Here is a 57,471-nt window from a genome sequence, read left to right on the forward strand (position 1 = left end):
AACTGGTGCGCACCGCGGGCGGCGACGCATTCGTCAGCCGGGGCGTGACGCGCACCATCGTGGGCCTGGTGGGAGATGTGGAGGCGTTCGACGCCCTCAATCTGGCCCAGTTGCGCGGGGTCCTCGACGTCGTGCGGATCTCCGTGCCGTACAAGCTGGTCAGCCGGGAGCACCATCTCGAAAGGTCCGTCGTCACCGTGGCGGGCGTGCCGTTCGGCCCCGACACCCTGACCGTGATCGCGGGACCCTGCGCGGTGGAGACCCCCTCGCAGACGCTGGCGGCCGCGCGGCTGGCCAAGGCGGCGGGGGCCGCACTGCTGCGCGGCGGCGCGTTCAAGCCGCGGACCTCGCCGTACGCCTATCAGGGGCTCGGCGAACAGGGCCTGCGCATTCTCGCCGACGTCAGCGCGGAGACCGGCCTTCCGGTGGTCACCGAGGTGATCGACGCGGCCGGTGTCGAACTCGCCGCCCCCTACGCCGACATGCTCCAGATCGGCACCCGCAACATGCACAACTTCGCGCTGCTCCAGGAGGTGGGCGCGGCCGGCAAGCCGGTGCTCCTCAAACGCGGTTTCGGCGCCACGATCGAGGAGTGGCTGATGGCCGCGGAGTACATCGCGCAGCGCGGCAACCTGGACATCGTGCTGTGCGAACGCGGCATCCGGACCTTCGAGACCGCCACCCGCAACACCCTGGACATCAGCGCGGTGCCGGTGGTCCAGCGCCTCTCCCATCTGCCGGTGATCGTGGACCCCTCGCACTCGGGCGGCCGCCGCGACCTGGTCCTGCCGCTCACCCGCGCGGCACTCGCGGTCGGCGCGGACGGCGTCATGATCGACGTACATCCCGACCCGGGAACGGCGCTCTGCGACGGCAATCAGGCCCTGACCAGGGTCGAGGCCGCCGAGGTCGCCACCGCGGTCGCGATCCTCTCCCCGCTGATGGGCCGCAAGCTCGCGCACTCGTAGTGCACTCGTAGCGCACCCGTGGCGCGCCGTGCGCGGGCCGAGGCGGTGCCGGCCGGTCCGGCGAACACCGATAGGGGTGAATAGGGGTGCCCGGCCGGGCGATTTCCGCGTTAGTGAGGGGTTCCGGGTCCGAATACACGTTGTTAGGGTGAGTGTGTTCGGTTTGAGGGAAATTCTTTCCTCGATCGTGCTGGCACGGATTCCCGTGGGAGGGACAGGGGTGCCGAGTGCGGGTGAAATTCAGTAATTCGACGAGATGTTCGGTTCGGATTCGGCGCGGTGGTTGACTGCGGCGAGGGCGTCCATATCTGCGCGCGACGCCCCCGCCGCGCCTACTGTCGAACGCATATTCGGAGCGCGCAACGCATTCACTTCAGGGCCCTCGGCAGAGGGCGAACGCGTACGGCGCACCTCGTCGATCCACTCCTCCATTGCCGTGCCGGGCCGGTCCGCCCGGTGGCAGCGGAGGAGTGCGGCGGTGTGACCTGAGCGGTTCGGGGTGCCGGGACGCACACACGGGGGACAACCAGAGCTCAAGGGGGAGTTGAGTTGGCAACACCTGAGCACGAACAGACGGATCGGACGGACCAGAGGGATCAGCTGGACCAGATGGACCGGCTGATGGTCGTCGAGGTCGAGATCGGCTCGCTGTCGACGGCGGACTCACCGCGCACCACCGGGGTCGACCCGGAACACGTGGAAGCGCTCGCGGTCGTCCAGACACCGCTGCCGCCCATCACGGTGCACCGTCCGACCATGCGGGTGATCGACGGTCTGCACCGATTACGGGCGGCCGAGGCCAGAGGACAGCGCAAGATCGCGGTCAGGTTCTTCGACGGGGACGACGCCGACGCCTTCGTCCTCGCCGTCGAGTCCAACGTCACGCACGGCCTGCCGCTCACCACGGCGGACCGCAAGCGCGCCGCGGGGCGCATCATCGCCTCGCACCCGCAGTGGTCCGACCGCATGATCGCCTCGGTCAGCGGCATCGCGCCCGGCACCGTGGCGGACATCCGCAGACGCGCACCGGGCGGCCGTACGGGCGAGGAGAGCCGGATCGGGCACGACGGCCGGGTCCGGCCGATCAACGGGGCGGAGGGGCGCAGGCTCGCGAGCGAGCTGATCGCCCAGAACCCCGGGCTCTCGCTGCGCCAGGTGGCCAGGGTCGCGTCGATATCGCCGGAGACCGTCCGTGACGTGCGCAACCGCATGATGCGCGGCGAGGACCCGGTGCCGCGGCGCGGCAGGCAGGCGCACCACGAGGCCCGTGCTGAACCGCCGCGCCTGGGCCGCGGCCCCTCGGCCGTGCCCGACAGGGACGTGGCGCAGGACAGGGCCGAGGCGGTGAAGCGGCTCAAGGCGGATCCCGCGCTGCGCTTCAGCGAGATCGGCCGCACCCTCCTGAGGCTGCTCAACATCCACACGATCAGCATGGAGGAGTGGGACCAGATCATCGAGAAGGTCCCGCCGCACTGCCGGGGCATCGTCGCCTACCTGGCGGGGGAGAGCGCGGAGATGTGGACGGAGGTGGCGGTCCGGGTCCAGAGCAAGGTCGCCGAGACGGCGTAGCGGGCGCGGTGACAGAGCGTACGCATCGGTACCGACCAGTGCCGACCCGTACGGACCAGCGCCACAGCACGAACAGCGCCACAGCACGAACAGCGCCACGGCAAGAGCAGCACCACAGCACCGACCAGCACCACTCCGCACGGCAGGCCGCCGCCGGGCAGGCATCTCACAGCGGCCCCGACCGATGCGACCGACCAGTACTTCCCATGACCGACCGGTACCGCCACCCGCTGTGTCCACCCGTGCGTCCAAGTGAACGGACCGTCCGGTTGGACGGCGGAGCCCCACGCGCCGCTTCCCCCACGTGCGCGCGCGAGGGGCTCCGCCTAGCGTGGGCCCATGGACGCGGGAACCGGTGGGCACGCCCCGGCGGGGCACTGCCACTGCGGAACGCCGGACCCCGGCTGCGCGCACGGCTGTTTCATGGAGCTGTACGGGGCGGCCCTGCGCATGGGCCGCTTCGACTGGGACCTCGACAGCGGCCTCATGGAGATGGACGCCGCCGCTCACGCGGTCTTCGACGTACGCGCCGACGAATACGACAACCGGCCGGAGACCCTCGCCTTCCGCGTCCCGCCCGTCGAGGCGCACTCGCTCGACGAGATCGTCTCGCACGCCCTGAAGGACGGCAGCAGGGCCTACGGCGCCTACTTCCGGGTGCGCTGCCGCGACGGGTCCCTGCGCTGGACCCACACCCAGGGCCACATCCTGCGCGACGCCACCGGGCGGCCGCACCGCATCGTCGGCATCGTCAGCGACGCCGCGCGCGAACTGAGCGCGGGACCGCTGCACGAGCGGGCCGACGAGGAGGCCGAGCGGCGCCGCACCACCAGCATCGTGCAGGGCACCACCGCGGCCCTCGCGCACGCCCGCACCGTGCGGGACGTCATCGACGTGCTCAAGGACACCCACGGCCTCGCCCACCTCGGCGCGTCGAACCTGGTCATGGGCCTGGTCGAGGCGGGCCGGATCCGGCTGGTCGCCGAGGGGCCCAAGGGCAGTTACGTGCAGGGCACCCGCCTCACCCGCATCGACGAGGCGTACCCGATGGGCGAGGTCGTGCGCACGCTCGCGCCGCGCTACATCGAGACGCCCGAGGACTTCGCGGCGTCCTTCCCGCTGCTGTGGCCGCACATCGAGGAGCTCGGCATCACCGCGGCGGCCTATCTGCCGCTGATCGCGCAGGCCCGCCCCATCGGCGTGCTCGGGCTGCTCTACCAGGACAAGACCGGCTTCCCCGACGAGGAGCGCAACGTCCTGGTCGCGCTCGGCAGCAGCATCGCGCAGAGCCTCCAGCGCGCCATGCTCTACGAGCAGGAGAAGGACCTCGCACAAGGTCTCCAGCAGGCCATGCTGCCGCGCACCATCCCCGGCGTGCCCGGCGCCGAGATCGCGGTCCGCTACCGCTCCGCGGCGCTCGGCAGGGACATCGGCGGCGACTGGTACGACGTGATCCCGCTGCCCGGCGGCCGGGTCGGCGCGGTCATCGGCGACGTCCAGGGCCACGACACGCACGCGGCCGCCGTCATGGGCCAGCTGCGCATCGTGCTGCGCGCCTACGCCGCCGAGGGCCACACCCCCGCCACCGTCATGGCCCGCGCCTCCAGCTTCCTGCACGAGCTGGACACCGAGCGCTTCGCGACCTGCCTGTACGCGGAGGCCGACCTGTCCACCGGAGTGGTGCAGTTCGTCCGGGCGGGCCACCTCGACCCGCTCGTCCAGCTCACCGACGGCTCCTGCCGCCGCGTGCCCGTCGACGGCGGCCTGCCGCTCGGCCTGTCCGCCGAGTTCGGACGCCTCGACTACCCCGTCACCACCCTCGAACTCGACCCGGGCCAGACCCTGTTGCTCTGCACCGACGGCCTCGTCGAGGAACCCGGCGCCGACCTCGACGACGGCATGCGGGCGGTCGCCGAACTCGCCGCCACGGGCCCCCGCGACCTCCAGAAGCTCGCCGACCGGCTGTGCGGCATCGTCGACGGCAGGGGCGGGGAGGACGACGCGGCGCTCCTGCTGCTGCGCCGCCGCATGATCGACGCACCGCAGTCCGGCGGGCGCCTCCAGCAGCACGTCGCGCCGAGCGACCCCGAGGCGCTCGCCGAGGCCCGGCACATGATCAGGGCCGCCGTGCGCGCCTGGGGAGCGGGCGAGCGCGCCGACGAGATCGAGCTGGTCGCCGACGAGGTGATCACCAACGCGCTGATGCACACCGACGGTTCCGCCATCGTGACCCTGCGGGTCCTGACCGGCACCGACCGGCGGCTGCGCGTCGACGTGGAGGACTCCTCCAGCGCCCTGCCACGCCGCCGCGAGGCGGGCGAGTCGGGCGTCTCGGGCCGCGGCCTGCTCCTGGTGGACCGGCTCGCGGACGTCTGGGGCGTGGACGCGCGCGGCAGCGGCAAGTGCGTGTGGTGCGAGTTCATCGTGCCCGCGCGGAACGCGCGGGGCTGAGGGAGAGACATGCCAGAACTGCCCGAAGTCGAGGCGCTGCGCGCCTTCCTGACGGACCATCTGGTCGGCCGCGAGATCGTCAGGGTGCTGCCGGTCGCGGTCAGCGTCCTCAAGACGTACGACCCGCCGCCGACCGCCCTGGAGGGCCGTACGGTCACCGCGGTGGCCCGGCACGGCAAGTTCCTGGACATCGACACCGGCGGACCGCACCTCGTCACCCACCTGGCCCGAGCGGGCTGGCTCCAGTGGAAGGACCGGCTGCCGGACGGCGCCCCGCGCCCCGGTAAGGGCCCGCTGGCGCTGCGGGTGGCCCTGGCGACCGGCGAGGGCTTCGACCTCACGGAGGCGGGCACCCAGAAGCGCCTCGCCGTGTACGTGACCGAGGATCCGGCGACGGTCCCGGGGATCGCCCGGCTCGGCGCGGACCCGCTCGCCGCCGACTTCGACGAGGAGCGCCTGGCCGGGCTGCTCGCGGGTGAACGGCGGCAGATCAAGGGGGCGTTGCGCGACCAGGGCCTGATCGCGGGCATCGGCAACGCCTACAGCGACGAGATCCTGCACGCGGCGCGCATGTCGCCGTTCAAGATCGCGTCGAATCTCACGAAGGAGGAAGTCCATGGGCTGCATGTGGCGCTGCTGGCTACGCTGACCGAGGCGGTGGACCGCTCGCGGGGCGTCGCGGCGGGCCGCCTCAAGGCGGAGAAGAAGAGCGGCCTGCGCGTGCACGGCCGCACCGGCGAGCCGTGCCCGGTGTGCGGCGACACGATCCGGGAGGTGTCCTTCGCCGATTCCTCGCTGCAGTACTGCCCGACCTGCCAGACGGGCGGCAAACCGCTCGCGGACCGCAGGATGTCGCGGCTGCTGAAGTAGCGGCAGGCCGCAGGACCGCTGGAACCGGGTGCGTACGGCCCTACGGGCGGCGCAGTGTCAGCAGGAGCCGCCCGTCGGCCGTACGCACCTCGTAGCGGTCCGTGCGCGCCGGATGCAGGGCCGCCACCCCCTGGACCCGCACGGTGCGCCGGCCCATCCGCCAGGTGGTGACGGTCTGCTCGGCGCCGTCCACGCCGACGGCCACCAGTTCGCAGACCCAGGGGCTCGGCGTCTCCTCGCGCATCGTGAGCCCGAGCTCGGTGCCCCAGGCGCGCTCGCGGGCCGTCAGTGTCGCGGCGACCCCGTCGGGGCCGTGCGCGCTGAGGTGTGCCGATCCCGCGCCGGACGCGGTGATGACGCTCGCGGCCGGCGCGGCGACGGCGAGCACGACCGAAGCTGCGACCGCGCACAGCCACCGCCTGCGCCGCCCGCGCAGCCGGGCGCTCTCGCGCAGCAGCCTGCCCAGCAGCGCGGGGTCGGGCGCGGCGACCGGAGCCACCGATGCCGGTGTCAGCCGGCCGTACGTCTCCAATTGCCGTGTCGTGGCGCGGAGTTCGTCGAGCGCGAGCAGACAGGCGGGGCAGCCCGCGAGGTGATCCTCGAAGCGGAAGGCGTCCGCCGCGTCGAGGACGCCGAGCGCGTACGCGCCGGCGTCACGGTGCCGCTCCAGGGACCTCATGGCGTTCCTTGTCGGTGGGGTTGCTCCTCTCCCTCCGGTACGCGTCGGAACGCCGAATCACTCAAGCCGCGGGGCGCGCGTCACGATCGTGCGCCGTACGACAGGCGTCGCACTCCGCGATCGCCTCGTCAGAACAAGTCGTCAGAACAAGTGGATCGCCAGATGTCCGAGCGGCAGACCGAGCCGCCAGGCGGGCGTCCACACCTTCGGCCCCTCCTCGTCGCCGGGCACGGGACCGCCGCCGGGCACCGCGTCCAGGTCGGGGGCCAGCAGCTCGGTCTCCTGGAGCCAGCGCCAGGCCAGCTCGGCGAGTTCCAGGTCGGGCACCGATTCGCCGGTGGCCTCGGCGTCCTCCGAGAGCAGCGCCATGCGCCCGCGGACCCAGTCCTGCCACGGCTGGTCGTACGCCGTCAGGGACAGCCAGGTCTCCAGCTGGGTGACCACCCGGATCCCGGACAGCTCGCCCCTGCTGTCCGAAAGGAAGATCGTCAGCGCGAGCGCGTCACGTCCCGCGCGGTACTCGAAGGACGTGGGCGGCATCAGATCGCCGGTGCGCAGCAACTCGTCGGCGATGTACTCCGCGTACAACCACGCCATGGGGACGGTCAGTTCCCCGCTCCGGGGGCCGGGGCCCTCCGCGTTTCCTCTTGCCTCGTGCTGCATCCGCTCCGCCTTCCTCCGGTCCGTGCGCGTCCACCGGCCTCTGGCCCCCCAATCCGGAACACGGATGAGGACAGCCGAGTACCCAACAGGGGTGCTGAGCAAGGCGCTTTACGGATCCTTGACCCGGCCCACGGTTTCACCGCAGGTCGCGGGTGCCGTGTTGTTCGCGTCACAGGGCCGAACGGTGTGACTCCGTTTCAGGGACCTTGGCGGCATTGGTCCTTGATTCGGCGGCAGCTCCGTATGTGGATTCCTTTGCCCCATACATCCCGATCCACGGAGCCCGGCCGATGACGCAGCGCGTACGGAACGCACGGCACACACGGACCACCCCCACCACGAGAACCCCAGGCAGCACACGGAATCTGCGGCGCGCCACGGCCGCCGCGACGGTACTGCTCATCGGTGCCACCGCCGCCTGCGGGGCCGAGCCAGGCGACACGGCGCGGCAGCGGCCCGCCGCCCAGAACGTCTCGCAACGCCCCGCACCCTCGTCCGCGGGCGGCGGTACGGCGGACGCGCGCGGCTTCACCCTCGTCGCCTCCGGGGACGTCCTGCCGCACTCCTCGATCATCCGCCAGGCCAACACCGACGCGGGCGGCGACGGATACGACTTCGCGCCGATGCTCGCGGGCGCCAAGCCCGTCGTCGACACGGCGGATCTGGCGATCTGTCACATGGAGACGGTGTACGGCGCGGACGGCGACTACTCCGGCTACCCCAGCTTCAAGTCCCCGCCCCAGGTGGCCCGCGCCCTGAAGGCCACCGGGTACGACTCGTGCTCCACCGCCTCCAACCACACCCTGGACGCCGGTTCCGCCGGCGTGCGCCGCACCCTGGACGCGCTCGACAAGGCGGGCGTCAAGCACGCGGGCTCGGCCCGCTCGGCCGCCGAGGACAAGTCGCCCGCGTGGCTGCGCGCGGGTGGCGCGAAGGTCGCGCAGCTCGCCTACACCTACGGCACCAACGGCATCCCGCTGCCCAAGGGCAAGCCCTGGACGGTCGACCTCATCGACCGCGCCAAGATCGTCGCGGACGCGCGGGCGGCCCGCGGGGCGGGCGCCGACGTCGTGGTCGTCAGCCTGCACTGGGGCAGCGAGTGGCAGGACGAGCCCGACCGCCAGCAGTTGCGGCTCGGCAGGCAGCTCACCGGATCGCGCACCGGCGGCCGCCCCGACATCGACCTCATCCTCGGCACCCACGCGCACGTCCCGCAGGCGTACGAGAAGGTCAACGGCACCTGGGTCATCTACGGCATGGGCGACCAGATCGCCGGCAGCATGATCAATCACGAGGGCGCCCACGACCCGCGCGGCAACCAGGGCTCCATCGGCCGCTTCACCTTCGCCCCGCCCGCCAAGGACGGGGCCAGGTGGCAGGTGCGCAAGGCCGAGTTCATCCCCATGTGGTTCGACACCGACCCGGGCCGCGTCGTCAACCTGAACCGGGCGCTCGACCGCGGCGCCGAGGTGGGCGGCATCCGCGACCGCATCCGCCGCATCGTCCTGAGCAGGGGCGCGGGCAAGGCGGGCCTGGTCATGGGGAAGTAGGCCCGACGTCGAGCAGCCAGCCGCGTCCCGGCGCCACCGGGACCGGCTCGCCCGCGGCGAACCGCCGCTCCGGCTGGAAGCCCTCGACGGCGGGCGCGTACGCCGCCACCGGCCGCCCGCCCGCCACCGTGAGCACCACGTCGACCGGCTCGGCCGCCCAGGACGCCAGCGCGGTCGCCGTGCCGCCAGGGCCCTCCCAGGTGGTGGCGAGCACGTCGTCGCGGCCGGTGCGCACCGGCGGTTCGCCCGCCCACCAGCCCGTCATCTCCGCCTCGGTGAGCCGGAGCCGGTCGAACGCCCGCCACAGCGGCCGCACATCGGTCATGGGCGCCCGCGCCGTCATCCCGAAGACGAGCCCGCGCCACGGGTTGCCGCCGCCCTCCAGCATCTCGCCCATCAGCCCGAACGGGACGCCGGAGATCTCCACCAGCCAGTACGCCGGGTCGGCGCCGTCGGCCCCGTCGTAGTCGAAGAGCTCGCCGAGCCAGAGCCGGTCGACGTACGGGAGGAGTTCGGCGTACAGATTGGCGCTGGAGGCGAAGCCGTCCGCCTCCCGGTACTGGTTGCACGAGTGGAGGTCGATCACCGGTGTGGCCTCGCCGGACCGGGCGAGCGCCTTGCGGACCCGCTTCATCGTGGTCCTGTCGTACGCCACGTCGTCGAGGTAGAGCCCGTCGACGCCCACGGCCCGGCGCAGCCGCTCGATGCCGCACACGTGCGCGTTGTGCCAGCGCGAGTCGCCGGACGTGACGACCGCGACGTCGCCCACGTCGGGCGCCACCCAGCCCGGGACGTGTTCCTCGCCCAAGTGCTCCCTCAGCCAGGCGTGACCGCCGCCGGGCCCGGCGGCGAAGATCTCGTCGCCGAACGAGGCGAGCACCGGCAACTCCGGTGTGTGCCGGGTGAGTTCGCGCACCGTGTCGTAGACCTTCACGCGGACGCCGAGCCGATGGGCCTCGTCCGTGTAGGCGCGCAGCACGTCGGCGGCGAGCAGTGGGTCGTTGATGTAGGGATTGGGGGGCGTGGCGTGGTGCAGATTGACGACGTTCGCGCCGTACGCGGCGACCTCGCCCGGCGCGGCGTACGCGTGGTAGTAGCGCTCGCCGAGCTGGCGGCGGGGGTCGAGCGGCTTGAACGGGGTGAGCAGCAGCCGGAACTCGAAGCGGCGGCTCTCGCCCGCGCGCAGCCGCAGCGGCCCGCTGAACGCGGTGAGCGCGCGCACCCCGTCCGCCGTCCGCAGCCGCACCCCGCCCGCCCCTTCGCCCGCCCAGGAACGCGGGGTGACCAGGGGCTTCTCCCGGTAGTAGTTGGTGTTCAGGGGACGCGCGTAGTGCTCGTCGCGCAGCGAGAGCTGGAGGCCCGCCGCCGGGTCGCCGAGCCAGAACGCGTCCTGGTTGCGGGTGGGGGTGTCCCAGCTCCAGTCGTACGCCGCCGGGCAGGCGCGGCCGGTGAGGCCGAGCCCCATCGCGTACCGCGCGACGTCCTCGCGCACCGGCACGTCCAGCGTCACCTCGAGTTCGGTGTCGGCGGTCGCCGCCACGGTGGCCCGCACGACGAGGAACCCGTCGGCCTCCAACTCGCCTTCCGTGGACAGGATCACGTCCCGTCCGGTGGCCCGCGTCGACCAGCGCGCGCGGGCGGGGCCCGGCTGGTCGACGGCGAGCGGCGCGTACTCCAGGGGGCGCCCGATGCCGAACGCGAGCGGCGCCGCGAGCAGTTCGCGTTCGGGGCCGTCGGCTCGGGTCACGGAAGGCGTGAAGGTGGACGTGATCCGGTGCGGGAGCCCGTCGGGGCCCAGCTCGACCGCGCGGCCGAGGAGGGCCAGCCGGGGCCCGTCGGCCTTCACGGGGGCGAACGGCGGGACCACTTCGTCGTCCTGGGCCAGCGTCGAGTCCAGCCAGCCGAGCCGGGCGAGGTGCCCCGGCTCGCCCGCGCCGTGCTCGGCGACGACGCTCTCGCCGACGCTCAGCATCAGCGGGAGCACCCGCTCGGGGGCGCCCTGCGCACGGACCGAGATCTCCGCCTCGTACCGTCCAGGCGCCGCCCCCTCGGGCACGTCGATGCCGAGCCACAGCGCGCTCACCCCGCCCGCCGCCACCTCGACGCGGCGCTCGAAGGCGTCGCCGCGGGCGTCGGTGCCCCCGGTGCTCAGGCAGCGGGCGGGGAACGGCAGTCCGCGCACCTCGGCGTGGACGTCCGAGAGGTCGCTGAGGGCGTACACGCCGACCTGCACCGCGTAGAACTCCCCGCGGTCGGCTGCGCCCGTGAGCGGCTCGCCTGGCCCGGCCAGCGCCCAGCGCGCGGGCAGCCGCGCGTAGCGGCCCAGCGGATGCGCCCTGTCCTCGCCGAAGAGCAGGAACCGCTCGTCGGCGTGCGCCTGCCGGAGCGCGGAGCATTCGGCCGCCGTCGCCGCGAAGCCCAGCGGCGCGAACGAGTCGATCGCGCTCGCCGCCTCGTAGCGGAACGCCTCGGCGCGGGGGAGTGTTGCCCAGGTGCCGGGGTCGTCGAGCCCGCAGCGGTGCACCCAGCCGGGGTCGGCCGTCCTGGTCGGCGGGCGGTAGGCGGCCTGCGGGTAGTAGGGCTTGCCCGTGTGCGCGTACGGCAGGTAGTGCACGGCGTACGCGCCGGGCCCCGCCGTCGGCTCGAAGGCGATGCGGCCGCGTTCGTCGGTCACCTCCACGGCCACGGTGTTGTGCACGCGCAGCCCCGAAGGGGCGAGGACGATCACGTCCACGTCGCCGGCCGTGGAATCCTGGCGCCGCCACGGGAGTTCGGCCGCGACGGCCGGTGCCGCGGCGGTGACGTCCACCAGCAGGCGATGATTTCCGTAGACGTCCTGATCCCAGATGCCGATGCCGCACTCCAGCTCGGGATGGCCGGGTCGCGGTCCTGTCTCACCCATCTGTTGCTCCCCAAGGGCGCTGTTTATTAGGTAAGTTTCTCAATCGCTCCGGGTCACCCTGGGGATGAACCGATCATGCTGTCAAGGGGGAGGAACCCATGAGTGGTGACCCGTTGAGTGGCGACCCGTCACTGCTGCGACGGCTGAACACGGCGGCCGCGCTGCGCGTGCTGCGCGAACACGCCGAGATCACGGTGCCGGAACTGGCCTCCCTGATCGGCGTCTCCCGCCCCACCGCGCAGGACCTGACCGCCCAACTCCTGCGCGAGGGAAGGCTCGTGGAGCTGTCGCCGGGCAGCGGAAACGTCGGCAGGCCGGCCCGCCGGTTCCGCTTCCGCGCCGAGGCGGGCCATGTGCTCGGCGTCGACATCGGCGCGCACAAGGTCCTGGTGATCGCCGCCGACCTGCTCGGCCGCACGGTCGCCGCCCGGCGGGTCGCCGTCACGCCCGAACTCCCCGCACGGGAGCGGCTTGACGCGGTGCGCAGGGCCGTCGCCGACTGCCTGGCCGCACCCGAGGCGGCCGCCGTGCGGCCGCTCGCCACCGGCGTCGGCACCAGCGGCATGGTCGACACCGAGGGGCGCGTCGCGGTCAGCGACTCGCTGCCCCAGTGGACGGGACTCGACCTCGCCAGCGAACTCGCGGGCGCCGCACCCGGACCCGTGGTGGTGGGCAACGACATCCAGCTCGCCACCCTCGCCGAGTGCACCGGCGGCGTCAGCGTCGACGTGCGCGACTGCGTGTACCTGTACGTCGGCAACCGGCTCGGCATCGGCCTGTGGCTGGGCGGCGAACTCCACAGGGGCCACCACTCGGCGGCCGGTGAGATGGTCGCGGGGGACGGCTGGGAGATGTCCTACCAGCGGCTTCTCGACTGGTTCGCCGGGCACCAGGGCGCGGAGAAGCCCACCCGCGAGAACGCGGCGCGGGCCGTGGTGACCGCCGCGGCAGCGGGCGACGGCGGCGCCCGCTACACCCTGCGGGCCTTCGCCGAATGCCTCGCCGACAGCCTCACGCGCCATGTCGCCGTGCTCGATCCGCGGGCGGTCGTGCTCGGCGGCGGCATCTCCCGCGCGGGTGCCCTGCTCAGCGAGCCGTTCGCGAGTCGCCTCGCCGAACGCTGCCCGTACGCGCCGCAGGTGCGCACCTCCGTACTCGGCGAGGAATCGACCGCAATCGGGGCAGCCCGTCTCGCACTGGACCAGTTGGAGCAGATGCCGCACACCGACCGCGCCGCGCAGAAAAGTCCAACCCCTTAGCACGCGCGGGTGGTTGACGGGCGCGGGCGGCCCTTCCATGATGTGGCTCTCTTTCGGCAAGTTGGCTTCTTTATTCATCCCGCCCGAGGCGACCCCTGCGGGCGACCCCTGAGAAGCCGGCTGTCGGTGTCCCCATTCCGTCGTGCCGCAAGGCCAGGGAGAACGAGTGACATCCCCTGCAACGCGACGCAGGCCACAGGCCGCGTCGCCCCCCGCGTCCGTGTCGAAGTCGACGTCCACGTCCCCCTCCGGGAAACCGGGCCCCACGCTCCACAAGCGACCGCCGTTGCGCGTCCGGCTGCGCGACAACTGGGTGATGCTGGCCCTCATGGCCCCCGGCGTGCTCTTCTTCGTCGGGTTCTTCTACGTGCCGATGCTGGGCAACGTCATCGCCTTCCAGGACTACCAGCCCTTCATCGGCTTCAAAGAGAGCCCGCTGGTCGGCCTCGCCAACTTCCAGGAGCTGTTCGCCGATCCGGCGTTCTGGGAGGCGGTCCGCAACACCCTGGCCTTCGCCGCGCTCCAGCTGATCTTCTTCTTCCCCGCCCCGCTGGCCCTCGCTCTGCTGATCAACAGCCTGATCAGCCCGCGCATCAAGAAGTTCGTGCAGAGCATCGTCTATCTGCCGCACTTCATCTCGTGGGTCCTGGTCGTCGCGCTCTTCCAGCAGGTCCTCGGCGGCGCCGGCCTGGTCAGCAACTACCTGCGCGAGCACGGCCTTTCCGCGCTCGACGTGATGAGCGACCCCAACACCTTCCCGCTCCTGATCACCGGACAGGTGATCTGGAAGGACATCGGCTGGGGCATGATCATCTATCTGGCGGCGCTCGCCAACGTCGACCAGAGCCTCTACGAGTCGGCGGCCGTCGACGGCGCGGGCCGCTGGCGCCGCATGTGGCACGTCACGCTGCCCGCCGTACGCGGCGTCACCATCATGCTGCTCGTGCTGCGCCTCGGCGACGTGCTCTCCGTCGGCTTCGAGCAGTTCCTGCTCCAGCGCGACGCGGTCGGTGCCCGCGCGGCGGAAGTCCTCGACACCTACATCTACTACCACGGCGTCGTCTACGGCGACTGGGGCGTCGGCGCGGCCGCGGGCCTGGTCAAGGGAGTCATCGGCGCCCTGATGATCTGGGGCGCCAACAAGGTCGCCCACGCCTTCGGAGAGCACGGGGTGTACAGCAAATGAGCAGCTTCGGATTCCCCCTGCGCTCCAAGGGCGAACGGCAGCGGATACGCGAGGAGCGGCCCGCCTGGGAGGAGCCGCCCTCCAAGATCGGCTCGGCCGCCAAGGCCGTCGTCATCACGGTCATCTGCGCCGTGATGGTGCTGCCCTTCCTCACGGTCCTCTCCACCAGCCTCGCGTCGCGCGAGGAGATCACCGAGGCCGGCGGCTTCGTCCTGTTCCCCTCGGAGCCGACCCTGGAGGCCTACCGCACGGTCCTCTCCGGCGGCATCGTCTCGCGCGCGGTGGTCGTCAGCGTCCTGATCACCGTGGTCGGCACGGCGCTGTCCCTGCTGACGACGATCGCCCTGGCGTACGCCCTGAGCAAGCGCGGCGTCCCCGGCGGCAAGCCGATCCTCCTGATGGTCCTCTTCACGCTGCTCTTCGCGCCGGGCATGGTCCCGATGTACGTGGTGGTCAAGGAGCTCGGACTCCTGGACTCCTACTGGTCGTTGATCCTGCCCGTGCTGATCAACGCGTTCAATCTGGTGGTCCTGCGGGCGTTCTTCATGAACATCCCCGAGGAGCTCTACCAGGCCGCCCGCATCGACGGCGCGGGCGACTGGCGCATCCTCACCCGCATCGTGCTCCCGCTGTCCAAGGGCGTCGTCGCCGTCGTCGGCCTCTTCTACGCCGTGACGTACTGGAACGCCTTCTTCAACGCGATGCTCTACCTCAACGACTCGGGCAAGTGGCCCATCCAGCTGGTCCTGCGCACCTACGTCGTACAGAACAAGTCCATGACCGCCGACCAGCTCGGCATCGCCCACATGCCGCCGCAGCAGTCCCTCTCCATGGCCGTGGTCATGCTCGCGCTCCTGCCGATCCTGGCGCTCTTCCCCTTCCTCCAGAAGTACTTCACCAAGGGCGTGCTCACCGGCGCCATCAAGGGCTGACCCCTCCTCACACGACCTCATCCGCGGAGATTCCCATGACCGGCATGTCCCGACGCACCTTCCTGAGCCTGTCCACCGCCGTCGCCGCGGGCGCGGCCGCCACCTCCCTGACGGGCTGCGGCTCGGCCGCCAAGAAGACCGGCGAGGCGGCGTCGGCGAAGGTGAAGCTGCCTTCGTACGTCCCCTTCACCAAGATCAAGCCCGATCTGCCGCCGAACGCGAAGGGCCTCTCCGCGGGCTTCCTCTCCTACCCCGACAAGCTGGTGCGCAGCGTCGCGAAGACCCCGGGCGACGGCTCGAAGGTCACGCTGCTCACGGAGATCTGGACGCAGCCGCCCACCCCCAAGGGCTCCAACGCGTACTGGGAGAAGGTCGACAAGGCGCTCGGCGTCGACCTGACCGCGATCCTCGGCACCGACCCCGGCTACGAGCAGAAGTTCTCCGCCGTCATCGCGGGCGGCGACCTGCCCGACCTGCTCTGGATACCGCCCAACCAGGGCATCCAGCACATCGCCGAGCTGCTGGAGGCCAAGTGCGCCGACATCACCGAGTACGTCTCGGGCGACGCGGTCAAGACGTATCCCAACCTCGCGGCGATGACGCCCGCGCACTGGAAGACGGCCGTCGTCAACGGCAAGATCTGGGGCGCGCCCGTGCCCTACCCGGCGTTCGGCCAGGTCTACGCGGGCAATCCGAAGGTGTGGGCGAAGACGGACGGCATCCAGGCGTCCGGCACCGAGGAGTTCCTCGACAAGTGCAAGGAGGTCACCGGCGGCAAGACCTGGGCCCTTGAGCCGATCTACGTCAACGCGGTCAACGTCCTGTGCCAGTCCTTCGGCGCCCCCAACAAGTGGCGGCAGAACAAGGACGGTTCACTCACCTGGTTCCAGGAGACCGACGAGTACACCGCGGCCCTCGACTTCGTCGTGAAGCTGAAGAAGGCCGGGGTCTTCTACCCGGGCGACCCCAAGATGGCCGACGCGTACATCAAGATGGCGCAGGGCGCGATCGGCGCCACCGTGCACGCCAACCCGTACAACGCGCGCAACGACATCCGCGTCCAGGACCCCGAGCTGGCGTCCGAGATCATGATCCCGTTCGCCGCGGGCGGCAACCAGCCCCACCACCACTACCACCTGGGCACCATCGGCTACACGGCGATCAAGAAGGGCGACGAGAAGCGGGTGCGCATGCTGCTGCGCGTCCTGGACTACCTGGCGGCGCCGTTCGGCAGCAAGGAGCGCGAGTTCCTCGAATACGGCGCCGAGGGCGAGGACTTCACGTACGACAAGCACGGCTTCCCCTCCCGTACCAAGCAGGGCAAGCAGCAGGTCGAGGGCCTCTACAGCGGACTGCAGACCGCGACCACCTCGCCCTTCGCGCTGATCGCCTCCAGCTTCCCCGGCGACGAGCGCGCCCAGGACGTCAAGGACGTGTACGCGGCCGAGCAGAAGCTCATCGAAACGGCCGTGCGCAATCCCACGGTCGGCCACTACTCGGACGCGTACACCCAGCACTACGGGCGCATGTCCACCGAGGCGACCGACCTGGTCAACGACATCGTCAGCGGCCGCAAGAAGATCGGCGAGTGGAAGCCGTTCTGGGCCGAGTGGAAGAACAAGGGCCTGGAGCAGATGGCCCGCGAATTCCAGAAGTCGATCGAGAAGAGCGCCTGACGCGCGCTACTCGGGCGCGTCCCGCGGCGCCGGGTTCTTCGCCAGCTCCGACCTGCGGTAGGAGTACCCGAAGTACACGCCGAGGCCGAGCACGAACCACACGGCGAACCGCACCCAGGTCTGCCACTGGAGGAACGTGATCAGCCAGAGGGAGAAGACGACCCCGAGTGCCGGGACCACCGGCATTCCGGGGCACCGGAAGGAGCGCGGCAGCTCGGGCTGCTTGTAGCGCAGCACGATCACCGCGACACACACCACGACGAACGCCAGCAGGATCCCGATGTTGGTGAGCTCGGCCGCCTCGCCGATCGGCAGGAACCCGGCGATGGCGGCCGACGCGACCCCCACGATCCAGGTCACACGGGTCGGCACGTGCCGGGTCTCGTGGGTCTTCGCGAACCACTTGGGCAGCAGCCCGTCCCGGCTCATCGAGAACCACACGCGCGTGCAGCCCAGCATGAACGTGAACATCACCGTGAGGATGCCGATGATCGCGCCCACCGCGATGACGTCCGCGAGGCCGCCGAGGCCCACCGCCTTGAAGGCCGAGGAGAAGCCGCTCTCCGGGTCGACGTCCTTGTAGCTCTGCATGCCGGTCAGGACCAGGCAGGCCAGGACGTAGAGCACCATCGAGATCGCCAGGGAGTACAGGATCGCCTTCGGCATGTGGCGCTGGGCGTCCTTGGACTCCTCGGCCGCCGTGCTCATCGCGTCGTAGCCGAAGACGGCGAAGAAGACCGTCGCCGCGCCCGTGAACGCGCCGCTGACGCCGAAGGGGAAGAACGGGTCGTAGTTGCCGGTGTCGATGTGGAAGAAGCCCACCGCGATCACGACGAGCACCACGATCACCTTGAGCACCACGACGATCATCTCGAAGCGCGCCGCGTTCTTGATGCCGAGGGTGAGCAGATACGCGATGAACAGGCAGAGCACCGCGGCGAACAGGTCCACCCGGTGCCCGTCACCGGTGCCCGGCGCGCCCATCATCCAGTTCGGCAGCTCGGCGCCCAGCTCCTCGACCAGGAAGCCGAAGTAGCCGGAGATGCCGATCGCGACGACCGCCACGATCGCGGTGTACTCAAGGAGCAGGTCCCAGCCGATGAACCAGCCGGTCAGCTCGCCGAGCACCACATAGCCGTAGGTGTACGCCGATCCCGCCTTCGGGATCATGCCCGCGAACTCGGCGTAGGAGAAGGCGGCGGCCGCGCTCGCGACGCCCGCGATCAGGAACGAGATCAGGACCGCCGGCCCCGCGGTGCCGTTGGCCACGGCGCCCGCGAGGCTGAAGATGCCGGCCCCGATGATGCCGCCCACGCCGATCGCGGTGAGCTGCCACAGTCCGAGCGTGCGGGTCAGGCCACCGCCCGACTCGGTCTCTTCGATGTTCTCGATGGGCTTGCGGCGCAGTACGCCGTGCCCCATCCGGAGTCCGGCCATGGGCCTCACCTTTTCGCAGACGGCATCGGCTGACGGCGGATCATGATGGCCCAGCACCGCCCGCGACGGAAGACGCCGCGCCCTGCCCGTGGCGCGGCGGCCCCGGGCAGGTCAGGGAACGACGGTGACCGGCCAGCGGCCCGCCTTCACCAGACGCACCGCGACGGAGCCGACGATGCGGTGACCGGCCTGCTCGGAGGCGCCCACGACCACGGCGTCCGCCTTGAGGTCGTCGGCCGCGGTGACCAGGCCGCTGTAGGGGTCGCCGCGGAAGGTGTGGAACTCCCAGCGCACGTCGAATATGTCCTTCACCCGCTCGGCCGCGTCACGGATCTCCGTGATCAGTCCCTCGGCGATCTCGTCGGTGGTCTCCGCGATCGGGGCGCCGAGCGCGGCCCCCGCGGCCATCACCGGCTGGATGTACACCACGGCGAGCAGGGCCCGCTGGCGTCGGGCCAGGCCTCCGGCATATGCCGCCGCGCGGAGCGAGGAATCGGAGCCGTCGACTCCGACGACGATCACCTTCGGCCCGTCGGTGCCGCGTTCGAACTGTGGGGACTGGTCTTCGTTCACGCCGAGAGGTTAACGGAGGCCCGTACGGCTCGACGGGCGGGGAGGCGCGGGACTTCCTAGAGTCGACCCATGACTGTCAGCACGGAGGTGGCCGACACCGGCGGCCGGATAGCCCGGCGCGGCGGATTCCTGAGCCGCGTCCCCGAAGGCTTCGCCGCCTTCTTCGGCACGCTCGGCATCTTCTGCGCGGTCCTCGCCGTCATCGCCCCGCTGCGTCGGCTGCTGCTCCCCGTCATCCGCTTCCTGGACCTCATCACGGTCCCGGTCAGCGCGAACCTCGCGTACGCCGTCTTCCTCTTCCTGCTCGCCGCCGCCACGGCATCGCGCAAGAAGGTCGCGTGGTGGCTCGTCGTCAGCTACCTGGGCCTGCTGCTCGCCTTCGACGTGCTCGGCGCCGCCCTCGGCTACTGGGCAGAGTCGCTGCCGTCCTTCGTCATCTGCGGCGTCGCCTTCGTGGTGCTCATCCTGGCCCGCAAGGAGTTCTCCGCGGACTCGCGGCGCGGCGCGGTCTGGCGGGCCATCGCCGTCCTCGCCGCGGGCCTCGGCATCGCGATCCTGGTCGGCTGGGGCCTGGTCGAGCTCTTCCCCGGGACACTGCCGCGCGGCGAGCGGCTGCTGTGGGCGGCCAACAGGGTCTGCGGCGGTCTGATCCACGGCCGGGACTACTTCGACGGCAGCCCGCCACGCGGCCTCTACTTCTGGCTCGGCCTCTTCGGCGCGCTCGCGCTCCTGAACGCCGCCGCGACGCTCTTCCGCTCCCAGCGCATGGAAGCGGCGCTGCACGGCGACGAGGAGCCCCGCATCCGCGCGCTGCTCGGCGCGTACGGCGCACAGGACTCGCTCGGCTACTTCGCCACCCGCAGGGACAAGGCCGTCGTCTTCTCGCCCAGCGGCAAGGCGGCCGTCACCTACCGCGTCGAGGCCGGGGTCTGCCTGGCCAGCGGCGACCCGGTGGGCGACCGCGAGGCCTGGCCGCACGCCATCGGCGCCTGGCTCGACGTGGCGCGGCGGTACGCCTGGCAGCCCGCCGTCATGGGCGCCTCCGAGGACGGCGCCACCGCCTACGCCCGCTCGGGGCTCGGCGCGCTGCAACTCGGCGACGAGGCGATCCTGCACGTCGCCGACTTCGACCTGGACGGCCGCGACATGCGCGTCACGCGCCAGGCGGTGAACCGCGTCCGCCGCACCGGCGCCACCACCCGCATCCGCCGCCACTCCACCCTCACCGACGAGGAGATGGAGGAGATCATCGACAAGGCGGACGCCTGGCGGGACACCGAGACCGAACGCGGCTTCTCCATGGCGCTCGACCGGCTCGGCGACCCCGAGGACGGCGACTGCCTCCTGGTCGAGGCGCTCGACGCCGAAGGCAAGCTCCTCGCGCTGCTCTCCCTGGTGCCGTGGGGCAGGGACGGCATCTCCCTCGACCTGATGCGCCGCGACCGCTCCGCGCCCAACGGCGTCATGGAGTTCATGGTCGCCGAGCTGTGCGAGGCCGCCCCGAAGGCCGGTGTGCGCCGCATCTCCCTGAACTTCGCGGTGTTCCGCTCGGTCTTCGAGGAGGGCGGCCGGATCGGCGCGGGCCCCGTCCTGCGGCTGTGGCGCAAGCTGCTCCTGTTCTTCTCCAAGTGGTGGCAGTTGGAGGCGCTCTACCGCTCCAACGCCAAGTACCACCCGGAGTGGTACCCCCGGTTCATCTGCTACGGCGACAGTGGCGCGCTCGCCCGCATCAGCCTGGCCTCCGGCATCGCCGAGGGCTTCGTCTCCGTGCCCTCCCTGCGCCAGCTCTGGGGCAAGGGGCACCACAGGCCCAGGGGCGTCACCCAGCCCGCCACCACCGAGGGCCTGCCCTCCATCGCCGCCCTCGGCCTCGCGGGGCAGGACGGCGCCGCCGACGCCGACCCCGCCTCCAGGCTCCCGGAACAGATCCGCATCCGGCACCGTAAACTCGCCGACCTGCGCGCCGCGGGCGTCGACCCCTACCCGGTGGGCGTGGCCGCGCGCACCCACGAACTGGCCAACGTCACCGGTGACATGACGGGGGATCAGGTCACCGTCGCGGGCCGCGTCATGCTCGTACGCGACTTCGGCGGCGTCGTCTTCGCCGTCCTGCGCGACTGGTCGGGCGACCTCCAGCTCGCCCTCAGCCGCGACACCGCGGGCCCCGACGTCCTCGACCGCTTCACCACCGGCACCGACATCGGCGACCACATCACGGCCACCGGCACCGTCGGCACCAGCGACAAGGGCGAGCTCACCGTCTTCGTCACCCACTGGCTGCTCACCGGCAAGTGCCTGCGCCCGCTGCCCGACAAGCGCAGGGGCCTGACCGACCCCGAGGCCAAGGTGCGCCGCCGCTACCTCGACCTGGTCGCGAGCCCGGCCGCGCGCGACGTGGTCCGCGCCCGCTCCACCGCCGTCCAGGCGCTGCGCCAGGGCCTCCTTGACCGCGGCTACCTGGAGGTCGAGACGCCGATGCTCCAGCAGATCCACGGCGGCGCCAACGCCCGCCCCTTCACCACCCACATCAACGCCTACGACCTCGACCTCTATCTGCGCATCGCCCCCGAGCTCTACCTCAAGCGGCTCTGCGTCGGCGGCATGGAGAAGGTCTTCGAGATGGGCCGCACCTTCCGCAACGAAGGCGTCTCCTACAAGCACAACCCCGAGTTCACGATGCTGGAGGCCTACCAGGCCTTCGCCGACTACGACGTGATGCTCGACCTCACCCGCGAGCTCATCCAGGGCGCGGCGACGGCCGCGTTCGGCAGCCCCGTCGCCCACAAGGCGGACGCCGGAGGCAAGCTCGTCGAACACGACATCTCGGGGCCCTGGCCGGTGAGGACCGTCTTCGGCGCGATCTCCGACGCGCTCGGCGAGGAGGTCGACGCCGACACCCCGCTGCCCGCGCTGCACCGGCTCTGCGACCGGGCCGAAGTGCCGTTCACGACGGACGACGGGCGCGGCGACGTCGTCCTGGAGATGTACGAGCGGCTCGTCGAGGAGAAGACGACGCTGCCCACCTTCTACAAGGACTTCCCGACCGACGTCTCGCCGCTCACCCGGGAGCACCGCGGCGACCCGCGCCTCGCCGAGCGCTGGGACCTCGTCGCCTTCGGCACCGAACTGGGCACCGCTTACTCGGAGTTGACCGACCCCGTGGAACAGCGCAGGCGGCTGACCGCCCAGTCGCTGCTGGCCGCCGGGGGAGACCCGGAGGCCATGGAGCTCGACGAGGACTTCCTCGACGCCCTCGAATACGCCATGCCGCCGACCGGCGGCCTGGGCATCGGGGTCGACCGGCTCGTCATGTTCCTCACCGGCCTGACCATCAGGGAGACGCTGCCCTTCCCGCTCGTACGCCGCACCTGACGGCTCGGCCGCGGCCGCCCGTCGTCGCCGCGTCTGTTCGGGTGCTTTCGGGGGACGCCCCGGTGTTGGTGTGCCGCCCCGGCCTTCGGCCATGCGACGGATTAGTCATGAAAGACGATCAGCTGACTCCAGGGCGGCGGGCGTTGCTCCGCGCCGCCGCGGTCATCGGCCTCGCCGCGACCGCGGGCTGCGCGGGCACGGAACGCGCGGCCGCACCGCGCCCCACGGGATCCGCCGGAGCGCCCGCCGCGGGACCCCCGGCGGCCCGCGCCCTCAAGCCCTCCGCGTACCGCCTCCAGCCCATGGCGGGCCCCGGACCCGCGCGCGCCGCACGGGCCCTGCCACGGGTGCGCAAGGAGCCGATCCTGCGCATCAAGGGCGCCGGACGCGCGATGGTGCTGACCTTCGACGACGGGCCCGACCCGCGCTACACGCCGCACATCCTGCGCACGCTGCGCAGGCACGACGTACGCGCGATGTTCTTCGTCTGCGGCGAGATGGCCGTCGACAACAAGGACCTGCTGCGCGAGATGGCCGACGACGGGCATCTGATCGGCAACCACACCTGGAGCCATCCGCTCCTGCCGCGCCTGGGCAGAGCCGCCATCCGCGAGCAGATGGAACGCACCTGCGACGTCATCGAGGACGCGACCGGCGAATCCCCCGCCTGGTTCCGCGCCCCCTACGGAGCCTGGAACCGCAACGCCTTCCAGCTCGGCGCCGAACTCGGCATGGAGCCGCTCGCCTGGACCGTGGACACCCTCGACTGGACGGAGCCCGGCGCGCCGACCATCGTGCGCCGGGTGCGGGCCGGGGCCGCGCCCGGGGTCGTGGTGCTCTCGCACGACGCGGGCGGCAACCGCTCGGGGAGCGTGGACGCCCTTGGCACCTATCTGCCGGAGCTGCTCGACTCCGGCTACCGCATCACGGTGCCGAGCCGCTACTCGATGTGAGCCCCCCGTTCGCCCGCCGGACCCGCCCGCGCCGATCCCGCGTCAGCGCACGGCGACCAGGCGGGCGAACACCACCACGTTCCCGTCGTACCCGGACTGCTTGGAGAACCCGCCGCCGCAGGTGATGACCCGGAGTTCGGGAGTCCCGCCGTTCCCGTACACGCGCTTGCCGGGGAAGTTCTCCTTCTCGAACACCTCGATGCCGTAGATCTGGAAGATCGCGGTCTTCTTGTCCTTGCGCCGCACCTCGACGTGATTGCCCTTCTTCAGGGAACCGAGGCCGTAGAAGACGGCGGGCCCCTGCTGGTTGTCCACGTGCCCGACCACCACGGCCGTGCCCTTCTCACCCGGCGAGACCGCGCCCGTGAACCAGCCCGCCAGGTTCGGGTCCTCCGGCGGCGGCGCGTCCACCCAGCCGTCGGAGTCCAGGCCCACCGGCATGATCGGCGCGTCCACCTGGATGCCCTTGATCCGCACCCGCTCGGCGGGCGAGAACGTCAGGGGCGCGGGGGCGCCACGTCCGGCGTCGGGAGCCGCGTCCGCCGCCGCGGCCGAAGCGGGCTGCGGCGGGCCGACGTCGAACTCCCCGGAACCGTTGCGGATCAGCGCGAGGCCGGTCAGCAGGACGAGCGCCATGACACCCCAGGGGGCGCGCTTCTTCTGCTTTTCGCTCTCCTGGAATTCCTGGAACCCGAAATCGTCGGCCGGATGGGACGAAGGCATTCTCTATCCCCTCTCAACGCGGCCTGCGAGCCGCGTCCGTAGCGCGTACTCGAACGCTAAGCGCGGCGCGCGAGGTGTGCGAAAGGGCGGGCGCGAACGGGTGGCGGACGCGCGGGGGACGGGCCCGGTGCGCCATCCGGGTCGGCGTCGGGCAGGAAATTTCTGACGGTCCGTGACCTGCGGTGATGTCGGCTGGTGAGGACGCGGCCCGGCGTGTCGTCTCACCGGTACGGCCGATTCCCGAAATGCGGGCCTGTGCACGGCATCTGAGGGTCAGTCTGGGAGGCGCTCTCGCCGATCGACCGGGGACGGTATCCCCGGGGCGTCTTCCGCGGAGGATTCCCATGCGTACTTCTCGTATGCGCACCACTCGTGCCCTCGCGGTCGCCGCCGCGGCCGGCGCGGTCGTCGGGCTCGCCGCTCCGACCGCGTCCGCCTGGGCCGACCCGACCAACATCGTGGCGATGCCCAGCGTCATCCCGAAGGGCGGGCACCTGACGGTCACGGTCGACGGTTCGTCCTGCCAGTCGGGCGGCAAGGTCACCTCGCCCGCCTTCCCCGACACCAACCTCCAGTCCATCCCCGGCGGCAGCACCGCCAGCGCGACGGCCGTCATCCACGCGAACGCCCAGCCCGGCGCGTACGACATCACGGCCCACTGCGGCGGCAAGACGCTCACCCGCCCGTCCGCTTTCACGGTCATCCACGGCGGTGTGCGCGGCGGCGTCGGCGGCACCAGCACCGACGGGGCGACCCGCACCGACATGGCGATCGGCGGGGCCCTGGTGGCCGCCGCCGTGATCGGCGGCGGGGTGTTCTGGATGCGCCGCAGGACCGAGAACAGGATCTGAGCGCCGGACGCACCACCGGCACCGGGGCCTGAGCGGCGGCGGCGTCCGCGCGCCTCCCTTCCGCGCACCGCCGCGCCCGCGCCCCGCGCACCGCACGTGTCCTCGCACCGCACGTGCACACCGCTTCGCCCCCGGGATCTGGAGACGTCCCGGGGGCGAAGCGGGTGGTGCGGGGTGGGTCAGGAGTTGTCCTCGCCGGCGCGGCGGCGGGTCTTGTAGTACGCCGTGCCGAGTGCGCCCAGGATCAGGGCGCTGCCGAGGGCGATCTCGTGCAGGTCGAGCCCGCCGAGGCTGCCGCCGATGCCCGCCTTGACGCCCCGGTGGACCGTGCCGTTGCCGTCCGGGCGGCCGGTGGCGATGGTGAGGTCCGTCTTGCCGGTCTCGCCCTTGCAGTCGAACGTGACCTCGTACATCGCGCCGGGCTTGGCGTCCCAGAACACCGAGGCGGTGGTGGACTGCTGGCCCTTGGGGATGCTGGCGTCGTCGAAGATGCCGGAGGTGACCTTGGTGTCGCCGTCGCAGCCGTCCACGCTCAGCGTGACCTGGCCGCCCGCGGCGATCGTCGAGGGCGTCACGCGGAAGCCGAACGACGTGATGTTGTTGTTCGTGTCGTCGCCCGCCACGGCCGCGGTCGCGGTCGGGGCCGTGAGGGTCAGGGCGGTGGCGGTGAGCAGAGCGGCAGAGGCGACGCGTATCGCGCGCATGGTGGATCCTCCGGGTCCCCGAGGAGCAGTCGCGGACCTTCTTCCGCTTTCACCTGAAATGCACCTCGATGCCCGAAACGCTAAGTACGGACGTTTGCCCTCGCGATCCGTGTAGGGCGAACGGGGCATCCGTGTCCGCCGTGCGGGGGAACGGGCCCGTGTGCCGCGCCCGATGAGCGGGTGTCGTGTGGCAGGGCGTCAGGACGTCGGCGGGGGCGCGGCGCCGGGCCCCACGGCTCAGGGCGTCAGGCCGATGTGGGACGCCAGCCAGGGCAGCTGCTTCTGGAGCCCGGGGCGCCAGACCTGCCAGCTGTGGCCGCCCGGCAGCTCGACCAGCTCCGCGTTCATCCCGGCCTTCTTCGCCGCCTCGTACACCTTGTGTGCCTGCGGCCGGTACGTCGAGTCGTCGGTCCCCGCGACGAACACGCCCGCGGTGTCGGGGAACTTCTCGCGCGCCATCACGTCCATCGGATTGACCTTCTCGAACGCGGCCTCGTCGCCGCCGAAGGCCGCGTCCACGGTCTGCTTGCGGCTGCCGAGCGTGGGCTCGTCCTGCCCCGAGATGTCGAGGAAGACGCCGTAGCGCCGGGGGGCGTTGACCGCCATCTGCAGGGCGCAGGTGCCGCCGTTGGAGAGCCCGGAGACCGCCCAGTGCGTACGGCCCTCGGCGGTCTGGAGATGGGCGGCGGCCCAGGCGGGCACGTCGTCGGCGAGGTACGTCTGGACCTTGCCCAGCCTGGAGTCCATGCACAGCGGATTGTCGAAGGACGAGCCCAGCGGGTCGACCACCAGGACGATCGGCGCGAGCCCCGCGTGGTCCGCGGCGAAGTCGTCCATCATGTCCGGCAGCTGACCGGAGGTGATCCAGTCCTGCGGGGCCCCCGGCTGACCTGCCATCAGGACGAGCACGGGCAGCGGCGGGCGGGGCGAGGCCCGGTAGGCGGGCGGCAGGTAGACGTACGCGTCACGGGCCTTGAAGCCCGACTTGGTGCCGGGGATCGAGGCGGTCGACACGGTGCCCTTGGCGGGCAGGCCCGCGGGCGCCTTCCAGACCTCGGACAGCGCCTTGCCCTCCGGCACGTCGAGCAGGGCGCCCTTCTTGCCGGTGGCGTCCTTGAGGCTCACGGTGTCCTGCGGGCCGAGCATGGTCCGCGCCGTCGGGTAGTTGTCGTAGTGGATGTTGACCTCGGAGAGGCCGAGCACCACCACGAGCAGGCCCGCGACGACGGCACCGCACCGGCCGCGCCAGCGCAGCGTCGGCATCCGGAAGAGCGCCAGGCACACACCGAGGATCGCGACGCCGATCCACACCACGACGTCGGAGGGCAGCTGGTCGGGGAACGGCTTCCACCAGTCGTCGACGGTGAGCTCGACCAGCAGGGTGAGCAGCGCCGCCGCGACCACGGCGAGCGGCAGGAACCTGGTCCACCAGCGGCGGTCGCGGGAGAAGAGGAGGACGGCGAGCGCCAGGGCGCCGAGGATCTGGACGACGAGCGGGATCGCCCCGTCGACCAAAGACCAGTCCAGTGGCCCGCCGGCCATCCGCACCCGCTCCACGCGTGGCCCCGTTTCTCCGGTTCGCCGTTCCGTCCCGTGCGGGACGCACCGGGGGCCGGCCACGCGGGCCGGCCCCCGGGGGAGGTAGGTGAGCGGACCGCTCTACCTTGAGCTACAGCCCCGCGCAGTGGAGCTGGGTGGACTTGAACGCACCATCTGTCCGCTCTTCGAAAACCATAGCAATCGGGTCGATTCTGGCAAATCGGGCTATGGGGTGGAGGCGCGCGGGCTGACGTCGGATGACGGGCGGTGGGTGGCAGGCGGTGGGTGGCTGGTGGCGCGGCTCAGCCGTCCGTGACCGCCCAGGCGTGCGGGCCCCCGCGCCACTCGACGAGATGCGGGTCGTCGAGCGCGATGTCCGCGTCGCCGAGCCCCGCGCGGCGCAGGAACTCCACCAGGTCACGGTCGTCGCGGGCGACGCCGACGTCCCGTCCGCGCACGGTGACGCGCCGCCCGCCGTCGGCTGCGGGCGGGTGGACGACGATCGGTGTCTGCCAGGCCATGGCACCAGGGTGCGCCGGACGGGGCGCGGGCGCAGCACGGTTAACGGCCAACCGGCGTCCGCCCGCGAGGCCGGAACTCTGCCGTAGGCTGATCGGCCCGCGCGCGGACCACACGCCCGCGCGCGGACCACACGCCCGCGCGCAGACCACACGAGGGGATCCACGTGGAACAGGTGTCCCGCCCCGCCGACGCGTCCCCGCCCCCTCCCGGGCCGAAGATCGTGGTGGTCGTCCCCACGTACGACGAACGGGAGAACCTGCCCCTCCTGATCGAGCTGCTCCAGGGGCTCGGCCTGCCGGGGCTGCACGTCCTCGTCGTCGACGACGGCTCGCCCGACGGGACGGGGGAGATCGCCGACCGGCTCGCGGCGGATTCGGCGGGGACCGTCTCCGTACTGCACAGGACCGAGAAGGACGGCCTCGGCCGCGCGTACGTCGCGGGGATGACGCTGGCGCTCGCCGACGGCGCGGACGTGGTGGTCCAGATGGACGCCGACCTCTCGCACCCGGCGCGGACGCTGCCGCTGATGGTGCGCACCCTGCTCGCCGACGACGGCGTGGCCGTCGTGCTCGGCTCGCGCTACGTGGCGGGCGGTGCGCTCGCCACCGAATGGGCCTGGCACCGCAAGGCGCTCTCCGCCTGGGCGAACTTCTACGTCAACGCGATCCTGCGGCTCGGCGTCAAGGACGCGACGGCCGGCTACAAGGCCTGGCGGGCCACGGCCCTGACGGCGATCGACCTGCCGTCGGTCCGCAGCAACGGCTACTCCTTCCAAGTGGAGACGAACCACCGCGCGGTCCGCGCCGGGCTGCGGATCGTCGAGGTGCCGATCACCTTCGAGGAGCGCGTCAACGGAGAGTCGAAGCTCAGCCTGCGGGTGCAGGCCGAGTCGGCGATCACGCCGTGGAAGCTGCGCTTCGCCAGGCGCGGCGCGAGGAGCTGACGGGCTCCCCGCGCCACGGACTCAGCCTCCGATTCCCGGGAACATCATGTGAAACGGTTCTGCCGTGGCCGCGATGCCCCGGCTGTAGGGGGCGTCGAAGTCCCAGATCAGGAAGAGCAGGAACGCGAACAGGGCCGAGAAGACACCGGCGAGGATCAGCTCGCGCCGGGTGCGCCGGATCTGTAGCGCGAAGATCATGCCGATGGTCACCAGACCGCCGGCGATCAGGCCGAACCAGACGACGCCGGGCATCGTGGCCCCCACGCTGTCGGCACGGGCGCTGCGCGCGTCGTCGGCCGCCGCGACCGCGTCGACCAGCGGCTGGTAGGCCTGCGCCTCGAAGTCCGATTTCGGCTGATAATCGGTGACGTCGTGGCGGACGTGGGCCAACAACTCGGTTCCCCGGCCGGTGAGTTCGTTCTTCTTCCTCATCGTGTCCCACTCCGTGGTCACGACATGGCTCACATAGGCGCGGACGTCGGCGCGGATCTGGTCCCGTACGTCCTCGGGGTAGACCCGGGCCCGCTCGGAGACCTCGTGCAGCGCCTGGGCCTCGACCCGGACGTGTTCCTGGGCGGCGCCGCGCGCCTCCCAGACGCCCGCGATGGCGAGGCCGAGCACGATCGCGTAGACCACGCCGATCATCATCGTCATGTATTCGATGACGTCCGGAGTCTCCGACGCGTCGTAGTCGTCACCGGTTCTGCGGTGCCGCAGTTGGGTCACGGCGAGGACGACGGCACAGGCGGCCGCCATCGCGAGGGTGAGAACAAGCCATTCCGACATTGAAGACCTCCGGCGGTCAGCGCGGGCGCAGCGCGGCGACGGCGAGCACCGCGGGTGCCGTGATGAGCAGGGTGAGCGAGACGATGGACGGGCCGCTGCGGGGCGGGTGCTTGCGTGGCGGCGGGTGGTACGCCGGATAGGTCACCGGGGGCGGAGCGGGGGTGGGGGCGGTCCGGTGGTGAACCGGTGCCTTGGGCCGGGGAGTTGGCTTCGGTGTCGGCTCCGGCGGCGCGGGGCTGGGGGCCGGTGGTGGGGCCGGTGGCGGTGTCGGTGGCGGTGTCGGCGGTGGCTGTGGCGCCCTGGGTTTCGGTGCGGGCGGTGGCGGCGGTGGCGGGGGTGTGGTCCGCTGCGGCGGCTTCGCCGGCGGCGGCGCGGGCGCGGGTGGCGGCGGCGGTTTCGGCCGGTGGGTGGGGCCCGCCCGGCAGATGACGCCGTCCCCGGCGACGGCGGTCGCGCCGCTGCCCGCCGATGAGCCGTCCCCGTTGATCGAGGCGTACGCGCACGCGTCGCCGGGTGCCGCGCCCGCGGCCGCCGACGCGCCGAGCATCAGGGCGAGTGCGAGAAGTGCCAATACGCGTGTGACTAGGGCCGATAAGGCCCGCGGAGATCCGTGCACGAGGCAGATCATGCGGCGCCGCGTGCGCCCGTTGCGCCGGAGTGGCACCTGATTGACCCGAAGGAAGGAGGTCGGGCCGCCATGTGTTTGACGGCGTGCGCCCCCGTGCGCGCCACTGCCGCCCCGCGCCAAAAATCTTGCGCACCGGTTGAACGCGGCAGCGGCTCCCGCCCGTACCTAGGGCCATGTGTGACGCAAAACGGCGGCACAACACCCAAGCGGACAGCGGGAGTTAGCGATGCGGCAGATGGTAGGGCGTTCCCCTGGGGCGCGGCGGAGTGCCGCGCTCGCAGTGACAGCCGTGGCCCTGCTCGCCCTGACGACGGCGTGCGGCCAGGACAAGGGCGAGCAGTCGCCCAACGGACAGAACGTGGGCAACGGGGCGCCCGCCAAGGACAACGGATACGGCACGGACGACGGCTACCGAGCAGACACGGGCGACGCGGGCAAGGGCGCGGACGCCAAGGCCAAGCCGGCGGGGCAGCTCGCGGTGTGGGACAGCAAGAAGCTGGGCAAGGTCGTCACGGACAGCGCGGGCTTCACCCTCTACCGCTTCGACAAGGACACCGCCCAGCCCCCCAAGTCCAGCTGCGCGGGCGCCTGCCTGAAGGCCTGGCCCGCGGTGGCCGCCGACGGCGCCAAGGCCGCCCCCGGCGTGGACGCGTCCCTGCTCGGCGAGGTCACCACCGCCGACGGCACCAAGCAGCTCACCATCGACGGCTGGCCGATGTACCGCTACGCGCAGGACACCAAGCCGGGTGACGCCAAGGGGCAGGGCGTCGGCGGCACTTGGTACGCGGCGGCGCCCGACGGCAAGAAGGCGGCCCCCGCAGCGGCCGACACCGCGCCCGCCGATCCCGCGGGACTTTCCACCCGCAAGGACCCGAAACTCGGCGAGATCGTCGTCGACAAGAACGGAAGGACCGTCTACCGCTTCACCAAGGACTCGGCCTGGCCGATCAAGTCGAACTGCGTGGGCGCGTGCGCCCAGAAGTGGCCCGCCGTCGCCCCCGTGGACAAGTCCGACACGGAGGGAATCAAGAAGAAGGGGTACATGACCTACAACCGGCCGGACGGCGGCAAACAGCAGACGATCAACTGCTGGCCGCTGTACACCTTCTCCGGTGACAAGAAGCCGGGCGACACGAATGGCCAGGGCGTGGGCGGAACTTGGTACGCCGCGAGCCCCGAGGGCAAGCCCGTGGGCGCTCCCCGATAGGCGATACGTCCCTCGCGCGACGCATGACCGGTCGGCCCGTTTCTTCCCTTATCACAGGGAAGGGGCGGGCCGCTCGGCAGTGTGGGACACGGCACTTGCCAAAGGCAGTGACCGAGAACGGACGGCCAATTTCCGTTTTGACTCGCTCCCTTGGCGGACGATCAGTAGCCTCACCCTCGAACACCGGATCGCCTGTGCCACCCCCCTACGTCTTGGAGTCTTGATGGAGCGTCCTGCCTGGGCCCCGTTGAGCGTCGACATCACGACGCCCAGCGTCTCCCGCATCTACGACTACTACCTGGGCGGCTCGCACAACTTCGAGGTGGACAGGGAGGCGGCCCGCAAGGCGATGGCGTTCATGCCGGGACTCCCCAAGATCATGCAGGCGAACCGGGCCCTGATGCGCCGCGCGGTGCGCCACGCGGTGGACGAGGGGATCACCCAGTTCCTCGACATCGGCTCCGGCATCCCGACGTTCGGCAACGTCCACGAGGTGGCTCAGCGGGCGAGCGCGGACGCCCGCGTCGTCTACGTGGATCACGATCCGGTCGCCGTCGCACACAGCAAAGCCGTACTCGAGGGTGACGAACGGTCCGCCGTCCTCGCCGGGGACCTGCGCAAGCCCCGGGACATTCTGGGCAGTTCGGAAGTCGGTTCGCTCCTCGACCTGGACCGCCCGGTGGCCCTTCTCCTGGTCGCCGTCCTGCACTTCGTCGAGGACGCGTACGATCCATACGCGGCGGTCGCCGAACTGCGGGACGCACTCGCGCCCGGCAGCCTGATCGTCGTCACCCACGCCTCGTACGAAGGGATCCCCGTCCCCGCCGAGCAAGCAGGCCACACCGTCGGTGTATACAAGGACATCCGCAATCCACTGATCATGCGCTCGCGCGAGGAGATCGCGCGGTTCTTCGAGGGATACGACATGGTGGAACCCGGCCTGGTGCCGATGCCGCACTGGCGGCCCGACACGGCGCCCGAGGAGGAGGACCCCTACTCCTTCTCGGGATTCGCGGGCGTGGGACGGAAGCGTTGAGCGGCGAGCCGGACGGACCGGAGGGAAGACTCCGCAGGTTCGCCACCATCTGGAGCCGTGCGATCTTTCCCGTGACGGCCACGTCGCTGACCCGTCCCGAGTTCGAGCAGCAACTGGTGCCGCTCGCCCGCCGGTTGCGCGACGCGCTCCAGGAGCGGGTCTTCGAGGCCACCGAGGGCCAGGCCGTCGGCGCCGCGCTCATCGGCACGCACTGCACCGACCCCGAGGCGCTCAGCCGCACGCTCGACTGCGTCGACGCCTATCTGGTCCTGTACTGCGGCGGTGACGGGTCGCAGGAGGAGCTGCGGGCCCGCTCCGCGCGCATCCAGCACTCCGTCGCGGCGGGCTTCGCCCAGGCGCTGCGCGAGCGCACCCTCGTCGAGCAGGAGGCGATCTCCCGGGCTGCCCTGAGCGCCCGCAGCGCCGTCGCCGAGGCGCTGCACGCGAGCGAGGCACGGTTCCGGGCGGTCTTCCACGGCGCCGCGATCGGCATCGGCATCGCGGACCTGGACGGCACGGTCCTGGAGGTCAACGACGCGCTCGTGCGGATGTTCGGCGGGCTCGAACACCAGCTGCGCGGGCGCAACGTGGGGGACTGGACGCACCCCGACGACTCGCCCCACGTCTGGCGCCTCTACGAGGAGCTGGTGCGCGGCGAGCGCGAGCACTACCGGGTGGAGAAGGCGTTCTACCGCCCCGACGGAACGGTCCTGTGGACCAACCTCACCGTGTCCCTGCTGCGCGACGCGGACGGCATCCCGCAGTATCAGCTGGCGCTGATGGAGGACACCACCGAGCGCCGGCTGCTCAATCTGCGGCTGCGCTACGAGGCGACGCACGACGCGCTCACCGGACTGCCCAACCGCACGCTGTTCTTCGAACGCCTGGAGAAGGCCCTCGCGGTCGGCGGCAACACCCGGTTCGGGCTCTGCTACCTCGACCTCGACGGCTTCAAGACCGTCAACGACAGCCTTGGGCACGCGGCGGGCGACCGGCTCCTGGTCGAGGTCGCCGACCGGCTCCAGTCCTGCGCCACCGCGCCCGGCGAGATGGTCGCCCGGCTCGGCGGCGACGAGTTCGTGGCGCTCACCACGGGCCCCGACACCGAGACCGAGGTGGACGAGCTCGCCGGACGCATCATGAACGCGCTCGCCACCCCGGTCCGCGTCGACGGCCGCGAGCTCACCGTGCGCGGCAGCATCGGCATAGTGGAGGGCCCCGCGGGGGTGCGCGGCGCCGCCGAGGTGCTGCGCAGCGCCGACATCACGATGTACCGGGCCAAGTCCGCGGGCGGCAACCGCTACGAGATCGCCGACCCCGAGGCCGACGCCCGCGCCATCACCCGGCACGGCCTGACCACCGCGCTGCCCGCCGCCCTGGAGCGCGGCGAGTTCTTCATCGAGTACCAGCCGCTGGTGCACCTCGGTGACGGCAGCGTGCGCGGCGCCGAGGCGCTGGTGCGCTGGCTGCACCCGCAGCACGGCGTCATCGGCCCCGACCGGTTCATCCCGCTCGCCGAGCACACCGGCCTGATCGTGCCGCTCGGCCGCTGGGTCCTCGAGGAGTCCGTGCGCCAGGCGCGCCGCTGGGAGGCGCGGACCACCGGGGGAGTGGCCGCGGCACCGCTGCGGGTCAACGTCAACCTCTCGCCGATGCAGCTCACCCACCCCGGCCTGGTCTCCGACACGGTCGACATCCTGGAGCGCGAGGGACTCGAACCGGGCGCGCTGTGCCTGGAGGTCACCGAGTCGGCGCTGATAGGAGCCGACGACGACCTGCTCAAGCCGTTGCGCAGGCTCGCCGAGATGGGCGTGGACATCGCGCTCGACGACTTCGGCACGGGCTACTCCAACCTCGCCAACCTGCGCAGGCTGCCGGTGAGCGTGCTCAAGCTCGACCGCTCGTTCACCCAGGGCATGCAGCACTTTCCCGCCGACCCCGTCGACCTGAAGATCGTCGAGGGCATCGTCTCGCTCGCCCACAGCCTGGACCTCGCGGTCACCGTCGAGGGCGTCGAGACGGGCGCGCAGGCCGACCAGCTGCGCGAGCTCGGCTGCGACACGGCTCAGGGCTGGTACTACGCGCGCCCGGGACCGCCGGACCGGCTGCACGAGCTGGCGCTCGCGGACGCGACGGGCTGACCCGCCGTGATCCGCTGGGCGTACGCCTTCATCGACCGGCCGCGTGACCGCTTCCCGCAGGCGTACGCCTTCTGGGCGGCGGTCACCGGCTCGCGCCTCTCGGCCTTCCGCGGCCCGGACGGCGAGTTCGTCACGCTGCTCCCGGACGGCGGGGGTGACGCGTTCGTGAAGGCGCAGGCCGTGGGCGGGCCCGGCGGCGCGCACCTCGACCTGGTGGTGGAGGACCTCGCCGCGGTCACGGCCCAGGCCCGCGCGCTCGGCGCGGTCCCGGTCTTCGCGGAGGACGACCTGGAGGTGCTCTGGTCACCCGGCGGACAGCTGTTCTGCCTCGTCCCCTGGAACGGCGAGACCACCCGCCCCGCCCCGGTCCCCGGCCCCGGCGGCACCACCGCCCGCCTGGACCAGATCTGCCTGGACATCCCCCCGGACGCGTTCGACACCGAGCTCGCCTTCTGGCAGGCGCTCACCGGCTGGGAGTCCGTGGCCTCCAGACTCCCCGAGTTCCACCTCCTGCGCCCACCGGCGCACCTCCCGGTCCGCATCCTGCTGCAACGCCTCGCCACCACGACCCGGCCCGCCGGCGCACACGTCGACCTGGCCTGCTCGGACATCGACGCGGTGCGGACCTGGCACGAGGGCCACGGCGCGGAGTTCGTCTCGCGCGGCGCGGCGTGGCTCGTGATGCGGGATCCCGGGGGCGGGACGTACTGCTTGACGGTGCGGGATCCGGGGACGGGCGAACTGCCGTAGCGGTCGCGGGGGAGCCTCAGCGTTCCACCAGCATCCGCTGAAGCTCCCGTGCCGCCCGTGGTGGTGCCACGTCGCTGCGGTGGGCCAGGGCGATCGTGCGGTGCAGGCTCGGGTGGGCGAGGGGGGTCATGCGCAGGCCTGAGCCCGCGCGTTCCGCGACCATGCGGGGGACCACCGCCACGCCGAGGCCCGCGCGGACGAAGCCCAGGACCGCGTCCATCTCGCCGCCCTCCACCGCGAACTCCGGTTCGAAGCCCGCGGCGCGGCAGGCGGCGACGGTGAGTTCGCGCAGGTCGTAGCCGTGTCGGAACATGACGAGGCGTTCGCCCTGGAGATCCGCGATGCGTACGGAGCCGCCGAGGCCGCGGGCCGTCGGGGCCGAGACCACGACCAGGTCCTCGCGCAGCAGCTCCAGCGTGGTCAGGGCGGGGGACGGCGAGGGCAGGGGGAGCACGACGAGGGCGAGGTCGAGGGCGCCGCGTGCCAGTTCGCGTACGAGGTCGTGGGAGCCGCCCTCCTCGATCAGGAGCTGGATGCCGGGGTGGCGGTCGTGGAAGGCGCGCAGGACGTCGGGGAGAAGCCCCGTGCAGACGCTCGGGGTCGCCCCGAGACGGATGCGGCCGCGGCGCAGCTGCGCCAGTTCCTGGACCTCGATGCGCGCGGTGTCCGCGTCGGCGAGGATCCGGCGGGCGAGCGGCAGCAGCGTCTCGCCGGCGTCGGTGAGGGTGATGTTGCCGCGCGCCCTGCTGAAGAGTTCCGCGCCGAGCTCGTTCTCCAGGGCGCGGATCTGCTGGGAGAGCGAGGGCTGCGAGACGTGCACCTCCTCGGCGGCCCGGGTGAAGTGCCGGGTCTCGGCGACCGCGACGAAGTAATGCAGCTGCTGGAATTGCATACACGGAGAATACGTCGGTCGATAGGGAGAGGCTATGGAGATGAGCTGATCCATCTCTTGGACTGATCGGGACTTTCGGCCGTAGCGTCGTGCGCATGGCTCTGGCAACGCGGACGGACAAACGTCCTTCCATGACCCGCACGCTGTGGGACTCCACCATCGGCAAGAAGACCGTGATGGCGGTGAGCGGTCTGATCATGCTGCTCTACCTGGTCGCGCACATGGTCGGAAACCTGAAGATCTTCTTCGGGCCCGAGGAGATCAACCACTACGCCCACTGGCTGCGCACCGTCGGCGAGCCCTTCATGCACTACGAGTGGACGCTCTGGCTGGTCCGCGTGGTGCTCGTCGTCGCGGTCGTCGCGCACGCCACCTCCGCGTACCAGCTGAGCCGCCGCGACATCAAGGCGCGCCCCACCAAGTACGTGCACAAGAAGCCCGAGGCGAGCTTCGCCACCCGCACCATGCGCTGGGGCGGCATCATCCTCGCCCTCTTCATCGTCTGGCACATCCTCGACCTGACGACCGGCACCGTGCACCCGGGCAACTACCAGCACCTGCACCCGTACCAGAACATCATCGACACCTTCTCGACCTGGTACGGCAACGTCATCTACATCGTCGCCGTGCTCGCCCTCGGCCTCCACGTGCGGCACGGCCTGTGGAGCGCCGCACAGACCCTGGGCGTGGGCACCGCCGCCCGCGACCGCGTCCTCAAGCCCCTGGCCAACGGCCTCGCGCTGGTCCTCGTCGTGGGCTTCGTCTCCGTACCCGTCGCCGTCATGACCGGACTGGTGAGCTGACCCATGAATCACTCCAGCGAATACGCCGAGTACACGACCGGCGAACCGCTCGTCGACACCAAGGCGCCCGAGGGGCCCATCGCCGAGCGCTGGGACACCCGCCGCTTCGAGGCCAAGCTGGTCAACCCCGCCAACCGCCGCAAGCACACGGTGATCGTGGTCGGTACGGGACTCGCGGGCGGCTCCGCGGGCGCCACGCTCGCCGAACAGGGCTACCACGTCGTCCAGTTCTGCTACCAGGACTCGCCCCGCCGCGCCCACTCGATCGCCGCGCAGGGCGGCATCAACGCCGCGAAGAACTACCGCAACGACGGCGACTCCGTCCACCGGCTCTTCTACGACACCGTCAAGGGCGGCGACTTCCGGGCCCGCGAGTCCAACGTGCACCGCCTCGCGCAGATCTCCGTCGAGATCATCGACCAGTGCGTCGCCCAGGGCGTGCCGTTCGCCCGCGAGTACGGCGGACTCCTCGACACCCGCTCCTTCGGTGGCGTCCAGGTGTCCAGGACCTTCTACGCGCGCGGCCAGACCGGCCAGCAGCTCCTGCTCGGCGCCTACCAGGCCCTGTCGCGGCAGATCGCCGCGGGCAACGTCGAGATGCATCCGCGCACCGAGATGCTCGACGTGATCGTGGTCGACGGGCGGGCGAGGGGAATCGTCGCCCGTGACCTCATCACCGGGAAGATCGACACGTACTTCGCCGATGCCGTCGTCCTCGCCTCCGGCGGCTACGGCAACGTCTTCTACCTGTCGACGAACGCCATGAACTCCAACGCCACCGCCGTCTGGCGCGCCCACCGGCGCGGCGCCCACTTCGCCAACCCCTGCTTCACCCAGATCCACCCCACCTGCATCCCGCGCACCGGCGACCACCAGTCCAAGCTGACGCTGATGAGCGAGTCGCTGCGCAACGACGGCCGCATCTGGGTGCCCAAGGCCAAGGGCGACGACCGCCCGGCGAACCAGATCCCCGAGGACGAGCGCGACTACTACCTGGAGCGCATCTACCCCTCCTTCGGCAACCTCGTGCCCCGCGACATCGCCTCGCGCGCCGCGAAGAACGTCTGCGACGAGGGCAGGGGCGTGGGCCCAGGGGGACAGGGCGTCTACCTCGACTTCGCCGACGCCATCGCGCGCATGGGCAAGAAGAAGGTCGAGGAGAAGTACGGCAACCTCTTCGACATGTACGAGCGGATCACCGCGGAGAACCCGTACGAGGTGCCGATGCGCATCTACCCCGCCGTGCACTACACGATGGGCGGCCTCTGGGTCGACTACGACCTCCAGACCACCGTCCCCGGCCTGTTCGCGGTCGGCGAGGCCAACTTCTCCGACCACGGCGCGAACCGGCTCGGCGCGTCCGCCCTCATGCAGGGCCTCGCCGACGGCTACTTCGTACTGCCCTCCACCATCAACGACTACCTCGCCCGCAATCCCCACCACGACGAGGTGCGCCCCGAACACCCCGTCGTCCAGGAGGTGCTCGCCGAGACCGAGGACAGGATCAACCTGCTCCTCGCCGTCGACGGCGACCGCACCCCCGACTCCTTCCACCGCGAACTCGGCGAAGTGATGTGGGAGTTCTGCGGCATGGCCCGCACCGAGAGCGGCCTGCGCAAGGCCCTGGAGCGCATCCCGCAGATCCGCGAGGAGTTCTGGCGCCGGATCAAGGTCCCCGGCACCGGCGAGGAGTTCAACCAGTCCCTGGAGAAGGCCAACCGCATCGTCGACTACCTGGAGCTCGCCGAGCTCATGTGCCTCGACGCCCTGCACCGCGCCGAATCCTGCGGCGGCCACTTCCGCGAGGAGTCCCAGACCCCGGACGGCGAGGCCGCCCGCGTCGACGAGGAGTTCTCCTACGCGGCCGCCTGGGAGTTCACCGCCACCGGCGAGGCCCCCGTCCTGCACAAGGAAGACCTCGCCTTCGAGTACGTCCACCCCACTCAGCGGAGCTACGCATGAAGCTCACCCTGCGCGTCTGGCGCCAGCGGAACACCGACGCCTCCGGCGCCATGTCCACCTACGAAGTGGACGGGATCTCCCAGGACATGTCCTTCCTGGAGATGCTGGACACCCTCAACGAGGAGCTCATCCTCAAGGGCGAGGACCCCGTCGCCTTCGACCACGACTGCCGCGAGGGCATCTGCGGCGCCTGCTCGCTCGTCATCAACGGCGACGCGCACGGCCCCGAGCGCACCACCACCTGCCAGCTCCACATGCGGTCCTTCGACGACGGCGACACCATCGACGTCGAGCCGTGGCGCGCCTCGGCCTTCCCGGTCGTCAAGGACCTGGTGGTGGACCGCTCCGCCTTCGACCGCATCATCCAGTCCGGCGGCTACATCAGCGCGCCGACCGGAGCCGCGCCCGAGGCGCACGCGGCGCCCGTCCCGAAGCCGGACGCGGACTCCGCCTTCGAGCACGCCGAGTGCATCGGCTGTGGGGCGTGCGTGGCCGCCTGCCCCAACGGGTCGGCGATGCTGTTCACTTCGGCGAAGGTCAACCATCTGAACGTGCTTCCGCAGGGTGCGCCGGAGCGTGAGACCCGTGTTCTTGACATGGTGGCGCAGATGGACGAGGAGGGCTTCGGCGGTTGCACGCTCACCGGTGAGTGCGCGACGGCTTGTCCCAAGGGGATTCCGTTGCCTTCCATTGCCGCGATGAACAAGGAGTGGTTGCGGGCCACGCGGAAGGTGAGCCGGTAGCCGCTGCGCGGTCGTCCGCGGGACGGCTGTGGTTGCTCGCGCCGTTCCCCGCGCCCCTTTGGGGCGCTACCGTCGGCTGATGTATCCGGGAGCGTACGACCCCGCCAGGGTGGCCGTCGTCAGCGCTGACGGCACGAGGACCCTCACCTACGGACAACTCGAAGAACGTTCCCTGCGGCTCGCGGATCATCTGCGGGCCGCAGGTCTGCGCCGGGGCGACCACCTCGCCCTGCTCTGCGACAACGACCCGCGCGCCCTGGAGGTCTACTGGGCGGTCATGCGGTCCGGTCTCTATCTCACCGCGGTCAACCACCACTTGAGCGCGGAGGAGGCCGCCTACATCGTGCGCGACTGCGGCGCGGCCGCGCTCATCGTCTCCGGCTCGCTCGCCGAACTCGGCGCCACCGTCACCGAGTTGGCGGGCGGCCCGCCGCTGGTGCTCGGGCTCGACGACGGTACGTACGACAAGGCCCTGGAAGCGGCGTCCGCCGTGCCGCCCGCGCACCAGCCGCTCGGCACCGACATGCTGTACTCCTCCGGCACCACGGGACGGCCCAAGGGGGTCGAACCCGCGCTGCCCGAAGGCGACGTGCGCGAACAGTCCACGACGTACACGCTCATCTTCCAGACCATGTACGGCTTCGACGAGGACACCGTCTACCTCTGCCCCGCCCCGATCTACCACGCGGCGCCGCTGCGCTTCTGCGGCGTGGTCACCGCGACCGGCGGCACCGTCGTCCTGATGGACGCCTTCGACGCGGAGGGCGCTCTCGCGGCCGTCCAGCGGCACCGGGTGACGCACAGCCAGTGGGTGCCGACCATGTTCGTCCGCATGCTGAAGCTGCCCGCCGGGGTGCGCGAGCGGTACGACGTGTCGTCGATGCAGGTCGCCATCCACGCTGCCGCGCCCTGCCCCGTCGAGGTCAAGCGGCGGATGATGGAGTGGTGGGGGCCCGTCCTGTACGAGTACTACGCGGCGACCGAGGGCAACGGCATCACCTTCATCGCCCCCGACGAGTGGCTGCGCAAGCCCGGCTCGGTGGGCAGGGACGGGCTGCTCGGCGCGCTGCGGATCTGCGACGAGTCGGGGCGCCCGCTGGCCACGGGCGAGACGGGGACCGTCTACTTCGAACGTGAGGACGTGCCCTTCCGCTACCACAACGATGCCGACCGCACCCGCGACGCACAGCACCCCGAGCACCCCAACTGGACCACCACGGGGGACATCGGCCACGTCGACGAGGACGGCTACCTCTTCCTCACCGACCGCAAGGCATTCATGATCATCTCGGGCGGTGTGAACGTCTATCCGCAGGAGGCCGAGGACGTGCTCGTGCTGCACCCGGCCGTCGCCGACGTGGCCGTCGTCGGAGTACCGGACGCCGAGATGGGGGAGGCCGTCAAGGCGGTCGTCCAGGTCGAGCGTGGGATCGCCCCGGGGCCCGAACTGGCGCGTGAACTCATCGACTTCACGCGCGCCCGCATCGCGCACTACAAGGCGCCGCGCAGCGTCGACTTCACCGAACGCCTGCCGCGTACTCCCACCGGAAAACTGGCCAAGTCCCGGCTGCGCGACGCCTACCGGGGCGGGTGAGTGCCCGCCCCGGAGCCGGTCAGCCCTGCTCGCGCTCCACCGGCAGCCACAGCTCGGCGTCGGCATCGGCGCCGTCCGCGGACATGGTCGTGCGCAGGATCTCCGGGCCCGGACGGCTGCGGTACGGGTTGGCGGGGAACCACTCCATGAACACGTCCCGCCACAGGTACTGGATGGCCTCGGGGGCCGGACCCGACGTGGCGAAGACCGCCCAGGTGCCGGCGGGCACGGCGAGGACGGCGCTGCCCCCGGGGAGGGCCCGCGGGTCCCGCGCGGCGGTCACCACCCCTTGGTAGTAGTCGAGTTCGGTGCCCTCGGCGCGGCCGGGGTCCATGTCGTCGCAGACCGAGACGATGCCGTGCGGCTCCTGGTCCGACAGCTTCGCCAGGGCCTCCATCGTGCCCGGCGCGATCCCGCGCACGAAGTCGATGATCGACTGGTTCGGTCCCGCGTGCACCAGTGGCACCCGGGCCATCGGCCCGACCACGGTGAAGTCCGGCTTGTCCACCACGCGATAACGCATGCTGCTGCTCCCTTCGACGGTGAGGCGGAAGGAGAGCCGGGCCTGCGAGACGAGCGCGGCGCCGTCGCGCCTGGCCTCGCCGGGGCCGACGCCGTGCATGGCGCGGAACGCGCGGGCGAACGCCTCGCCCGACCCGTATCCGTACCGCACGGCGATCTCGAGGAGCGGTTCCCGGTCCGCGAGCACCTCGGCACCGGCGAGGGTGAGCCGTCTGCGCCGCACGTACTCCGACAGCGGCATCCCCGCCAGCGCGGAGAACATCCGGCGCAGGTGGTACTCCGAGGTGGCCGCGGTGCGCGCCAGCGCGGCCACGTCGACCACCTCGGTGAGCTGCCGCTCGATGTCCTCCATGGCCTGGTTGAGGCGGTCCAGCACTCCCGGTCTCCTTCCTCGTTCGTGATCACCACGCTAGGCGGCGGGCACCCCGCAGGACCCGACATCCTGTGCCCGATCCGGTCGGGTACCTCAGCGCACGGACCGCCGGAGCGTGTCCTGCCACATCGAGCACCACAGGACGCCCTGCACGACCCCGAGCGCCCGCGTCCGGCAGGCGTCGTCCGTGATCGGCGGCAGCGACGCCCCGACCGAGGGGAGCAGATCCCGGGCGAACGCCGATTCCGGGCGGTAGTCGAGGAATCTGCTCCTGCGCGTCGCGGGTTCCACGGCGAACATCTGGGCGTGGGTGTGCCGGGTGGCGGCGTCCACCGACTCCAGCAGATGACGCGCGTGGCCGGCGGTCACCTCGCGCAGCCCGCAGGAGGCCGAAGTGTCACCGTCGTGCCCGTGCGCGAGGCAGCGGGCGCGCAGGGTGTCCGCGAGGAGCGCGGCCGGTTCCACCGCGAGCCCCAGCCGTACGTAGGTGTCGAAGTGCCGGGACGCCTTGGCCACGACGAAGGGCTCCACGTGGAGCAGCAGGTCCTGGAGCGCGAACAGGCCGTCCGCGCCGCCCTGTCGCACGCGTCGCGCGTGCCCGTCGACGATCTCCGTCATCAGCTCCCGCAGGGGCTCCACCGCGGTCACCCGCTTGGTGATCTTCGGGAACGGTGTCAGGGGGTGCCGGGTGACGGTGTACCCCAGGCTGCCCCGCGCGGCGGCGGACAGCTCGGCGCGGATCTGCTCGCGGAACGCGGGATCCCCGAGGACGCTCTCGACGCCGTCCGTGCCCCGCCGCTGGATCCATTGGAGGGCATGAATGCGCTCGTCCTCCTTCGGCGCGTCGAGCGGCATGCCGACCCGCCGGAGCAGGGCGAGCATCCCGAGGTCGGTCCCGACGCGCCGGAAATCGCCCCCGAGCGTCTCGCTCGCGAGCCCGAGCAGCTGCTCCCGGGTCGCACCCGCCGCGCGCATCCGTGCCGCGACCGACGCCACCACAGGCTCCAGACCGGCGACGGGCAGCCGCAGCCCCGCGTACCGCCGCAGGAACAGCGTCAGCCAGTCGTTCGCGGCCTGTGCGGCCTGTGCGGCCTGCGCCGTGCTGGCTGTCGTCTCTGCCGTCCCCGCGCCGCCGGTGACGACCTGCTCCAGTACGCCGAGACGCGTCAGCAGTGCGAGCCATGCCTCGGCGGCCGCGGTCAGCGCCGCGGCCGATGAGCCGCGCGGCGCGGGCTGCTGGCCCCGCAGCCATGTCACCGTGTCCGCGTGTTCCGCCACGTCGCGTGCCAGCGGCGCCTCCCACGCCTCCCAGACCGCCGCCGTCAGCTCCGTCAGCGAGTGGTTGCGTAGCAGCAGATGGAAGATCTCGGTGTTGACGTCGTCGGCGGCGAGCGCGCCCTCGGCGCCCTGCGCCAGCTCCACGGCGAACGACGCGGGCATCTGCCGCAGCCGCATGTGCAGGACCCCGTCCCGCAAGGTGGACGTGGGCATCGCGCTCTCCGCGCGGCACCAGTCGAGCACGAGGCGGCGGTAGCGCTCGTGCGCCTCGCCCGCCGTCGACCGCGCCGCGAGGTCGTCCCGGTACTGTCGGAGCAGTTTCTCGTCGACGACGCCCAGCTCGCGGAACTCCCTTACCAGCTCCCGCAGTTCCTCCTCGTCGATGCCGCCGACGCGCTGCTCGGCGGCCCGCGCCTCGGCGTACAGGGGCCTGGCCATCGCGACACTGCCCGCCGCTGCCACCACCCGCGCGCCCTCGTCCAGGGCGAAGGGAAGAAGCTCGGGGTGCGGTGCGGTCAGCTTCTTCAGGCTCGCCGCGAGCTGGGTGGCGGCCCGGCCGGGCTTGGCCCCCGCCGTCTTCGCGCAAGTGCGCAGCGGCGCGAGCAGCCCCATCGCCGGGCCCGCGAGGTCCGGACGCACCCGGCAGACCCGCGTCAGGAAGTCGAGCGGCCGCAACGGTGCCCTGCCGACCGGCACCGCGTCGTCCGCGTCCGGCTCCAGACCGAGGGCCCGAGCCACCGCGTCCTGCGCCCCGACGGCCCGCGCCACCACCAGGCGTACGAAACGGTCCCCTTCCGCCTCCGCGAGGAGTGACGACCCGTAGCGGCGCGCGGTCAGCGACTCCTCGTCCGCACCGGCGACCGGGCCCGCCAACACCGCGCCCGCGGCCAGGAGTTGAGCGACGTCAGCGGCCTCAGGTGAAGGTGGCGGTGCTGCCGTGGCTGCGTCGCCCGATGCGGCATGCTCGGCGCACTCGACGAGGAAGGACTGGTACGCGGCGGCCGAATCGGCGGCCGAGGGGCCGGACGGACCGCCCGCGACGGCCGCACGCTCGTCGAAGAGGGCGGCCATCGCCCTGATGCCCTCGGACCAGGCGGGCCGTGGCACGGCGTCGTACGTCCCGACGCCCTGCCGCCCCTTGCCGTCGGTGAACCAGAAGTCGTGGACGGTCACCGGGGCCAGGGGGCCCTGGTAGCGCAGGTCGGCGACCATCCCGAACGTACGGCCCCGGTGCCCGAAGCCGAATCCGGCCCGCTCGCCGCCGATGCGCCCGCCGAACCCCGCGACGAGCCGCTCGAAGCGGGCGCCCGACTCGAAGTCGGCGCCGTCGAAAGTGGTGATGCCCTGCCGCACCTTCGTCGGACCCGGCGCGGGCGAGCAGTCCGGCCGTGCGTACACCGCCCGGTCCAGCTGCTCGATGCCCTGCTCCCCGCCGAGTTGGGCGAGGAGCTTGCGCCAGCGCGGGAGCCGTCCGGTGCCGCGCGGGTCGAGCAGCACCGGATGGGGGAGCGCGACGACGGCCTCGGTCAGCTCGTGCTCCCCGTCGAGGCCCGTCACCAGCAGCGCACCGGCCGGAGTGACGTCCGTGAGCACCCCGGCGCGTGCCACGTCCGGATCCGGCGAAGGCGCCGCATTCCCCGCGTCGTCGCAGGGCGCGATCACCGCGTACCGCAGCGCGTGCCGCCAGTACGGGTCGGGCCACACCTGACGGATCAGCTCGGCGGGCACCGGCAGGGACTGCGTCATCCACCGCTCGGCGCTGGTCAGCGCCTCGGCGGCGTGGTCGCCGAGCCACTCGGCCAGCGCGGTCAGCTCCCGCACCGGCGGCTCGGTCCTGAGCGCGGGCGGCAGCTTCTTGAGCTCGCGCCCCGCCGCGGTGCGGCAGCGCAGCGCCGGCTTCGGCGCGGACCAGAGGTCGAGCGCCACCTCGTACTCACCGGCGGCCCGCCAGGCGGTGACCGTATGCATGCTGTGTAACCCCCGTGGCGCAGCCGTCCGCACGGTCCCGTGCGGACGATCACAACCTACTAGGGGCCACTGACAGCGCCGTCCATGGCGCGGGCCAGGTAGGGGGCGGTGCGGCTGCCCTCGGCGCGTGCCACCCGCGCCGGGGTGCCCGCCGCCACGATCTGGCCGCCGCGGTCGCCGCCGCCGGGACCCAGGTCGATCACCCAGTCGGCGCCGGCCACCACCGCCATGTCGTGCTCCACGACCACCACGGAGTTCCCCGCGTCGACCAGCTCGTGCAGGCGGTGGGTGAGGACCTCGACGTCGGCGGGGTGCAGGCCGGTCGTCGGCTCGTCCAGGAGGTAGAGGGTGTGGCCGCGGTGCACCCGCTGCAACTCGCTGGCCAGCTTGATGCGTTGGGCCTCGCCGCCGGAGAGCTCGGTGGCGGGCTGGCCCAGGCGCAGATAGCCGAGGCCCACGTCGAGCAGCGTGCGCAGGCTGCGTACGACGGCCGGGGTGTCGGTGTCCGCGAAGAAGTCCGCCGCCGCCTCCACCGTGAGGTCGAGGACCTGCGCGATGTTCCGCCCGTGGTAGGTCACTTCGAGGGTCTCGGGGTTGTAGCGGGCGCCCGCGCAGTCCGGGCAGGGCGCGTAGGTGCTGGGCAGGAAGAGCAGCTCGACGCTGACGAAGCCCTCGCCCTGACAGGTCTCGCAGCGCCCGCCCGCCACGTTGAAGGAGAACCGGCCCACTCCGTAGCCGCGCTCCTTCGCCGTGCCGGTCGCCGCGAAGACCTTGCGTACGACGTCGAAGAGGCCGGTGTACGTGGCCAGGTTGGAGCGCGGCGTACGGCCGATCGGCTTCTGGTCCACACAGACGAGCCTGCCCACGCCCGCGAGTTCCCCGGTGATCTCGCCGACGAGCGTGGACTTGCCGGAACCGGAGACGCCGGTCACCGCGGTGAAGGCGCCGAGCGGGACCTCCGCCGTCACCTCGCGCAGATTGTGGCGGGTCACCGGGCCCACCTTCAACCAGCCCTGAGGCGTGCGCACTTCACGTTCGGCGGGCGGCTCGTCGGCGAAGAGGAAGCGGGCCGTCGCGGACTCGGCGACCCCCGCGAGATCCGCCACGGGACCGCTGTGCAGCACCTTGCCGCCGTGCTCGCCCGCCTGCGGCCCGACGTCGACGAGCCAGTCCGCGTGGCGCACGACATCGAGGTGGTGCTCCACGACGAAGACGGAGTTGCCCGTGTCCTTGAGGCGGTCGAGGACCGTCAACAGGGCCTCGGTGTCGGCCGGATGGAGCCCCGCCGACGGCTCGTCGAGGACGTACACCACGCCGAACAGGCCCGAGCGGAGCTGTGTCGCGAGGCGCAGGCGCTGGAGCTCGCCCGCCGAGAGGGTGGGGGTCGCGCGGTCCGGGCTCAGATAGCCGAGGCCGAGCTCGGTGACGGTCGCGATCCGGGCCAGCAGGTCCCCGGTCAGGACGCGCGCGGTCTCCGAGGAATCCGCCGCTTCCTCAAGGGTGTTGGCCAGCTCGGACAGCGGCAGCGCAGCGAGGTCCGCGATCGTGCGGCCCGCGAAGGTGACCGCCATCGCCTCCGGGCGCAGCCTGCTGCCGCCGCACGCCGGGCACGGCGCGCTCTCCAGGAACCGTTCGGCCTTCGCGCGCAGCGTCTGGCTCTTGGAGTCCGCGAAGGTCTTCATCACATAGCGTCGGGCGCTCATGTACGTGCCCTGGTAAGGGCGTTGGATGCGGCCCGCCTCGCGCACCGGGTGCACGGTCACCACCGGCTGCTCGTCGGTGAACAGGATCCACTCGCGGTCCCCGGGCGGCAGCTCGCGCCACGGCCGGTCCACGTCATGGCCGAGCGTGTCCAGGACGTCGCGGAGGTTCTTGCCCTGCCAGGCACCGGGCCAGGCCGCGATGGCGCCCTCGCGGATCGACAGCGAGGGGTCGGGGACGAGCAGCTCCTCGGTGGTGCGGTGCACCCGGCCGAGGCCGTGGCACTCGGGGCAGGCACCGGCGGCCGTGTTCGGCGAGAACGCGTCCGAATCGAGCCGCTCGGCGCCCACGGGGTAGGCGCCCGCCCGCGAGAACAACATCCGCAGCGAGTTCGAGAGCGTGGTGACCGTGCCGACGGAGGACCGGGACGTCGGCGCCGAGCGGCGCTGCTGGAGCGAGACCGCGGGCGGCAGCCCGGTGATCTCGCCGACCTTCGGCGCGCCCACCTGGTGGATGAGCCTGCGGGCGTACGGCGCGACGGACTCGAAGTAGCGCCGCTGGGCCTCGGCGTAGATCGTCCCGAAGGCCAGCGAGGACTTGCCGGAGCCGGAGACGCCGGTGAAGACCGCGAGCACGTCGCGCGGAATGTCCACGTCGACGCCCTGGAGATTGTGCTCGCGGGCACCCCGGACACGTACGAACGGATCGTGCGGGCTGTGCATGGGTGGGGCTCCGTACGTGGCTCGGGGACAAACCCCAAGATTCTAGGCCGTGGGCCGTGGTGGGGCACAGAGCCCTGGTGTGGCGCCCCGCATGTCTCCGTGGGGTGCGCTGCGGGCGGCTTCCCCGGTTGGGGGGCGGCTGTGGGTGTTTCGTGGCCGGGCGCGCCGTTCCCCGCGCCCCTTACAGGGGGCTGCGCGCCCCGTATTCGGTCCGCGCGCCTTACGGGGCCCGGACCGTGCGGAGGTTTGCTGCCGCGGGGACGTCGGCGCAGCCTGCCAGGCCCAAGGCGTCCCTGAATTCCTCGGACAGGATGTCGAGCACCTGGCGTACGCCCGGCTCGCCCGCCAGGGCCAGGCCCCAGAGCGGTGGGCGGCCGATGAGTACGCCGGAGGCGCCCAGGGCCAGTGCCCTGAGCACGTCCGTCCCCGTGCGGATGCCGCTGTCCAGGAGCACCTCGCAGCGGCCGGCGACGGCCGCCACCACGGCGGGCAGCGCGAGGACGCTCGGTACGGCGCCGTCGAGCTGGCGGCCCCCGTGGTTGGAGACCACCACGGCGTCGACCCCGCACTCCACGGCGCGCACCGCGTCCTCCGGTGCCAGCACGCCCTTGAGGACCAGCGGGAGCCGGGTGCGTTCGCGCAGCCGGGCCACGGCCGACCAGGTCAGGGCGGGCGAGAACGCCGCGCCCGTGTGGGCGGCGAGCGCCGACCCCGAGCCGGTCGGCCTGTGGTGCGCGGCCGAAGGGCGGTCGTCGAAGTGGGCGGCCCGCACGCGGTCCGGCAGCGCGAAGCGGTTGCGCACGTCGCGCGGTCTGCGCGCCATCCACGGCACGTCCACGGTGAGCAGCACCGCCTCGGCGCCCGCGTCCTCGGCCCGGCCGACCAGATCGAGGGAGCGGCCGGGATCGCGCAGCCAGTACAACTGGAACCAGACGCTCCCGCCGACCGCCGTGAGCTCCTCCACGGGCACGCTGCTCAGCGTGCTCGCGGTGAACGGCACGCCCGCCGCCTTCGCCGCGCGGGCCGCCGCGAGCTCGCCCTCGGGGTGCAGGAGCCGCTGATAGGCGACCGGCGCCAATGCCACCGGAAGGCGGTAGGGGCGGCCGAGCAGCGCGGCGTCCGTCGCGCACGCGGAGACGTCGCCGAGCACCCTCGGGACGACGAACACCCGGTCGAGGGCTGCCCGGTTGGCCGCAAGCGTCGTCTCCGCGCCGCTGCCGCCCGCCACGAAGTCGCGTACGCTCACGGGCAGTACGGCGGCGGCCGCCCGCTCGACGTCGGCCAGGCGCACGAGGTCGGACAGCGCACCGGCGCCGGCCGACGGCACGCCCGCGCCGGTCCTGTCAGCGCTGGTGGAATCCACGCTGCTTCATCCGCTCCACTTCGACCGCCTCGTACAGCGCCTTGATGTTGGCGCTGCCGAAGGTCGCGGAGCCCTGGCGTTCGATGATCTCGAAGAACAGCGTGCCCCGCGCGTGCGCCGAGGCGGTGAAGATCTGGAAGAGCTGGCCGTCGTGGTCCTCGGCGGCGAGCACGTTCGTCGCCCGCAGATCGTCCAGGCGCGCCGTGCTCAGCGCGACCCGGCGGCCGAGCCGGTCGTAGTACGAGGACGGCGTGCGGAGGAAGGAGACGCCGCGGTCGGACAGGGCGCGCACCGAGTCCACCGCGTCGCGTGCGGAGAACGCCAGGTGCTGGACGCCCGCGCCCTGGTGGCTCTTGAGGAAGTCGTCGACCTGGCCGGAGGCGGCCGAGGTGTCGGGCTCGATGAGCGTCAGCGTCACGGTGCCCGACGCGCCCTGCACGGCCGTCGACTCCATCGCCTGGCTGCCGACGACGATGTGCTCCTCGAAGATGTTCCTGAAGCCGAGGGTGTCGCAGTAGTAGTCGACCATCGTGTCGAGGTCGCCCCCGTTCAGGCACACCGCGACGTGGTCGAGCGCGAGGAGGCCCACCTCATTGGTCTGTTCGTCGCCCGCGCCGGGCACCGGTGCGAATCCGGCGGGGAGTCCGGGCTCCTCGGCGGGGTCGCGCTGGACGAGCGTGTGGATGAGGTCTCCGAAGCCGCGGAGGGCGGCGGTGACCCGTCCGTCGGCCGCGTGCGGCTCGGGGCGCCGCTGCGCCAGCGCGCCGCGCGCGAGCGCCGTGTCGAAGGCCGCCCCGACATCGGCGGTGCGCAGCGCGATGTCGGCCACGCCGTCGCCGTGTTCGAGGACGTACGCCGAGGCGGGGTGCTGTTCCGACAGCGCCTCCGTGACGACGAGGGCGATCTCCCCGTGGCGCAGCGCGATGCCGCGATGATCCGCCGACCCACCGGTCCCCACCACCGCGAATCCGTACCGCTCGACCCACGCGGACGCCGCCGCGTCCGCGTCCTCGACGTACAACTCCACATAGTCGATGGAGAGGTCGGCGAGCGCGTCCGTCGATTTCGATAAATCCCGCATGTGTGTCTCCAGAAGCTGCCGGGAAATGAGCACCTGGGACTCTACGGTTCTGATCTCCCATCTGGCCACGGACGATATGGACGGGCCCCGGGAAAAGGCCGGGGTCTGCCGGACGAAAGGCCGGTGGCCTGGTGGTCGGGGCGTCACCTGCATAAAGTCGCAGGGCCTTTCGCTTTATGGCCGACGGCCTTTCGGACGGGGGAAGTTCTTGTGATGCGCACCATGGCCGTCATCGGCACGGGCCTGATCGGCACGTCGGCCGCGCTCGCCGTGCGCGGGCGGGGCGTGACGGTGTTCCTCGCCGACCGCTCCCCGGCCGCCGCGCGGACGGCCGCCGCCCTCGGCGCCGGAGTGGCGGGGAGCCCCGCGGAACCGGTGGACCTGGCCGTCATCGCCGTACCGCCCAGCCAGGTCTGCGCCGTGCTGGTCGAGGCGCAGGAGTGCGGGCTCGCCCGCTGCTACACCGACGTGGCCAGCGTGAAGGCCGCCCCCGAGCGGGCCGCGCTGAGCCGCGCGCCCGCTCCCGACCGCTACATCGGCGGGCATCCGCTGGCCGGACGGGAGCGCTCGGGTCCACTCGCGGCACGCGCCGACCTCTTCCAGGGCCGCAACTGGGTGCTCACCCCCTCCCCGCTGACCTCGGACGAGACCTTTGACCGCGCCCTCGAACTGGTGGACCTGTGCGGCGCCGTGCCCGTCGTGATGAGCGGTCAGGAGCACGACGCCGCCGTCGCCGTGACCTCCCACGTACCGCATCTGATGGCCAGCCTGGTCGCCGCCCGGCTGCGCGAGGGCCCCGCCGCGCTCTCCCTGGTCGCCGGTCAGGGTCTGCGGGACGCCACCCGGATCGCGGGCGGCGACTCCCGGCTCTGGGGCGACATCCTCCGGTCCAACGCCCCCGCCGTCGCGGGCGTCCTCAAGGATCTGCACACCGATCTGTCCCGCCTGGTCCCCGCCCTCGACGCGCTCGCCGGGTCCGGCGGCGGGGACCGCGACCACGGGATGCGGACGCTCGTGGACCTCCTGGACCGGGGGATCTCGGGGCGCGCCGGGATCCCGGGGACCGGGCCGACGGCGTCGGACGACGACCACCGCGTACGGGTGGGCGTCCCCGACCGTCCCGGGGAGCTGGCCAGGCTCCTGGCCGCCGTCACGGAACTCGGCGTCGTCGCGGAGGACGCCGCCGTGGACGCCACGGACGGCGGCGGTGCCGGGCTCGCCGCGCGGTTCACCGTGCCCCCGCCGCTCGCCGAGCGGATGGTGGCCGAACTGCGCGCCGACGGCTGGGAGGCCGTGCGCGAACAGGACGCCGCGCGGCTCTCGTCGCTCCGGGAATGAGGGGACGGGGGAGGGGACCTGGGAGGGGGACAGGGGGCGGAACTGGGCGGCACAGAGGCCCGGTGAATACCTCTGGTCCCGTGTGGTGTCCAGGCGCGTCCGGCGTCGTCCAAGTGCGCGATTCGGACGGTTGGACGGCGTTGTTGGACCGTGGTGATTCATGTGAGTCTGAGCGGCGGATGAAACATTCTTGCTAACTGCCGGGTGGCGGGGGGAAATCCATGGCGGGACAGCGCTTCGACGGCTCCGCGCGGATTGCGCGGGGGCGCGGCGGGAAGAGCGGTAAATCGGATCCCGCGTCCGTTTCCGGCAATTCGACGGCGAGCGGGAATCAGGCGAGCGGGAATCAGGCGAGCGGGAATCAGACGAGCGGGAATCAGGCGAGCGGGAATCAGACGAGCGGGAATCATGGACAGGGCGGGAATCCCGCGCCGAGCCGGCGCCTCGCCGCCCCGAGCCCGCTTCCCGGTCCCGGTTCGCTGCCCGCCCCGAGTCCGCTCACCGGCCCGCTGCCGGGCCGGCGCCCGCCCCCCGCTCCGGGCCCGCAGCGCGGCTCGTACGGCAGCCGTGGCCCGAACGGGACCGGAGACTCCCGCCCGACCGGGAGCGGGACCCGAGACTCCCGCCCGAGCGGGAGCGGGACCGGAGACTCCCTCCCGAACGGGAGCGGGCAGGACCACGTCCCGTCCGCCGAGGCGGACCGCGCCCGCGACGCCAACCGCGAGCTGTTCGAACGCACAGGGCTGCGCCAGCGTCCCCCGAGTGCCCCGCGCAATCCCGGTACGCCCGACACCACCGTGAAGATCCTCGACAGGCCCTGGTCGGCGCCCCTGGTCGTCGGTCCGCTCGACGCCCCGGCGCGGCCGGGCGGCGAGTTCGCCGTCGTGCAGGCCGCGGGCACGGCCGGACTCCCGGCCGTGGTCGGTGCCTTCGCCGAGCGCGCCTTCGCCGAACTCGCCTCGGCCACCGACGCCCCGCTGTGGCTGCGCACCTACGCCTTCGCCGACCGGGACACGGCTCGGCGGCTCGCCGGGCAGGCCGAGGACGCCGGGTTCGGCGCGCTGCTGCTCGCCGTCGGCGACCGCGACGACATCCGTCCGCGGCGCGTCGCCGCCCCCGCCAACCTCGGCCGGCAGGGCCCGGTCGCCGACGTACGCGCCCTGCTCGACGCCCACGCTGACTGGTCCGCCGTGGCCGACCTGCGCGCGGCCACCGGGCTGCCGCTCCTCGTCGCGGGCATCGGTGGCACCGCCGACGCGCTGCGCGCCCTGGAGAGCGGCGCCGACGGGATCGTCGTCGACTCCCTCGGCGCGCTGCCCGAGATCGCGCGGACCGTGGCGGGGCGCTGCCCCGTCCTGCTGAGCGGCGGCGTGCGGCGCGGCGCCGACGTCCTGGCCGCGCTCGCCTCGGGCGCCGACGCGGTGGTCGCGGGGCGCCCGGTCCTCGACGGGCTGCGGGCCGGCGGGCGCGCGGGTGTCGCGGAGGCACTGGACGTGCTCGTACGGGAGTTGGGCGAGGCGATGGCGTTCACGGGGACCGGCACGGTCGCCGACGTCGGGCCCGGCCTGATCAGGACCGCGCACCGGGCGCCGGACGTGCCGCGCCGCGCCGACGCGCGGCCCGTGACGCTGCGCAAGTCCGAACTGCACGCCAGCGTCCGCGATCCCGTCCTGGACACGATGACCTTCCTCAACGAGATCACCTCCCGCCATCCGGACGCGATCTCCTTCGCGCCGGGCCGCCCGTACGACGGGTTCTTCGGCAGCGAGCAGATCTTCAGCCATCTGCGCCGCTACCTCGACCACCTTGCGGAGCAGGGGAGTTCGCCGCAGGACATCCGCACCGCGATGTACCAGTACGGGCCCACCGCGGGGCAGATCCGCGAGATCATCGCCGACTCGCTGCGCGCCGACGAGAACATCGACGTGCCCGCCGAGTCCGTGGTGGTGACGGTCGGCGCCCAGGAGGCCATGCTCCTGGTGCTGCGCGCGCTCATCGGCGGGCCCGACGACGTACTCCTGGTCTCCAGCCCCTGCTACGTGGGGATCGCGGGCGCGGCCCGGCTCCTGGACATCCCCGTCACCCCGGTCGAGGAGCGCGCGGACGGGGTGTCCTGCGCCGACCTGGAGACGGTGATCAGGGCCGAGCAGGCGCGCGGCCGCCGCCCCCGCGCCTTCTACGTCGTACCCGACCACTCCAACCCCTCGGGCACCACGATGGGCGAGGCCGCCCGTGCCGAGCTGCTCGAACTCGCTGCCCGGCACGACCTCCTCGTCCTGGAGGACAGCCCCTATCGCCTGGTCAGCCCGGGGCCGCCGCTGCCGACTCTGAAGTCCATGGACCGCACGCGCTCGGTCGTCCATCTGGGCTCGTTCTCCAAGACGGTGTTCCCCGGCGCCCGGGTCGGCTTCGTCGTCGCCGACCAGCAGGTCGTCGACGACCACGGCCGCACGGGACTGCTCGCCGACGAACTCGCCAAGATCAAGAGCATGGTGACGGTCAACACGTCCTCGCTCAGCCAGGCCGCCGTCGCCGGCACGCTGCTCGCGGCGGGCGGCCGGGTCTCGGAGCTGAACGCGGCCGCGGCCGACTACTACGGCGACGCCATGCGGGCCACGCTCAGGGAACTGGACGCGCGTCTTCCGCGCGAGCGCAGGGAGGCACTCGGCGTGCGGTGGAACGAACCTACGGGCGGCTTCTTCCTGACCGTCCGCGTGCCCTTCCGCGCGGACAACGCGGCGCTGACCCGGTCGGCACAGGACTTCGGCGTCATCTGGACGCCGATGACGTACTTCTATCCCGGTGGCGGCGGCCTGCACGGCATGCGCCTGTCCACCAGCTATCTGACGCCCGCCCAGATCGCGGAGGGCACCGAGCGGCTCGTGCGCTTCATCGAGGCCGAGTCCTCCGAGCAGTCCTGATCTCCAGAAGAGCCTCGGAGAAGGGTCTTCAGGAGATTGCCCAGAAGAAGGGACAAGGCAGTGACCGACATCAACTCCGTCAAACAAGCGCGCAGTCCACGCCGCAGGTGGGGGTGGACCTTCCGATGACAGTCGACACCGTCGAAGCCATCGCGACCATCGACAGGGTGGTCCCCGCGACGGCGCCCCTCAGTCCCCGGATCCTCGGCGTGGGCACGGCCGTCACGGCCACCTCCTACACCCAGCGAGAAGTGCTGGACACGTTCGGGATCACCGACCCCAAGGTGCGTTCCGTCTTCCTGAACAGCGCGATCGAGCGGCGCAATCTGACGCTGCCGCCCCAGGACGCGCACGGCGTCCGCGCCCCCGAGGAACAGGGCGACCTGCTCGACAAGCACAAGGCGCTCGCCTTGGAGATGGGCGGCGAGGCACTGCGCTCCTGCCTCAAGGAGGTCGGGGCCGAACTCGCCGATCTGCGTCACCTGTGCTGTGTGACGTCGACGGGGCTGCTCACACCGGGCATCAGCGCCCTGCTCATCCGCGAGCTGGGCCTCGACCGGCACTGCAGCAGGTCCGACATCGTCGGCATGGGCTGCAACGCGGGCCTCAACGCCCTTGGTGTGGTGGCTGGTTGGGCCACGGCTCACCCGGGTGAACTCGCCGTCGTGCTCTGCGTCGAGGCGTGCTCCGCCGCGTACACGATGGACTCCACCATGCGTACGGCGGTCGTCAACAGCCTCTTCGGTGACGGGGCGGCCGCCGTCGCGCTCCGCGCCGACCCGGACCAGACCCCGGACCCGGAGTTCGAACCGGCCCCCACCGTCCTGAAGTTCGCCAGCTGCGTCATCCCCGAAGCGGTCGACGCCATGCGCTACGACTGGGACCGGGAGCAGGGCAGGTTCAGCTTCTACCTCGACCCGCAGATCCCCTACGTGGTGGGCGCGCACGCCGAGCTCGTCGTCGACCGGCTGCTCGCGGACACCGGACTGCGCAGGAACGACATCCGGCACTGGCTGGTGCACTCCGGCGGGAAGAAGGTCATCGACGCCGTCGTCGTCAACCTCGGCCTGACCCGGCACGACGTGCGGCACACCGTCGGCGTGCTGCGCGACCACGGGAACGTGTCCAGCGGCTCGTTCCTGTTCTCGTACGAACGACTCCTCGAAGAGGGCGTCGCCCGGCCCGGCGAGTACGGAGTGCTCATGACCATGGGGCCGGGCTCCACGATCGAGACCGCGCTGATCCGATGGTGAGGACGGAACGGGTTATGGAACCCCTGCACACACTGGAGATCGACGGCTCCGCGCCGCTGTCGCCCGACACGGTCAAGGCCGTCACCACGCTCTGCGAGAGCACCGAGGACCGGGCGGGCCGCGGCCTCGTGGTCGTCCACGTCGGCGGAGCCCCGGCCGAGGACGCGCCGGACGGGCGCGACGTCACGCTGGTCACCAAGTGGGAGCGCGCCCTGCGGCGCCTGGAGCGGCTGCCCGCGCCCACGGTCGCGGTGGCCCGCGGGGCGTGCGGGGGGACCGCGCTCGACGCGTTCCTCACCGCCGATCTGCGCGTGGTCACGCCGGACACCCGGCTGCTCGTGGAGCGGGGCGCCACCGCCACCTGGCCCGGCCTGGCCGCCTACCGCCTGGTCCAGCTGGCCGGGGTGGCACGGGCCCGCAAGGCCGTACTCTTCGGCCGCCCGATCGAGGCGGCCGAGGCCCTCGCGTTCGGCATCGCCGACGAGATCGCCGACGACCCGGCGACCGCGCTCGCCGACGCCGCCGAGCTGACCGCGGGGCTCGTGGGCCAAGAGGTCGCGATCCGGCGGCAGTTGCTCTTCGACGCGGCGACCACCGGCTTCGAGGACGCGCTCGGCGCGCACCTGGCCGCCTGCGACCGGGCCCTGCGCCAGGGCGCGGCGAAGGAGGCGGCGGCCTCATGACGACGGTGCTGCCCGCGCGGCGCGCCCACGAGGACGTCCAGGACGCCTGGGCGCGGCTCTCCGCCGCGTCCGGCGCGATCGGCCGCGCCGCGGACCTGACGGCGTCGCTGCCGGACCCGCCCGAGCGGACCCCGGGGCAGCGCGCCGCGGCGGCCGCCGCCAAGGACGCGGCCCGCGCGCTGCGCACCCGCTTCATGGACGCGTACGCCGACGCGGTCTACGACAGGCTCACCGCCGACCGCACCCTCGACCCGCGGATCGGCGAACTGCTCGACGCGGCCGCCGCCGAACTCCCCGGCCTGGTACCGGACCCGGCGCGTCTGGCGGCCGAGCGGAGCAGGCCGCAGGCGGCCAAGGAGGGCGACGAGATCGACCAGGGCATCTTCCTGCGCGCGGTGCTCCGCTCGCCGACCGCGGGCCCGCACCTGCTCGACGCCATGCTCAGGCCCACCCCGCGCGCCCTGCGGCTGCTGCCCGGATTCACCAGGACGGGACGGGTGGAGATGGACGCCGTACGCCTGGAGCGCCGCGCGGACGGCGTCGCCCGGATCACCCTGTGCGGGGGCGACCGCCTCAACGCCGAGGACAGCGGACAAGTCGACGACATGGAGACGGCCGTCGATCTGGCGCTGCTCGACCCCGCCGTACGCGTGGGGCTGCTGCGCGGCGGCGAGATGAGCCATCCGCGCTACCGGGGCAGGCGCGTGTTCAGCGCCGGCATCAACCTCAAGAGCCTCAGCGCCGGTGACATCCCGCTGGTCGGCTTCCTGCTCCGCCGCGAACTCGGCTACCTCCACAAGCTCGTCCGTGGCGTGCTCACCGACCACCCCGGGCACTGGCACGCACCGTACGTCGAGAAGCCGTGGGTCGCCGCCGTCGACGGCTTCGCGATCGGCGGCGGCACCCAGGTACTCCTCGTCTGCGACCACGTACTCGCCGCGTCCGACGCCTACTTGAGCCTGCCCGCGGCGAAGGAAGGCATCGTCCCCGGCGTCGCCAACTTCCGGTTCACCCGCTACGCCGGGCCGCGCCGCGCCCGGCAGGTCATCCTGGAGGGCCGCAGGATCCGGGCGGCCGAACCCGACGCGCGGCTCCTGGTCGACGAGGTCGTGGAGCCCGAGGAGATGGACGCGGCCGTCGAACGGAGCCTGGCGCGCCTGGACGGCGACGCGGTGCTGGCCAACCGCCGGATGCTGAACCTCGCCGAGGAACCGCCCGACGCCTTCCGCGCCTACATGGCCGAGTTCGCGCTCCAGCAGGCCCTGCGGATCTACGGCCAGGACGTGATCGCCAAGGTCGGCCGCTTCGGCGCCGCCCAGCCGAAAGGACCCGCGCGGGGCGGACCCGGCGGCGGGTGAGAGGAGACGACGATGCCGGTCGTCAGGACCGACGGGATCAGCCTCG

The 57,471-nt window shown here is 72.0% G+C and carries 44 protein-coding genes (2 of these 44 running past the window's edge); 27 read left to right on the forward strand and 17 right to left on the reverse strand.

Annotated features, from left to right (window positions below; genetic code table 11):
- The 4 genes from aroF to ACIO9J_RS20950 all read left to right on the forward strand — a co-directional run.
- Nucleotides 1-968: the 3' portion of a 3-deoxy-7-phosphoheptulonate synthase gene (gene aroF / locus ACIO9J_RS20935; RefSeq protein ID WP_402003521.1), read on the forward strand. 43 nt of this gene lie to the left of the window's left edge; the window shows 968 of its 1,011 coding nt (coding positions 44-1,011); its start codon lies off the left edge, out of view; it ends in the stop codon at nucleotides 966-968.
- 549 nt (nucleotides 969-1,517) lie between these two features.
- Entirely contained in the window at nucleotides 1,518-2,537 is a 1,020-nt protein-coding gene (locus ACIO9J_RS20940) for a ParB N-terminal domain-containing protein (RefSeq protein ID WP_402001424.1), read from the forward strand.
- 423 nt (nucleotides 2,538-2,960) lie between these two features.
- Nucleotides 2,961-4,988 carry a SpoIIE family protein phosphatase gene (locus ACIO9J_RS20945; RefSeq protein WP_402003524.1) on the forward strand — a complete coding sequence of 676 codons (2,028 nt, stop codon included), beginning with the start codon at nucleotides 2,961-2,963 and terminating at the stop codon, nucleotides 4,986-4,988.
- A gap of 9 nt (nucleotides 4,989-4,997) precedes the next feature.
- Nucleotides 4,998-5,858: an Fpg/Nei family DNA glycosylase gene (locus tag ACIO9J_RS20950; protein WP_402001427.1), complete on the forward strand. Its 861-nt coding sequence runs from the start codon at nucleotides 4,998-5,000 to the stop codon at nucleotides 5,856-5,858.
- Nucleotides 5,859-5,898: 40 nt separating this feature from the next.
- Here ACIO9J_RS20950 and ACIO9J_RS20955 read toward each other — a convergent pair whose 3' ends face one another.
- The gene (locus tag ACIO9J_RS20955) at nucleotides 5,899-6,537 is read right to left on the reverse strand and encodes a zf-HC2 domain-containing protein (RefSeq protein ID WP_402001430.1); all 639 of its coding nucleotides are present in this window, start codon (nucleotides 6,535-6,537) and stop codon (nucleotides 5,899-5,901) included.
- A gap of 141 nt (nucleotides 6,538-6,678) precedes the next feature.
- Entirely contained in the window at nucleotides 6,679-7,200 is a 522-nt protein-coding gene (locus ACIO9J_RS20960; RefSeq protein WP_402001433.1) for a hypothetical protein, read from the reverse strand.
- A gap of 290 nt (nucleotides 7,201-7,490) precedes the next feature.
- On the opposite strand from ACIO9J_RS20960, the gene ACIO9J_RS20965 reads away from it, so the two are divergent.
- The gene (locus ACIO9J_RS20965; protein ID WP_402001435.1) at nucleotides 7,491-8,750 is read left to right on the forward strand and encodes a CapA family protein; all 1,260 of its coding nucleotides are present in this window, start codon (nucleotides 7,491-7,493) and stop codon (nucleotides 8,748-8,750) included.
- Here the strand turns inward: ACIO9J_RS20965 and ACIO9J_RS20970 are convergent.
- Nucleotides 8,737-11,652: a glycoside hydrolase domain-containing protein gene (locus ACIO9J_RS20970; RefSeq protein ID WP_402001438.1), complete on the reverse strand. Its 2,916-nt coding sequence runs from the start codon at nucleotides 11,650-11,652 to the stop codon at nucleotides 8,737-8,739. The genes ACIO9J_RS20965 and ACIO9J_RS20970 overlap by 14 nt on opposite strands.
- 98 nt (nucleotides 11,653-11,750) lie before the next feature.
- Here ACIO9J_RS20970 and ACIO9J_RS20975 point away from each other — a divergent pair, with 98 nt between their 5' ends.
- The 4 genes from ACIO9J_RS20975 (at nucleotide 11,751) to ACIO9J_RS20990 (ending at nucleotide 16,705) form a co-directional block, all read left to right on the forward strand.
- Entirely contained in the window at nucleotides 11,751-12,911 is a 1,161-nt protein-coding gene (locus tag ACIO9J_RS20975) for an ROK family protein (RefSeq protein WP_402001441.1), read from the forward strand.
- A 166-nt stretch (nucleotides 12,912-13,077) separates the two neighbouring features.
- The gene (locus tag ACIO9J_RS20980; protein WP_402001444.1) at nucleotides 13,078-14,097 is read left to right on the forward strand and encodes an ABC transporter permease; all 1,020 of its coding nucleotides are present in this window, start codon (nucleotides 13,078-13,080) and stop codon (nucleotides 14,095-14,097) included.
- Nucleotides 14,094-15,029 carry a carbohydrate ABC transporter permease gene (locus tag ACIO9J_RS20985; RefSeq protein ID WP_402001447.1) on the forward strand — a complete coding sequence of 312 codons (936 nt, stop codon included), beginning with the start codon at nucleotides 14,094-14,096 and terminating at the stop codon, nucleotides 15,027-15,029. Before ACIO9J_RS20980 ends, ACIO9J_RS20985 begins: the two co-directional genes overlap by 4 nt.
- A gap of 35 nt (nucleotides 15,030-15,064) precedes the next feature.
- Entirely contained in the window at nucleotides 15,065-16,705 is a 1,641-nt protein-coding gene (locus ACIO9J_RS20990) for a hypothetical protein (protein WP_402001450.1), read from the forward strand.
- Nucleotides 16,706-16,711: 6 nt separating this feature from the next.
- Here the strand turns inward: ACIO9J_RS20990 and ACIO9J_RS20995 are convergent, their stop codons facing one another.
- Nucleotides 16,712-18,142 carry an amino acid permease gene (locus ACIO9J_RS20995; RefSeq protein WP_402001453.1) on the reverse strand — a complete coding sequence of 477 codons (1,431 nt, stop codon included), beginning with the start codon at nucleotides 18,140-18,142 and terminating at the stop codon, nucleotides 16,712-16,714.
- Nucleotides 18,143-18,253: 111 nt separating this feature from the next.
- Nucleotides 18,254-18,715 carry a universal stress protein gene (locus ACIO9J_RS21000; RefSeq protein ID WP_402001456.1) on the reverse strand — a complete coding sequence of 154 codons (462 nt, stop codon included), beginning with the start codon at nucleotides 18,713-18,715 and terminating at the stop codon, nucleotides 18,254-18,256.
- A gap of 69 nt (nucleotides 18,716-18,784) precedes the next feature.
- Between ACIO9J_RS21000 and lysX the strand changes: the two genes are divergently transcribed.
- Nucleotides 18,785-22,087, forward strand: coding sequence for a bifunctional lysylphosphatidylglycerol synthetase/lysine--tRNA ligase LysX (gene lysX, locus ACIO9J_RS21005; protein ID WP_402001459.1), 3,303 nt, complete (start codon nucleotides 18,785-18,787; stop codon nucleotides 22,085-22,087).
- 107 nt (nucleotides 22,088-22,194) lie between these two features.
- On the forward strand, nucleotides 22,195-23,040 hold the full coding sequence (locus ACIO9J_RS21010; protein WP_402001462.1) for a polysaccharide deacetylase family protein: 846 nt from the start codon (nucleotides 22,195-22,197) through the stop codon (nucleotides 23,038-23,040).
- A gap of 42 nt (nucleotides 23,041-23,082) precedes the next feature.
- Here the strand turns inward: ACIO9J_RS21010 and ACIO9J_RS21015 are convergent, their stop codons facing one another.
- Nucleotides 23,083-23,763 (reverse strand): class F sortase, encoded by a 681-nt coding sequence (locus ACIO9J_RS21015; RefSeq protein WP_402001465.1) that lies wholly within the window; start codon nucleotides 23,761-23,763, stop codon nucleotides 23,083-23,085.
- Nucleotides 23,764-24,122: 359 nt separating this feature from the next.
- Between ACIO9J_RS21015 and ACIO9J_RS21020 the strand changes: the two genes are divergently transcribed.
- Nucleotides 24,123-24,614, forward strand: coding sequence for a hypothetical protein (locus ACIO9J_RS21020; RefSeq protein ID WP_402001468.1), 492 nt, complete (start codon nucleotides 24,123-24,125; stop codon nucleotides 24,612-24,614).
- A 179-nt stretch (nucleotides 24,615-24,793) separates the two neighbouring features.
- On the opposite strand, the gene ACIO9J_RS21025 is transcribed toward ACIO9J_RS21020, so the two are convergent.
- The 3 genes from ACIO9J_RS21025 to ACIO9J_RS21035 form a co-directional block, all read right to left on the reverse strand.
- A complete protein-coding gene (locus ACIO9J_RS21025) occupies nucleotides 24,794-25,318 on the reverse strand; it encodes a hypothetical protein (protein WP_402001471.1) in 525 nt (174 codons plus the stop codon).
- Nucleotides 25,319-25,555: 237 nt separating this feature from the next.
- Entirely contained in the window at nucleotides 25,556-26,860 is a 1,305-nt protein-coding gene (locus tag ACIO9J_RS21030; protein ID WP_402001474.1) for an alpha/beta hydrolase, read from the reverse strand.
- Between the two features lie 299 nt (nucleotides 26,861-27,159).
- The gene (locus tag ACIO9J_RS21035; RefSeq protein WP_402001477.1) at nucleotides 27,160-27,378 is read right to left on the reverse strand and encodes a hypothetical protein; all 219 of its coding nucleotides are present in this window, start codon (nucleotides 27,376-27,378) and stop codon (nucleotides 27,160-27,162) included.
- A gap of 164 nt (nucleotides 27,379-27,542) precedes the next feature.
- Here ACIO9J_RS21035 and ACIO9J_RS21040 point away from each other — a divergent pair, with 164 nt between their 5' ends.
- Nucleotides 27,543-28,322, forward strand: coding sequence for a polyprenol monophosphomannose synthase (locus ACIO9J_RS21040; protein ID WP_402001480.1), 780 nt, complete (start codon nucleotides 27,543-27,545; stop codon nucleotides 28,320-28,322).
- Nucleotides 28,323-28,343: 21 nt separating this feature from the next.
- Here the strand turns inward: ACIO9J_RS21040 and ACIO9J_RS21045 are convergent, their stop codons facing one another.
- Complete coding sequence (locus ACIO9J_RS21045; protein ID WP_402001483.1) at nucleotides 28,344-29,108, reverse strand: hypothetical protein; 765 nt, start codon at nucleotides 29,106-29,108, stop codon at nucleotides 28,344-28,346.
- A gap of 16 nt (nucleotides 29,109-29,124) precedes the next feature.
- Nucleotides 29,125-29,679: a hypothetical protein gene (locus tag ACIO9J_RS21050; protein ID WP_402001486.1), complete on the reverse strand. Its 555-nt coding sequence runs from the start codon at nucleotides 29,677-29,679 to the stop codon at nucleotides 29,125-29,127.
- A gap of 292 nt (nucleotides 29,680-29,971) precedes the next feature.
- On the opposite strand from ACIO9J_RS21050, the gene ACIO9J_RS21055 reads away from it, so the two are divergent.
- The 4 genes from ACIO9J_RS21055 (at nucleotide 29,972) to ACIO9J_RS21070 (ending at nucleotide 34,870) form a co-directional block, all read left to right on the forward strand.
- On the forward strand, nucleotides 29,972-30,943 hold the full coding sequence (locus ACIO9J_RS21055; RefSeq protein ID WP_402003527.1) for an SCO0930 family lipoprotein: 972 nt from the start codon (nucleotides 29,972-29,974) through the stop codon (nucleotides 30,941-30,943).
- Between the two features lie 223 nt (nucleotides 30,944-31,166).
- Nucleotides 31,167-31,979, forward strand: coding sequence for an SAM-dependent methyltransferase (locus ACIO9J_RS21060; RefSeq protein WP_402001489.1), 813 nt, complete (start codon nucleotides 31,167-31,169; stop codon nucleotides 31,977-31,979).
- Nucleotides 31,976-34,120: a putative bifunctional diguanylate cyclase/phosphodiesterase gene (locus ACIO9J_RS21065; protein WP_402001492.1), complete on the forward strand. Its 2,145-nt coding sequence runs from the start codon at nucleotides 31,976-31,978 to the stop codon at nucleotides 34,118-34,120. The genes ACIO9J_RS21060 and ACIO9J_RS21065 overlap by 4 nt, the downstream gene beginning before the upstream one ends.
- 6 nt (nucleotides 34,121-34,126) lie before the next feature.
- Entirely contained in the window at nucleotides 34,127-34,870 is a 744-nt protein-coding gene (locus ACIO9J_RS21070) for a VOC family protein (RefSeq protein WP_402001495.1), read from the forward strand.
- A 16-nt stretch (nucleotides 34,871-34,886) separates the two neighbouring features.
- On the opposite strand, the gene ACIO9J_RS21075 is transcribed toward ACIO9J_RS21070, so the two are convergent.
- Complete coding sequence (locus ACIO9J_RS21075) at nucleotides 34,887-35,762, reverse strand: LysR family transcriptional regulator (RefSeq protein ID WP_402001498.1); 876 nt, start codon at nucleotides 35,760-35,762, stop codon at nucleotides 34,887-34,889.
- A gap of 95 nt (nucleotides 35,763-35,857) precedes the next feature.
- Here ACIO9J_RS21075 and ACIO9J_RS21080 point away from each other — a divergent pair, with 95 nt between their 5' ends.
- The 4 genes from ACIO9J_RS21080 to ACIO9J_RS21095 all read left to right on the forward strand — a co-directional run bounded on the left by ACIO9J_RS21080 (nucleotide 35,858) and on the right by ACIO9J_RS21095 (nucleotide 40,864).
- Nucleotides 35,858-36,565 carry a succinate dehydrogenase gene (locus ACIO9J_RS21080; RefSeq protein ID WP_402001501.1) on the forward strand — a complete coding sequence of 236 codons (708 nt, stop codon included), beginning with the start codon at nucleotides 35,858-35,860 and terminating at the stop codon, nucleotides 36,563-36,565.
- 3 nt (nucleotides 36,566-36,568) lie between these two features.
- Nucleotides 36,569-38,527: a fumarate reductase/succinate dehydrogenase flavoprotein subunit gene (locus tag ACIO9J_RS21085; RefSeq protein WP_402001503.1), complete on the forward strand. Its 1,959-nt coding sequence runs from the start codon at nucleotides 36,569-36,571 to the stop codon at nucleotides 38,525-38,527.
- Nucleotides 38,524-39,270 (forward strand): succinate dehydrogenase/fumarate reductase iron-sulfur subunit, encoded by a 747-nt coding sequence (locus tag ACIO9J_RS21090; protein ID WP_402001506.1) that lies wholly within the window; start codon nucleotides 38,524-38,526, stop codon nucleotides 39,268-39,270. The genes ACIO9J_RS21085 and ACIO9J_RS21090 overlap by 4 nt, the downstream gene beginning before the upstream one ends.
- Nucleotides 39,271-39,349: 79 nt before the next feature.
- The gene (locus tag ACIO9J_RS21095; protein ID WP_402001508.1) at nucleotides 39,350-40,864 is read left to right on the forward strand and encodes an acyl-CoA synthetase; all 1,515 of its coding nucleotides are present in this window, start codon (nucleotides 39,350-39,352) and stop codon (nucleotides 40,862-40,864) included.
- A 19-nt stretch (nucleotides 40,865-40,883) separates the two neighbouring features.
- Here ACIO9J_RS21095 and ACIO9J_RS21100 read toward each other — a convergent pair whose 3' ends face one another.
- The 5 genes from ACIO9J_RS21100 to hppD all read right to left on the reverse strand — a co-directional run bounded on the left by ACIO9J_RS21100 (nucleotide 40,884) and on the right by hppD (nucleotide 49,872).
- Nucleotides 40,884-41,762: a helix-turn-helix domain-containing protein gene (locus tag ACIO9J_RS21100; RefSeq protein WP_402001511.1), complete on the reverse strand. Its 879-nt coding sequence runs from the start codon at nucleotides 41,760-41,762 to the stop codon at nucleotides 40,884-40,886.
- 90 nt (nucleotides 41,763-41,852) lie between these two features.
- Nucleotides 41,853-45,005, reverse strand: coding sequence for a DUF4132 domain-containing protein (locus ACIO9J_RS21105; RefSeq protein WP_402001514.1), 3,153 nt, complete (start codon nucleotides 45,003-45,005; stop codon nucleotides 41,853-41,855).
- Between the two features lie 59 nt (nucleotides 45,006-45,064).
- Nucleotides 45,065-47,428: an ATP-binding cassette domain-containing protein gene (locus ACIO9J_RS21110; RefSeq protein WP_402001516.1), complete on the reverse strand. Its 2,364-nt coding sequence runs from the start codon at nucleotides 47,426-47,428 to the stop codon at nucleotides 45,065-45,067.
- A gap of 220 nt (nucleotides 47,429-47,648) precedes the next feature.
- The gene (locus tag ACIO9J_RS21115) at nucleotides 47,649-48,755 is read right to left on the reverse strand and encodes an alpha-hydroxy acid oxidase (RefSeq protein WP_402003530.1); all 1,107 of its coding nucleotides are present in this window, start codon (nucleotides 48,753-48,755) and stop codon (nucleotides 47,649-47,651) included.
- A gap of 16 nt (nucleotides 48,756-48,771) precedes the next feature.
- Nucleotides 48,772-49,872, reverse strand: a complete 1,101-nt coding sequence (hppD, locus tag ACIO9J_RS21120) for a 4-hydroxyphenylpyruvate dioxygenase (RefSeq protein WP_402001518.1) — start codon at nucleotides 49,870-49,872, stop codon at nucleotides 48,772-48,774.
- A gap of 213 nt (nucleotides 49,873-50,085) precedes the next feature.
- On the opposite strand from hppD, the gene ACIO9J_RS21125 reads away from it, so the two are divergent.
- The 6 genes from ACIO9J_RS21125 to ACIO9J_RS21150 form a co-directional block, all read left to right on the forward strand.
- Nucleotides 50,086-51,210 (forward strand): prephenate dehydrogenase, encoded by a 1,125-nt coding sequence (locus ACIO9J_RS21125; protein ID WP_402001521.1) that lies wholly within the window; start codon nucleotides 50,086-50,088, stop codon nucleotides 51,208-51,210.
- 221 nt (nucleotides 51,211-51,431) lie between these two features.
- Nucleotides 51,432-54,131, forward strand: a complete 2,700-nt coding sequence (locus tag ACIO9J_RS21130) for an aminotransferase class I/II-fold pyridoxal phosphate-dependent enzyme (protein ID WP_402001524.1) — start codon at nucleotides 51,432-51,434, stop codon at nucleotides 54,129-54,131.
- A 125-nt stretch (nucleotides 54,132-54,256) separates the two neighbouring features.
- The gene (dpgA, locus tag ACIO9J_RS21135; protein WP_402001526.1) at nucleotides 54,257-55,384 is read left to right on the forward strand and encodes a 3,5-dihydroxyphenylacetyl-CoA synthase DpgA; all 1,128 of its coding nucleotides are present in this window, start codon (nucleotides 54,257-54,259) and stop codon (nucleotides 55,382-55,384) included.
- Nucleotides 55,385-55,398: 14 nt separating this feature from the next.
- Nucleotides 55,399-56,067, forward strand: coding sequence for an enoyl-CoA-hydratase DpgB (gene dpgB, locus ACIO9J_RS21140; protein WP_402001529.1), 669 nt, complete (start codon nucleotides 55,399-55,401; stop codon nucleotides 56,065-56,067).
- Nucleotides 56,064-57,425: a (3,5-dihydroxyphenyl)acetyl-CoA 1,2-dioxygenase DpgC gene (gene dpgC / locus ACIO9J_RS21145; protein WP_402001532.1), complete on the forward strand. Its 1,362-nt coding sequence runs from the start codon at nucleotides 56,064-56,066 to the stop codon at nucleotides 57,423-57,425. Before dpgB ends, dpgC begins: the two co-directional genes overlap by 4 nt.
- A gap of 12 nt (nucleotides 57,426-57,437) precedes the next feature.
- Nucleotides 57,438-57,471 carry the beginning of an alpha/beta fold hydrolase gene (locus ACIO9J_RS21150; protein ID WP_402001535.1) on the forward strand. The gene runs 788 nt beyond the window's last position, so 34 of the gene's 822 nt are visible here — the first part of the coding sequence; its start codon is at nucleotides 57,438-57,440; its stop codon lies off the right edge, out of view.

It is taken from the genome of Streptomyces sp. NPDC087300 (assembly GCF_044744425.1).
Lineage (GTDB): Bacteria > Actinomycetota > Actinomycetes > Streptomycetales > Streptomycetaceae > Streptomyces.

What these genes read in the sequence shown, in the direction of transcription:
- ACIO9J_RS20990 (WP_402001450.1), top strand. Translation starts at nt 15,065, where the DNA reads ATGACCGGCATGTCCCGACGCACCTTCCTGAGCCTGTCCACCGCCGTC.
- lysX (WP_402001459.1), top strand. Translation starts at nt 18,785, where the DNA reads ATGACTGTCAGCACGGAGGTGGCCGACACCGGCGGCCGGATAGCCCGG.
- ACIO9J_RS21035 (WP_402001477.1), bottom strand. Translation starts at nt 27,378, where the DNA reads ATGGCCTGGCAGACACCGATCGTCGTCCACCCGCCCGCAGCCGACGGC.
- ACIO9J_RS20970 (WP_402001438.1), bottom strand. Translation starts at nt 11,652, where the DNA reads ATGGGTGAGACAGGACCGCGACCCGGCCATCCCGAGCTGGAGTGCGGC.
- ACIO9J_RS21090 (WP_402001506.1), top strand. Translation starts at nt 38,524, where the DNA reads ATGAAGCTCACCCTGCGCGTCTGGCGCCAGCGGAACACCGACGCCTCC.
- ACIO9J_RS21085 (WP_402001503.1), top strand. Translation starts at nt 36,569, where the DNA reads ATGAATCACTCCAGCGAATACGCCGAGTACACGACCGGCGAACCGCTC.
- ACIO9J_RS21110 (WP_402001516.1), bottom strand. Translation starts at nt 47,428, where the DNA reads ATGCACAGCCCGCACGATCCGTTCGTACGTGTCCGGGGTGCCCGCGAG.
- ACIO9J_RS20960 (WP_402001433.1), bottom strand. Translation starts at nt 7,200, where the DNA reads ATGCAGCACGAGGCAAGAGGAAACGCGGAGGGCCCCGGCCCCCGGAGC.
- ACIO9J_RS21075 (WP_402001498.1), bottom strand. Translation starts at nt 35,762, where the DNA reads ATGCAATTCCAGCAGCTGCATTACTTCGTCGCGGTCGCCGAGACCCGG.
- ACIO9J_RS21025 (WP_402001471.1), bottom strand. Translation starts at nt 25,318, where the DNA reads ATGCGCGCGATACGCGTCGCCTCTGCCGCTCTGCTCACCGCCACCGCC.
- ACIO9J_RS21020 (WP_402001468.1), top strand. Translation starts at nt 24,123, where the DNA reads ATGCGCACCACTCGTGCCCTCGCGGTCGCCGCCGCGGCCGGCGCGGTC.
- ACIO9J_RS21080 (WP_402001501.1), top strand. Translation starts at nt 35,858, where the DNA reads ATGGCTCTGGCAACGCGGACGGACAAACGTCCTTCCATGACCCGCACG.
- ACIO9J_RS21015 (WP_402001465.1), bottom strand. Translation starts at nt 23,763, where the DNA reads ATGCCTTCGTCCCATCCGGCCGACGATTTCGGGTTCCAGGAATTCCAG.
- ACIO9J_RS21125 (WP_402001521.1), top strand. Translation starts at nt 50,086, where the DNA reads ATGCGCACCATGGCCGTCATCGGCACGGGCCTGATCGGCACGTCGGCC.
- ACIO9J_RS20995 (WP_402001453.1), bottom strand. Translation starts at nt 18,142, where the DNA reads ATGGCCGGACTCCGGATGGGGCACGGCGTACTGCGCCGCAAGCCCATC.
- ACIO9J_RS21045 (WP_402001483.1), bottom strand. Translation starts at nt 29,108, where the DNA reads ATGTCGGAATGGCTTGTTCTCACCCTCGCGATGGCGGCCGCCTGTGCC.
- ACIO9J_RS20965 (WP_402001435.1), top strand. Translation starts at nt 7,491, where the DNA reads ATGACGCAGCGCGTACGGAACGCACGGCACACACGGACCACCCCCACC.
- ACIO9J_RS21010 (WP_402001462.1), top strand. Translation starts at nt 22,195, where the DNA reads ATGAAAGACGATCAGCTGACTCCAGGGCGGCGGGCGTTGCTCCGCGCC.
- ACIO9J_RS21095 (WP_402001508.1), top strand. Translation starts at nt 39,350, where the DNA reads ATGTATCCGGGAGCGTACGACCCCGCCAGGGTGGCCGTCGTCAGCGCT.
- ACIO9J_RS21055 (WP_402003527.1), top strand. Translation starts at nt 29,972, where the DNA reads ATGGTAGGGCGTTCCCCTGGGGCGCGGCGGAGTGCCGCGCTCGCAGTG.
- dpgA (WP_402001526.1), top strand. Translation starts at nt 54,257, where the DNA reads ATGACAGTCGACACCGTCGAAGCCATCGCGACCATCGACAGGGTGGTC.
- dpgC (WP_402001532.1), top strand. Translation starts at nt 56,064, where the DNA reads ATGACGACGGTGCTGCCCGCGCGGCGCGCCCACGAGGACGTCCAGGAC.
- ACIO9J_RS21105 (WP_402001514.1), bottom strand. Translation starts at nt 45,005, where the DNA reads ATGCATACGGTCACCGCCTGGCGGGCCGCCGGTGAGTACGAGGTGGCG.
- ACIO9J_RS20950 (WP_402001427.1), top strand. Translation starts at nt 4,998, where the DNA reads ATGCCAGAACTGCCCGAAGTCGAGGCGCTGCGCGCCTTCCTGACGGAC.
- ACIO9J_RS20945 (WP_402003524.1), top strand. Translation starts at nt 2,961, where the DNA reads ATGGAGCTGTACGGGGCGGCCCTGCGCATGGGCCGCTTCGACTGGGAC.
- ACIO9J_RS21060 (WP_402001489.1), top strand. Translation starts at nt 31,167, where the DNA reads ATGGAGCGTCCTGCCTGGGCCCCGTTGAGCGTCGACATCACGACGCCC.
- ACIO9J_RS20985 (WP_402001447.1), top strand. Translation starts at nt 14,094, where the DNA reads ATGAGCAGCTTCGGATTCCCCCTGCGCTCCAAGGGCGAACGGCAGCGG.
- ACIO9J_RS21130 (WP_402001524.1), top strand. Translation starts at nt 51,432, where the DNA reads ATGGCGGGACAGCGCTTCGACGGCTCCGCGCGGATTGCGCGGGGGCGC.
- ACIO9J_RS21030 (WP_402001474.1), bottom strand. Translation starts at nt 26,860, where the DNA reads ATGGCCGGCGGGCCACTGGACTGGTCTTTGGTCGACGGGGCGATCCCG.
- ACIO9J_RS20955 (WP_402001430.1), bottom strand. Translation starts at nt 6,537, where the DNA reads ATGAGGTCCCTGGAGCGGCACCGTGACGCCGGCGCGTACGCGCTCGGC.
- dpgB (WP_402001529.1), top strand. Translation starts at nt 55,399, where the DNA reads ATGGAACCCCTGCACACACTGGAGATCGACGGCTCCGCGCCGCTGTCG.
- hppD (WP_402001518.1), bottom strand. Translation starts at nt 49,872, where the DNA reads ATGCGGGATTTATCGAAATCGACGGACGCGCTCGCCGACCTCTCCATC.
- ACIO9J_RS20975 (WP_402001441.1), top strand. Translation starts at nt 11,751, where the DNA reads ATGAGTGGTGACCCGTTGAGTGGCGACCCGTCACTGCTGCGACGGCTG.